General features: G+C 64.4%; 57 protein-coding genes (2 of these 57 cut by a window edge). 26 read left to right on the top strand and 31 right to left on the bottom strand.

Annotated elements, in window-relative coordinates; all coding sequences use genetic code 11:
* Positions 1-693, bottom strand: partial view of a flagellar basal-body MS-ring/collar protein FliF gene (fliF, locus tag BKY26_RS06210; protein ID WP_227434949.1) — the 5' portion only. Its footprint begins 972 nt before the window's first position; only the first 693 of its 1665 coding nucleotides appear in the window; its start codon is at positions 691-693; its stop codon lies off the left edge, out of view.
* Positions 694-817: 124 nt separating this feature from the next.
* On the opposite strand from fliF, the gene BKY26_RS06205 reads away from it, so the two are divergent.
* From BKY26_RS06205 to BKY26_RS06165, 9 genes are all read left to right on the top strand, one after another.
* Positions 818-1366 (top strand): flagellar basal body-associated FliL family protein, encoded by a 549-nt coding sequence (locus BKY26_RS06205; protein WP_071689522.1) that lies wholly within the window; start codon positions 818-820, stop codon positions 1364-1366.
* Positions 1367-1843, top strand: coding sequence for a DUF6468 domain-containing protein (locus BKY26_RS06200; protein ID WP_071689521.1), 477 nt, complete (start codon positions 1367-1369; stop codon positions 1841-1843).
* 3 nt (positions 1844-1846) lie between these two features.
* Complete coding sequence (locus tag BKY26_RS06195) at positions 1847-2491, top strand: MotE family protein (RefSeq protein ID WP_071689520.1); 645 nt, start codon at positions 1847-1849, stop codon at positions 2489-2491.
* A 17-nt stretch (positions 2492-2508) separates the two neighbouring features.
* Entirely contained in the window at positions 2509-3378 is an 870-nt protein-coding gene (motA, locus tag BKY26_RS06190) for a flagellar motor stator protein MotA (RefSeq protein ID WP_071689519.1), read from the top strand.
* Positions 3375-5405 carry a hypothetical protein gene (locus BKY26_RS06185; protein ID WP_071689518.1) on the top strand — a complete coding sequence of 677 codons (2031 nt, stop codon included), beginning with the start codon at positions 3375-3377 and terminating at the stop codon, positions 5403-5405. Before motA ends, BKY26_RS06185 begins: the two co-directional genes overlap by 4 nt.
* Positions 5406-5492: 87 nt before the next feature.
* A complete protein-coding gene (gene flhA, locus BKY26_RS06180) occupies positions 5493-7571 on the top strand; it encodes a flagellar biosynthesis protein FlhA (RefSeq protein WP_071689517.1) in 2079 nt (692 codons plus the stop codon).
* Positions 7568-8347: a flagellar biosynthetic protein FliR gene (locus BKY26_RS06175; protein ID WP_131541782.1), complete on the top strand. Its 780-nt coding sequence runs from the start codon at positions 7568-7570 to the stop codon at positions 8345-8347. Before flhA ends, BKY26_RS06175 begins: the two co-directional genes overlap by 4 nt.
* A complete protein-coding gene (gene flhB, locus BKY26_RS06170; protein WP_071689516.1) occupies positions 8344-9429 on the top strand; it encodes a flagellar type III secretion system protein FlhB in 1086 nt (361 codons plus the stop codon). The genes BKY26_RS06175 and flhB overlap by 4 nt, the downstream gene beginning before the upstream one ends.
* A complete protein-coding gene (locus BKY26_RS06165) occupies positions 9426-9764 on the top strand; it encodes a hypothetical protein (RefSeq protein ID WP_071689515.1) in 339 nt (112 codons plus the stop codon). The genes flhB and BKY26_RS06165 overlap by 4 nt, the downstream gene beginning before the upstream one ends.
* On the opposite strand, the gene BKY26_RS06160 is transcribed toward BKY26_RS06165, so the two are convergent.
* Genes BKY26_RS06160 through BKY26_RS06120 form a run of 9 tightly spaced genes read right to left on the bottom strand, consistent with a single transcriptional unit; the run spans position 9752 to position 14329 of the window.
* The gene (locus BKY26_RS06160; RefSeq protein WP_071689514.1) at positions 9752-10288 is read right to left on the bottom strand and encodes a flagellar basal body-associated FliL family protein; all 537 of its coding nucleotides are present in this window, start codon (positions 10286-10288) and stop codon (positions 9752-9754) included. The genes BKY26_RS06165 and BKY26_RS06160 overlap by 13 nt on opposite strands.
* Positions 10289-10297: 9 nt before the next feature.
* Positions 10298-11032 carry a flagellar basal body L-ring protein FlgH gene (gene flgH, locus BKY26_RS06155; protein ID WP_425434468.1) on the bottom strand — a complete coding sequence of 245 codons (735 nt, stop codon included), beginning with the start codon at positions 11030-11032 and terminating at the stop codon, positions 10298-10300.
* Between the two features lie 16 nt (positions 11033-11048).
* Complete coding sequence (gene flgA / locus BKY26_RS06150) at positions 11049-11453, bottom strand: flagellar basal body P-ring formation chaperone FlgA (RefSeq protein WP_342714892.1); 405 nt, start codon at positions 11451-11453, stop codon at positions 11049-11051.
* A gap of 16 nt (positions 11454-11469) precedes the next feature.
* Positions 11470-12255, bottom strand: coding sequence for a flagellar basal-body rod protein FlgG (gene flgG, locus BKY26_RS06145; RefSeq protein ID WP_071689512.1), 786 nt, complete (start codon positions 12253-12255; stop codon positions 11470-11472).
* A gap of 18 nt (positions 12256-12273) precedes the next feature.
* Positions 12274-12999 carry a flagellar hook-basal body complex protein gene (locus tag BKY26_RS06140; protein WP_071689511.1) on the bottom strand — a complete coding sequence of 242 codons (726 nt, stop codon included), beginning with the start codon at positions 12997-12999 and terminating at the stop codon, positions 12274-12276.
* A complete protein-coding gene (locus BKY26_RS06135; protein WP_425434467.1) occupies positions 12999-13265 on the bottom strand; it encodes a flagellar biosynthetic protein FliQ in 267 nt (88 codons plus the stop codon). Before BKY26_RS06135 ends, BKY26_RS06140 begins: the two co-directional genes overlap by 1 nt.
* A complete protein-coding gene (gene fliE, locus BKY26_RS06130; protein WP_071689509.1) occupies positions 13265-13567 on the bottom strand; it encodes a flagellar hook-basal body complex protein FliE in 303 nt (100 codons plus the stop codon). Before fliE ends, BKY26_RS06135 begins: the two co-directional genes overlap by 1 nt.
* A 12-nt stretch (positions 13568-13579) precedes the next feature.
* Positions 13580-13969: a flagellar basal body rod protein FlgC gene (flgC, locus tag BKY26_RS06125; protein WP_071689508.1), complete on the bottom strand. Its 390-nt coding sequence runs from the start codon at positions 13967-13969 to the stop codon at positions 13580-13582.
* A gap of 12 nt (positions 13970-13981) precedes the next feature.
* Positions 13982-14329, bottom strand: a complete 348-nt coding sequence (locus tag BKY26_RS06120; protein WP_071689507.1) for a FlgB family protein — start codon at positions 14327-14329, stop codon at positions 13982-13984.
* A 98-nt stretch (positions 14330-14427) separates the two neighbouring features.
* Here BKY26_RS06120 and BKY26_RS06115 point away from each other — a divergent pair, with 98 nt between their 5' ends.
* Entirely contained in the window at positions 14428-15753 is a 1326-nt protein-coding gene (locus BKY26_RS06115; protein ID WP_071689506.1) for a FliI/YscN family ATPase, read from the top strand.
* Here the strand turns inward: BKY26_RS06115 and BKY26_RS06110 are convergent.
* From BKY26_RS06110 to BKY26_RS06085, 6 genes are all read right to left on the bottom strand, one after another.
* Positions 15738-16535, bottom strand: coding sequence for a DUF1217 domain-containing protein (locus BKY26_RS06110; RefSeq protein WP_071689505.1), 798 nt, complete (start codon positions 16533-16535; stop codon positions 15738-15740). The two genes, BKY26_RS06115 and BKY26_RS06110, sit on opposite strands and share 16 nt — an antisense overlap.
* The gene (gene flbT, locus BKY26_RS06105; RefSeq protein WP_071689504.1) at positions 16532-16936 is read right to left on the bottom strand and encodes a flagellar biosynthesis repressor FlbT; all 405 of its coding nucleotides are present in this window, start codon (positions 16934-16936) and stop codon (positions 16532-16534) included. The genes BKY26_RS06110 and flbT overlap by 4 nt, the downstream gene beginning before the upstream one ends.
* A complete protein-coding gene (flaF, locus tag BKY26_RS06100) occupies positions 16933-17307 on the bottom strand; it encodes a flagellar biosynthesis regulator FlaF (protein ID WP_071689503.1) in 375 nt (124 codons plus the stop codon). Before flaF ends, flbT begins: the two co-directional genes overlap by 4 nt.
* Before the next feature lie 80 nt (positions 17308-17387).
* Positions 17388-18923: a flagellin N-terminal helical domain-containing protein gene (locus BKY26_RS06095; protein ID WP_071689502.1), complete on the bottom strand. Its 1536-nt coding sequence runs from the start codon at positions 18921-18923 to the stop codon at positions 17388-17390.
* A gap of 215 nt (positions 18924-19138) precedes the next feature.
* Positions 19139-19486 carry a hypothetical protein gene (locus BKY26_RS06090; protein WP_071689501.1) on the bottom strand — a complete coding sequence of 116 codons (348 nt, stop codon included), beginning with the start codon at positions 19484-19486 and terminating at the stop codon, positions 19139-19141.
* Complete coding sequence (locus BKY26_RS06085) at positions 19483-19770, bottom strand: rod-binding protein (protein WP_071689500.1); 288 nt, start codon at positions 19768-19770, stop codon at positions 19483-19485. The genes BKY26_RS06090 and BKY26_RS06085 overlap by 4 nt, the downstream gene beginning before the upstream one ends.
* Before the next feature lie 1920 nt (positions 19771-21690).
* Between BKY26_RS06085 and BKY26_RS20190 the strand changes: the two genes are divergently transcribed.
* On the top strand, positions 21691-22266 hold the full coding sequence (locus BKY26_RS20190) for a flagellar hook-length control protein FliK (RefSeq protein WP_158514306.1): 576 nt from the start codon (positions 21691-21693) through the stop codon (positions 22264-22266).
* Between the two features lie 12 nt (positions 22267-22278).
* Positions 22279-22941, top strand: a complete 663-nt coding sequence (locus tag BKY26_RS06075) for a flagellar hook capping FlgD N-terminal domain-containing protein (protein WP_071689498.1) — start codon at positions 22279-22281, stop codon at positions 22939-22941.
* Between the two features lie 41 nt (positions 22942-22982).
* Here BKY26_RS06075 and BKY26_RS06070 read toward each other — a convergent pair whose 3' ends face one another.
* The 5 genes from BKY26_RS06070 to ubiE all read right to left on the bottom strand — a co-directional run bounded on the left by BKY26_RS06070 (position 22983) and on the right by ubiE (position 29506).
* Entirely contained in the window at positions 22983-24326 is a 1344-nt protein-coding gene (locus BKY26_RS06070) for a S1 family peptidase (RefSeq protein ID WP_071689497.1), read from the bottom strand.
* A gap of 62 nt (positions 24327-24388) precedes the next feature.
* A complete protein-coding gene (locus BKY26_RS06065; protein WP_071689496.1) occupies positions 24389-25789 on the bottom strand; it encodes a caspase family protein in 1401 nt (466 codons plus the stop codon).
* A 97-nt stretch (positions 25790-25886) separates the two neighbouring features.
* Positions 25887-27140 carry a glycerate kinase type-2 family protein gene (locus tag BKY26_RS06060; protein ID WP_071689495.1) on the bottom strand — a complete coding sequence of 418 codons (1254 nt, stop codon included), beginning with the start codon at positions 27138-27140 and terminating at the stop codon, positions 25887-25889.
* 79 nt (positions 27141-27219) lie between these two features.
* Positions 27220-28752 carry a 2-polyprenylphenol 6-hydroxylase gene (gene ubiB / locus BKY26_RS06055; protein ID WP_071689494.1) on the bottom strand — a complete coding sequence of 511 codons (1533 nt, stop codon included), beginning with the start codon at positions 28750-28752 and terminating at the stop codon, positions 27220-27222.
* Between the two features lies 1 nt (position 28753).
* Positions 28754-29506 carry a bifunctional demethylmenaquinone methyltransferase/2-methoxy-6-polyprenyl-1,4-benzoquinol methylase UbiE gene (gene ubiE, locus BKY26_RS06050; RefSeq protein WP_071689493.1) on the bottom strand — a complete coding sequence of 251 codons (753 nt, stop codon included), beginning with the start codon at positions 29504-29506 and terminating at the stop codon, positions 28754-28756.
* A 103-nt stretch (positions 29507-29609) separates the two neighbouring features.
* Between ubiE and mutM the strand changes: the two genes are divergently transcribed.
* From mutM to BKY26_RS06030, 4 genes are all read left to right on the top strand, one after another.
* Positions 29610-30473, top strand: coding sequence for a bifunctional DNA-formamidopyrimidine glycosylase/DNA-(apurinic or apyrimidinic site) lyase (gene mutM, locus BKY26_RS06045; protein ID WP_071689492.1), 864 nt, complete (start codon positions 29610-29612; stop codon positions 30471-30473).
* 66 nt (positions 30474-30539) lie between these two features.
* Complete coding sequence (locus BKY26_RS06040; RefSeq protein WP_071689491.1) at positions 30540-31316, top strand: enoyl-CoA hydratase; 777 nt, start codon at positions 30540-30542, stop codon at positions 31314-31316.
* Positions 31317-31441: 125 nt separating this feature from the next.
* Positions 31442-32470: a fatty acid desaturase gene (locus tag BKY26_RS06035; protein ID WP_071689490.1), complete on the top strand. Its 1029-nt coding sequence runs from the start codon at positions 31442-31444 to the stop codon at positions 32468-32470.
* Positions 32471-32571: 101 nt separating this feature from the next.
* Positions 32572-34434 (top strand): hypothetical protein, encoded by a 1863-nt coding sequence (locus tag BKY26_RS06030; protein ID WP_071689489.1) that lies wholly within the window; start codon positions 32572-32574, stop codon positions 34432-34434.
* A gap of 78 nt (positions 34435-34512) precedes the next feature.
* Here BKY26_RS06030 and BKY26_RS06025 read toward each other — a convergent pair whose 3' ends face one another.
* From BKY26_RS06025 to BKY26_RS06015, 3 genes are read right to left on the bottom strand one after another with little or no spacing between them, the layout of a single operon-like run.
* A complete protein-coding gene (locus tag BKY26_RS06025; protein WP_071689488.1) occupies positions 34513-35250 on the bottom strand; it encodes a maleate cis-trans isomerase family protein in 738 nt (245 codons plus the stop codon).
* Positions 35250-36389 (bottom strand): M24 family metallopeptidase, encoded by a 1140-nt coding sequence (locus tag BKY26_RS06020; RefSeq protein WP_071689487.1) that lies wholly within the window; start codon positions 36387-36389, stop codon positions 35250-35252. The genes BKY26_RS06025 and BKY26_RS06020 overlap by 1 nt, the downstream gene beginning before the upstream one ends.
* Complete coding sequence (locus BKY26_RS06015; RefSeq protein WP_071689486.1) at positions 36386-37438, bottom strand: pyridoxal-phosphate dependent enzyme; 1053 nt, start codon at positions 37436-37438, stop codon at positions 36386-36388. Before BKY26_RS06015 ends, BKY26_RS06020 begins: the two co-directional genes overlap by 4 nt.
* Positions 37439-37639: 201 nt before the next feature.
* Here BKY26_RS06015 and rpsT point away from each other — a divergent pair, with 201 nt between their 5' ends.
* From rpsT to BKY26_RS05980, 7 genes are all read left to right on the top strand, one after another.
* Positions 37640-37906, top strand: a complete 267-nt coding sequence (gene rpsT / locus BKY26_RS06010) for a 30S ribosomal protein S20 (RefSeq protein ID WP_071689485.1) — start codon at positions 37640-37642, stop codon at positions 37904-37906.
* Positions 37907-38539: 633 nt separating this feature from the next.
* Positions 38540-39928: a chromosomal replication initiator protein DnaA gene (dnaA, locus tag BKY26_RS06005; RefSeq protein ID WP_071689484.1), complete on the top strand. Its 1389-nt coding sequence runs from the start codon at positions 38540-38542 to the stop codon at positions 39926-39928.
* A gap of 223 nt (positions 39929-40151) precedes the next feature.
* Positions 40152-41270 carry a DNA polymerase III subunit beta gene (gene dnaN, locus BKY26_RS06000; protein ID WP_071689483.1) on the top strand — a complete coding sequence of 373 codons (1119 nt, stop codon included), beginning with the start codon at positions 40152-40154 and terminating at the stop codon, positions 41268-41270.
* Positions 41271-41338: 68 nt separating this feature from the next.
* The gene (gene recF / locus BKY26_RS05995; protein ID WP_071689482.1) at positions 41339-42457 is read left to right on the top strand and encodes a DNA replication/repair protein RecF; all 1119 of its coding nucleotides are present in this window, start codon (positions 41339-41341) and stop codon (positions 42455-42457) included.
* On the top strand, positions 42454-42897 hold the full coding sequence (locus BKY26_RS05990; protein ID WP_071689553.1) for a VOC family protein: 444 nt from the start codon (positions 42454-42456) through the stop codon (positions 42895-42897). The genes recF and BKY26_RS05990 overlap by 4 nt, the downstream gene beginning before the upstream one ends.
* A complete protein-coding gene (locus tag BKY26_RS05985; RefSeq protein ID WP_071689481.1) occupies positions 42887-43420 on the top strand; it encodes a GNAT family N-acetyltransferase in 534 nt (177 codons plus the stop codon). The genes BKY26_RS05990 and BKY26_RS05985 overlap by 11 nt, the downstream gene beginning before the upstream one ends.
* Positions 43421-43429: 9 nt before the next feature.
* Positions 43430-44050, top strand: coding sequence for a LysE family translocator (locus BKY26_RS05980; RefSeq protein ID WP_071689480.1), 621 nt, complete (start codon positions 43430-43432; stop codon positions 44048-44050).
* Here the strand turns inward: BKY26_RS05980 and BKY26_RS05975 are convergent.
* Both BKY26_RS05975 and BKY26_RS05970 read right to left on the bottom strand, forming a co-directional pair.
* A complete protein-coding gene (locus tag BKY26_RS05975) occupies positions 44047-44793 on the bottom strand; it encodes a CPBP family intramembrane glutamic endopeptidase (protein ID WP_071689479.1) in 747 nt (248 codons plus the stop codon). The genes BKY26_RS05980 and BKY26_RS05975 overlap by 4 nt on opposite strands.
* Entirely contained in the window at positions 44790-45380 is a 591-nt protein-coding gene (locus tag BKY26_RS05970; RefSeq protein WP_071689478.1) for a TetR/AcrR family transcriptional regulator, read from the bottom strand. Before BKY26_RS05970 ends, BKY26_RS05975 begins: the two co-directional genes overlap by 4 nt.
* A 153-nt stretch (positions 45381-45533) precedes the next feature.
* On the opposite strand from BKY26_RS05970, the gene gyrB reads away from it, so the two are divergent.
* From gyrB to BKY26_RS05955, 3 genes are all read left to right on the top strand, one after another.
* Positions 45534-47951, top strand: coding sequence for a DNA topoisomerase (ATP-hydrolyzing) subunit B (gyrB, locus tag BKY26_RS05965; RefSeq protein ID WP_071689477.1), 2418 nt, complete (start codon positions 45534-45536; stop codon positions 47949-47951).
* Positions 47952-48087: 136 nt separating this feature from the next.
* Positions 48088-48645: a class I SAM-dependent methyltransferase gene (locus BKY26_RS05960; protein WP_227434948.1), complete on the top strand. Its 558-nt coding sequence runs from the start codon at positions 48088-48090 to the stop codon at positions 48643-48645.
* A 103-nt stretch (positions 48646-48748) separates the two neighbouring features.
* The gene (locus BKY26_RS05955) at positions 48749-49174 is read left to right on the top strand and encodes a rhodanese-like domain-containing protein (RefSeq protein ID WP_071689475.1); all 426 of its coding nucleotides are present in this window, start codon (positions 48749-48751) and stop codon (positions 49172-49174) included.
* Between the two features lie 16 nt (positions 49175-49190).
* Here the strand turns inward: BKY26_RS05955 and BKY26_RS05950 are convergent, their stop codons facing one another.
* The 5 genes in view from BKY26_RS05950 to BKY26_RS05930 are tightly spaced (at most 11 nt apart) and all read right to left on the bottom strand, a layout consistent with a single transcriptional unit that may run on beyond the window.
* Entirely contained in the window at positions 49191-50735 is a 1545-nt protein-coding gene (locus BKY26_RS05950; RefSeq protein ID WP_071689474.1) for a trimethylamine methyltransferase family protein, read from the bottom strand.
* Positions 50728-51561: an isocitrate lyase/PEP mutase family protein gene (locus BKY26_RS05945; RefSeq protein ID WP_071689473.1), complete on the bottom strand. Its 834-nt coding sequence runs from the start codon at positions 51559-51561 to the stop codon at positions 50728-50730. The genes BKY26_RS05950 and BKY26_RS05945 overlap by 8 nt, the downstream gene beginning before the upstream one ends.
* Positions 51558-54002 carry a GcvT family protein gene (locus BKY26_RS05940; RefSeq protein ID WP_071689472.1) on the bottom strand — a complete coding sequence of 815 codons (2445 nt, stop codon included), beginning with the start codon at positions 54000-54002 and terminating at the stop codon, positions 51558-51560. Before BKY26_RS05940 ends, BKY26_RS05945 begins: the two co-directional genes overlap by 4 nt.
* A gap of 11 nt (positions 54003-54013) precedes the next feature.
* Positions 54014-54910 (bottom strand): homocysteine S-methyltransferase family protein, encoded by an 897-nt coding sequence (locus tag BKY26_RS05935; RefSeq protein ID WP_071689552.1) that lies wholly within the window; start codon positions 54908-54910, stop codon positions 54014-54016.
* A protein-coding gene (locus tag BKY26_RS05930) for a GcvT family protein (protein ID WP_071689471.1) crosses the window boundary here: on the bottom strand, positions 54907-55809 show its 3' end. It continues 1545 nt past the right edge of the window; 903 of the gene's 2448 nt are visible here — the last part of the coding sequence; its start codon lies beyond the right edge, outside the window; it ends in the stop codon at positions 54907-54909. Before BKY26_RS05930 ends, BKY26_RS05935 begins: the two co-directional genes overlap by 4 nt.

Raw genomic sequence — 55809 nt, 5'->3', positions numbered from 1 at the left:
GTTACGGCGCAGGGTTTCTGACAGGGCATTGCTGTCCCCCGCCGAGGATTGTGCATCGTCATTTGCCAGAACCCGGCCGGTATCCGAATCGATGATCGTCACGTTTTCCGGCAGCAGCCCCGGAACGGCAGAGGCCACCAGATAGCGCAGCGCCTGAGCGTGGCCCGAGGAAATGCCGCCCGACACGGGCTGGATGCTGACCGATGCGGACGGGTCGCGCGCCGGGGCGAAGGGGTCGCTGGTCGGGGCAGCCAGGTGCACGCGGGCGGACCTGATACGGGGGCTGGCGGCGATGGTACGGGCCAGTTCACCTTCCTTGGCGCGCCAATAGGCAGCGTCGAACATCTGTGACGTGGTGCCGAAACCGGACAGCGAATCAAGCAGTTCGTATCCCGCAGCCCCAAGCGCCGGCAGACCCTCGCCTGCAAGGCTCATGCGCAGGGCGTCGCGTTCGGTTTCGTCCACATGGATCGAATCGCCGCGCACCTGATAGGCGATCCCGCGAGCCTCCAACGCGGTTATCACCTCGCCCGCGGCGGATGGATCGAGCCCGGAATAGAGCAACGCATAACTTGGCGTTCCCGCCATCCTGGTCAGCAAAAACAGGATCGTGACCAGCCCTGCAAGCCCCCCGATCAGCACCCCGCGCCGCCGGGCGTCCATCGCGCCCCATAGATCAAAGAGCTGCTGCACCTGTGTTTTCTCCTTCTGGTCGTTCTGACCTGACAGGGCCGATCAAAGCGCAGCTCGCTTAAGATTTGGTTAGTGCTGTTCGGTTTATGTTCCTCCTGTCCCAAGACGGCATGAGGTACAGAACGTGGCCAGCGACGACCCGGAAACAGAGGAAGCGCACAAGAAGAAAAAGGGCCTTTTGCTGCCGCTTCTGGTGGGGCTCGTGCTGGCCGGTGCCGGTGGCGCAGGTGGCTACTGGGCGGTGACCAGCGGTCCGCTTGCCTCTGACGGCACCAGCGATTCGGACCATGCAGCGGCGGAAGATGACAGCCATGGCGATGAGGATGAGGAAGGTGACGACAGCCCGTCGGAACGCCCGCGGCCAGAGCTGGATCATGTGGCTTTCGTTCCACTGGATCAGCTGGTGGTCAATATTGGATCCGACACCAATCAGCGCCACCTGCTGTTCGAAGCTGAGCTGGAAATCGCCCCCGACGACACCGCGGAAGTGACCCATCTGATGCCCCGCGTCATGGACGTGATGAACAGCTATCTGCGCGTGCTCGACATGCAGGAACTGAGCGATCCGCGCACCTTGGTACGGATCCGTGCGCAACTTCTGCGCCGAATTCAGATCGTGACTGGCGATGTGCTGGTCCGCGATCTTCTCGTAACCCAATTCGTGGTGAACTGAATGGAGACTTTGCCCCAGATCATGGCCTACGCGGCCGATGCGCTGCTGATCCTCGCCTCGCTCGGCGCGGCTGTTTTCTGCCTTGTCCTGTCACGCAGGCTGACGCGACTGTCCAGTATCGACAACGGTCTGGGTGGCGCGATTGCCGTTCTGTCGGCCCAGGTCGACGACATGAACAAGGCCCTGGCCGAGATGAAGACGGGTACCGAAAGCTCCGCCGGGCGGCTTGACGCGCTGAACCGCGAAGCGCGGCAACTGGCGGAGGAGCTGGAGCTGATGCTGTCAGCCTGCCATGACCTCGATCACGCGACGCCCAGAACGGCTGACACGACACCGGCGATGACCGGGTGCGACAGCGGATCCGATGACGACACGCCGGTTTTCGGAACGCGGCGTCGGCATGCGCAAGGCGAGGATGAAAACCCGCCGGTTCCCTTCTTCCTGAAAAATCGCTCACGGCTGGCCGGGGCGGGCTGATCCATGGCACGCAGCAAGAGAAAACCCCGCCGCATCTGGCACCGTTTCAGCCTGTTTGGCGTGATCGCGCTGTTCATCCTGTCGGGTCTCTTCAGGCTCGGGGCCATCGGCTTTGCCAGCGCCTCCGTATCGGCGGATGATCCTGCCCCGGACCATGAAGAACCGGAACTACATGCAGGCATGATGAACGAGCCCGAGGGGCAGTGCGTAGCCAATACGGCGCTGGAACAGGCGCTGTCGCGGGTTGAGGGGCGGGCGGAACGGCTCGATGCCCGCGAGGAAAGCCTTGCCGAACGGGCCCGCGCACTAAGCGAGATGGAAGCCTCGGTCGCTGCACAGCTTGCCGCCCTGGAGGCGACGGAAGAGCGGCTGGAATCCCTTCTGGCCCTGTCCGACACGGCGGCGGAATCCGATCTGGCCCGACTGACCCAGGTCTATGAGACAATGGATGCCGCCGATGCCGCCGCCCTGTTTTCGCAGATGGATCCGGGTTTTGCCGCCGGGTTCCTGGGCCGGATGCAGGCCGATGCCGCAGCCGGTGTTTTGGCCGAACTTGACCCCGGCGTCGCCTACACGATCTCGGTCCTCATAGCCACGCGCAACGCCTCGGCCCCGGTCTCTGCCTCAGCAGCGCCGGGCACCCCTTGAACTCATAGAGGTCTGGAATGGTTGGTATCCTAGGTATTGTCGTCATCTTCGCCATGGTCTTCGGCGGATATCTCGCCTCTGGCGGGCATCTCGACATCATCCTGTATTCGCTACCCTACGAGATGACCATGATCGGTGGCGCGGCCGTAGGTGCGTTCATTATCTCGAACGATTTCGCAGGTGTGAAACACACGCTCAAGGATCTCGGCAAGGTCTTCAAAGGACCGAAATGGAAACACTCGGACTACCAGGACCTGCTCTGCCTGCTTTATGAACTGATCCGCCTTGGTCGTGAAAACGCCGTCGCGCTGGAGGAGCACACCGAGAACCCCGCCGAGTCCTCGATCTTTGGCAATTACCCCAAGATTCTGAAGGACCGGGAAGCGGTCGACCTGATCTGCGACACATTGCGATCCGCGTCGCTCAACTATGACGACCCCCATCAGGTGGAGGACGTGCTGGAAAAGCGGATGGAGGCCAATCTGCACCATGCGCTGCATTCCAGCCACGCTCTGCAAACCGTCGCTGACGGGCTGCCCGCGCTTGGCATCGTCGCGGCGGTTCTGGGGGTGATCAAGACCATGGGTTCGATCGACCAGCCGCCGGAAATCCTCGGCAAGCTGATCGGCGGCGCTCTGGTCGGCACGTTTCTGGGCGTGTTTCTGGCCTATGGTCTGGTTGGACCCTTTGCTGCCAAGGTGAAGGCGGTGGTCGAGGAGGACATGCATTTCTATGGCCTGATCCGCGAGGTACTGGTTGCGAACCTGCACAACCACGCCACCAATATCTGCATCGAGGTCGGCCGCCAGAACACGCCTTCGCATATCCGCCCCTCCTTCAACGATCTGGAGGAAGCGCTGAAGGGTCTGAGGCAGGCGGCAGCATGATCCGGCTGGCGCTTACCCTCTGCTGTCTGATCTGGGCAGGTGCCGCAGGGGCGCAGGGTATTCGGGTGCAGTCGGGCGACCATGACGGGTTCACCCGGCTGGTCGCCGCCATCGGCCCGGACCGGGACTGGCAGATCACCCGCGACGGGCGCGACCTGCATATCGCGTTTTCCCCCGCCGTTCCGGGTTTCGACCTCTCGGGCGTATACACGCTGATCACGCGCGACCGGGTTGCCGGTCTGCAGGTCGAAGACGGGCTGATGCTGGAACTTGGCTGCGATTGCACTGTTGAAATATCCCGCTTTCAGGGGCGCTACGCGGTCATCGACATCACCGACACGCCCTACCAGCCACCTGCCGAGCCGGAGCCTCCCGTTGATCTGCCCGTCCCGGACACCGCCCATGACCCGCCCCCGGCCCTGACCCCGCTGGCCGAGCCAGTGGCAGAGCCTGACCCGCTTGCCCCGACCTTCGACATGGAGGAAGCCGCGGCGATCATGGCCGAACAACTGGCCCGGGCCGCCGCCGCCGGTCTGCTGGACGCCGCCCCGGCAGAACCCCTGTCCGCCGCCGACCCTGTGTCGCGCCCTCAACCGCGGCCACAGGTCGCCGAGTCAGAGCCGGAATCTGCGACCCCGCAAGGTGCCGGGCAAGAAGATCGGCCGGAAACCCCGGATCCCCATCCCGAACCGGCACCGCAGGCCACGCCGCCGATCGTTGCGGCCACCGCTTATGATCTCAATACCGGTCTCTGGCCGGACCGGTTGATCGCCAGCGCGCCGGTCGATTGTCTCGCCGCCCCGGCCCGCCCAATCGCTGACTGGCGGGGCGAGTTGAGTTTCCTCAATGCGCTCGGACGGGTGCGGGCGTTTCTGTACGACGATCGGGGCAGCCTGCAGGACGATGCGGCCCTTGAACTGGCCGAGCTCTACCTTGTGCACGGCTTCGGGGCCGAGGCGCTGTTCTGGCTGAATGAACGGGGCGCTGCCCCCGGATTTCAGCGTGCCCTGGCACAGTATCTCGAACATGGCGCGGCGGAGCAATTCGGCAGCTTCGCCGAGCATGAGCTTTGCCCCGAGGCTCTGACCTTGTGGTTGTTCCTGACCGACACGGACACGCCCCGCCCCGATGCCGAGACCCGTCTGGAGATACTGGCGAGGTATTTCGAACTGCCCACACCGCTGCGCGATATCGTCGGCCCGGACCTCGCCCGCGCCTTTCTGGCCGCCGATGACGAAGGCGCGGCGCTGGAGATCCGCGAGGCGCTGGTTCGGGGTGGGCGCGTGTCCGCACAGGACATGGCCTTTCTCGATGCCGCTCTGCCTGGCAGCCCCGCCCCGCCCGCGGCTGCGCTGATCCCCGCCAATGCCGGCAGCACCCGCGCCGATCCGGCGCTGACGCTGCGGCTGATGTCCCAGATCGAGACGCAAGGGGCCGCGCGGTCCACAGACCTTGTGGCCGCCGATGCACTGATCCGCGAAACCGCGCCCACCCTGTCAGAGGAAGGGCTGCGCCATGCTGCGGCGCTTGGCCACGCGCTGGCGGGCAATATCGACGCGGCGCTGTCGCACCTGGCCCTCAACGGTCAGCGCGATGCCGAGGCGATCCGGCCCGTCTTTGCCGACATCCTCACGGCCCTGATGGACCTAGACCGCACCGCACCGCTTTTGCTGCTACTCACCTCCGAGGAATTCGGCCAGTTCGGTTACTTTCCCAACCCCGCATTCCGACGCCGCGTGGCGCGGTATCTTCTGGATCACGGGCTACCCGAGATGGCACGCGATCTGATCCTTGCGGGCGGCAGCGATCATGCCCGCGACCGCGAATTGCTGAGCCTCGCCTATGACCGGCTGGCGCAGGATCACCCCGGTGCGGTGCCCGCCGATCCCGCCGATCCCGTTGCGGTCGCGCCCATAGCCCCCGCTGACACGCCAGAGGCCGTGGTGGCCCTGTTGAGGGAAAGCCGCGCCCTTCGTCAAGAGGCCCTCGCCCTGTTGGAGACCAACCCTCGGGGGCCAACAGACTAACGCTTTGGTAACCCTCGCTGCCTAAAGCTGTTGGGGTCAAAGAGTCCGGGATCCATACGGGTTCGATCCGGCCAGAAAGGCCCAGAGATGAGCATTCGAGACCTGTTTCAGCCGACGATCCTGTTTGCCTTCGCTTTGATGGCGGTCATTGTCATGATGATCCTGCCGGTGCCTTCCTGGGTGCTGGATATTGGCCTCGCCATGTCTTTCGGGCTGGCCATTCTGATCTTCACCACGACGCTGTTCATCGAACGCCCGCTCGACTTTTCGGCCTTCCCGACGGTGCTGCTTGCATCCCTGATGCTGCGTCTGTCGCTCAATGTCTCGTCTACCAAGCTGATCATCGGCCACGGCCACACCGGCACTGGCGCGGCGGGTGAGGTGATCGAAGGCTTCGCCATGTTCGTCATGGGCGGCAATGTGGTGATGGGGCTGGTGGTGTTCGGCGTGCTGCTCATCGTCAATTTCATCGTGATCAACAAGGGCGCGGCCCGCATGGCAGAGGTCGGCGCGCGGTTTGCGCTGGATGGGATGCCGGGTCGCCAACTGGCCATTGACAGCGACATGTCCGCAGGCGCCATCGACCATGCCGAAGCAAAGGCGCGACGCGAAAGGGAACAGGCCGAGACGACGTTTTTCGGCTCGCTCGACGGGGCCTCGAAATTCGTCAAGGGCGACGCGATTGCGGGGCTGCTCATCACCCTTCTGAACCTGTGCATGGGGCTGGTCTTTGGGGTTGCGATTCATGGAATGCCGCTCAGTCAGGCCTTTGAAACCTACTCGATCCTGACCGTGGGGGACGGGTTGGTATCGCAGATCCCCGCCGTGATCATCGCCATCGCCTCGGCCCTGCTGCTGGCCCGTGGCGGGACCACCGGGGCCACCGATGTGGCCCTTCTGACCCAGCTTGGCCGCCATCCCACGGCCTTGGCGACGGTGGCCGGGCTCATGGCGGTTTTCGCCATCGTGCCGGGCCTGCCCTTCCTGCCCTTCGTCATGGGGGCCATCGCGCTGGCAACGGCAGCTGTCTTCCGTGCGCGCGCGATGCGGGTCGAGGCGGAGGCACAGGCCCCGCCAGACACAGCCGAAACCGCCGCCGCAGTCGACCGGATCGGAGATCTGTTGGAACTCGATGAAATCCACGTCCAGTTCGCCCCGGACCTTGTGTCGATGGCGCTTGACCCCGCCACCGGGCTGGATGCCCGCATATTGTCGATGCGCGAACACATCGCGCGTGGCTTTGGTCTGATCCTGCCGGAAATCCGTCTGACCGACCGCGATGACCTGCCACCGGGCACCTACTCGATCCGCATTCACGGGGTCGAACACGCCCGCGCGAGATTGGAGATGGAGGCGCTTTTGCTGCTGAAAGCGGGCGACGAAAGCGACCTGCCCGCCGGTCAGGACGTGGCCGAACCGGTCTATGGCGCGCCCGCGCGCTGGATTTCCCCGCGCGACCGGGAGGCTGCGACCCTTCAAGGCGCAACTGTCGTGGCCCCGGGCGAGGTGCTGGCCACGCATCTGCTGGAAACGCTGAAGAAAAACCTCTCTCGGCTGCTCAGCTTCAAGGCCTTGCAACGCCATCTCGATGCCTTCGTGGAACTGTCGGACCCGACCCGGTCCGAGGCCAATCGCCGGCTGCTGAACGAGTTGGTGCCCGACAAGGTGCCGATGGATGTGCTGCACGCGGTTCTGCGGCTGTTGCTGGCCGAACAGGTGTCCATCCGCAACCTACCGCTGATCCTGGAGGCCATCGCCGAGATCCGCCCTGCCACCCCTCAGCCCGATCTGATCTGTGAACATGTCCGCCAACGGCTCGGGTTCCAGCTAATCTCGGAACTCAAACGCGACGACGGCACCCTGCCGCTGGTGCAACTGGCCGGACAATGGGAGGATATCTTCGCGCGCCACGAGGTGAAATCAGAAGGCGGCCTGCCCGAGATCGCCCTCACCCCCGACCTGTTCAATTCACTGGCCAAAGCCGTCGGCGACAAGATCGCGGCGGCGGGGGAAAAGGGCACTTACCCCGCTGTCGTCACCTCGTCACTGCGCCGCCGGTTTCTGCGCACGGTGCTGCTGTCGCGGGGCATCCTGAACCCGGTCCTGTCCTTCGAAGAGATCGGGCTGGAGGCCAAACCCGCCCTTGTCGGCGTCGCCGCCCCATGACCGAGATGCTGGCCCAGATCCTCGGCATCGCCCAGGCCTGGCTGCTGGCGGGGGGGTTGGTCTTCCTCAGGGTCGGCGCGGCCTTTCTGGTCCTGCCCGCTATCGGGGAACACTACATCCCCATGCGCATCCGTCTTGGCGCGGCGCTGGCGATGACGGTGCTGCTGACCCCGGCGCTTGCGCGTGATTTGGTTCCGGCCAACGCACAATCCGCTGATTATGCGGGGTACATCATGACCGAAACCCTCGCCGGGTTGCTGATCGGTCTGTCGGTGCGCTTCATCGCCATGGCCCTGCAGATCGCGGGGTCGATGGCGGCGCAGGCCACGTCCCTGTCGCAGATCGCTGGCGGTGCCACACCGGAACCGCAACCCGCCATCGCGGGGTTCCTGTTGCTGGCGGGGCTGACCCTTGCCGTCATGTCGGGACTGCATGAGATGGTCGCCCGGATGTTGATGGAAAGCTATGACATCCTGCCCGCTGGCCGGATGCCCCTTGCCCGCGATGTCGGGGCCTGGGGGGTAAACCGTGTGGGCCATGCCTTCGCACTGGCCTTTTCGCTGGCCGCGCCGTTTCTGATTGCGTCCGTGCTCTACAACCTTGCGCTCGGGGTCATCAACAAGGCGATGCCGCAGCTGATGGTGGCCTTTGTCGGTGCCCCTGCGATCACGCTCGGCGGGCTGGTACTGTTGTTGCTGACCACGCCCTTCCTGCTGCCCGTCTGGATGCGCGCCATGCAGGCCGCGCTGGCCAATCCCATGGGGCCGCTGCCATGAGCGATACGACCAGCCCCGACGACAAACCATATGACCCGACACCGGCGCGGCTGGAAGAGGCCCGCAAAAAGGGCGAGATTGTCCGGTCAACGGACCTGAACACCGCCGTGGTCTATGGCGGGTTCCTGCTGGCGCTCGCGCTGCTCGGTCCGTCGCTTGGGGCACAAGTGGGGCAATCTCTGGCAGTGCTGCTCGATCAGGCGCCAGAGATCGCCCAGGCCCTGCTGACCGCCGAGGGGCAGGCCGCCGCCGGGGGCATCCTGTCGTCAGTCGCGCCCCCGGTCGCGGCGGTCATTGTGCTGCCTGGGGCGCTCCTGATCCTGTCGCTTTTCGCGCAGCGGGCCATTCTTTTCACGCCCTCGCGCCTGCAACCCAAACTGTCGCGTATCTCGATCCTGTCGAACGCAAAAAACAAGTTCGGCGCGAACGGGCTGTTCGAATTCGCCAAGGCTGCCGCCAAGCTGACCATTTACTCCGGGCTGCTGGCCTGGGTCCTGTGGTCGCGGCGCGACCGGATTCTGGCGGCGCTATTCGCAGATAGCGGGCAGATCCTGTCCGAGCTTGGGCAGCTGATGATGGATTTCCTGATGGCAGCTTTCGGGCTGGCCCTGGTGATCGCGCTGGCAGACTACATGTGGCAGGTCGCGGCCCATCACAAGAAACACCGGATGAGCCGGCAGGAACTGGTGGATGAGACCAAGACCCGCGAGGGCGACCCGCATGTGAAACAGCAGCGGCGCGAACGGGGCACGCAGATCGCCATGAACAAGATGCTGAAGGACGTGCCCGCCGCCGATGTGATCGTGGTGAACCCGACCCACTACGCCGTGGCCCTGAAATGGGACCGGGACGCGGGCGAGGTGCCGGTCTGCGTGGCCAAGGGCGTGGATGAGGTAGCCGCCCGTATCCGCGAGGTCGCGGCCGAGCACGGCGTTCCGGTCTATAGCGATCCGCCGACGGCACGGGCACTTTTTGCCACGCTGGAAATCGGTCAAGGCATCGCCCCCGACCACTACCGTGCCGTTGCCGCCGCGATCCGCTTTGCCGACCGGATGCGCGGCCTGGCGCGGGCACGAAGATGAGCCGGGGCAGCAAGCTCGACAGGCTCGCCCAGATAGCCGAGCTGAAGGCAACGCTTGCCAAGGGCGAGGCCGCGAATGCGCGGGCTGCGGCGGATGGGCTGGCGCTGAACATCCGTCATCTCCAGAACGACCGTCGCGCCATGGCCGCCGAAACGCCCGACCCGGCCACCGCCCGCGCGCATGCCGCGTGGCTGCGTCACTGCGATGGCGCGTTGCGGGATCTGCGGGGGGAAGAGGCGCGGGTCAGGGCCGAGCTGGAGGGCAAGCTGGATCGCGCCCGGTATGAGGAAGGGCGGCGGCAGGTGTTGGAAAAGCTGAAATCTCAGGCGTCCTGACGGACGATATCCATGATCAGCACGTCATGGGCGACCGCGCCCAGAACCTGCCTTGCAGCCTCTCGCAGCCCTTCGCGCAGGGGGGCCATGGATTCCACCGCCGTAAAGCTGCCGTCGAACCCACCCACATTGGCATGGGAGAACATGACCCTGAGCAGCGCATCGCGCAGGCGCGGTTCGCGGTCATAGACCAGCTCGTTCTCGCCGCTTTCGACCTCGATCGTCAGGGTCAGAACCACCAGCGACCGCACGCTGCCATGACGGATCAGCGGCACGACGAACTGGTTGTTGAGCCGCACATATTCGTAGGGGCTGTTTGGGTCGGCCTCTTCCCCATGCCCGTCGGAGGATCCATGTCCGTCCTCCTCGTCCGCACCGTGCCCCTCGTCACCGCCATGCCCGTCATCCTCTGAATGGTTGTCAGCGGCCGTTTCCTCGCCGCCGCCGGACATCATCTTGCCAGCGACAACGCCACCGCCAAGGCCGACAAGCAACAGGAAGACGGGAAGCAGAAGGCGGATCATGGCAGGGCCTCAGAATGGTAGGACGATATCGGCGATCTGCTGGCCATAGCGTGGCTGCTGCACATCGGTGATCTGCCCGCGCCCGCCATAGGAGATCCGGGCATTGGCGATGCGGTCATAGGTGATTTCGTTCTGGCGAGAGATATCAGCGGGTCGGACATAGCCGGTCACCAGCAGCTCGCGCAGTTCGAAATTCACCCGCACCTCCTGCGCGCCCTCGATGCGCAGCACGCCATTGGGCAGTACCTCGACCACGGTCGCGGCGATACGCAGGGCCAGCGCCTCGTTTCTCCGCACGCTGCCCTGACCGGCGGATTGCCCTGCACCGCTCAGCTCGACCGCGTTGGCCATCGAGGCCCCTTCCGGCAAATCCCCGTCGATGCGTTGCGGAATGCCGAAAAGCTGCGGCACCCCCATCTGCTCCGACCCGCTGCGGGACCGGTTGGTGGCGTTGGAAATCTCGGCGCTTTCGTCGATCTCGATCACAACGGTGAGGATATCCCCGCGCTGACCGGCCCGCCGGTCGCCAAGCAGCGACTGCCGCCCGCCCGACCAGAGGGACGCCCCACGCACCGGGCCGTCTTCCTCCAGCGCAGCGGGTAAGGGCTCGGTGCTCATGGCGTAGTACTGGTTGCCATCGGTTGTGGGCTGAAAGTCGGGCCGCCGCCCCACTTCCGCCAGGCGACCACAGCCCGCAATGGCCACGGGGGCCAGAAAAACAACCAGCAGGATCAGGCGGGGCAACGTCATGTTCATTCCTTCAAAAACCCGAGGAGACTTCGGCCAGACCGGCAGAAACCACTGTGGCCGTAACGGTGGTGCGCGACGACAGGTTCAGCACCCGCAGCCGTTCCCCGATACCCGCGCGGTCCATGGCGCGGCCTTCGGTCACGATCAGCAGACCGCCCTGATTGTATTGCAGGGTGATGATTTCATTGCGGTTAACGACGGCGGGCGGCTGCAGGTCGATGGCGCGGATCGGACGGCCAGGGTAGAGATTCACCCGCGCTTCCATGCCGATGGCTTCGACCGGATCAGACAGCGCGCCGGGCGTGTCGCCCTCGACCAGCACCACATCGGACGGGCCGATCAGCGACATCGACCGGATGGTGCCAGCGGCCACGACCGTGTCGGCCCCGGCGGGTCCGGCGAGCAGCAGGATCAACGCCAACCACCGCATATCAGCGGATCTGGGTCGTGGCGCCGAGCATCTGGTCGGCGGCGGTGATGACCTTGGCATTGAGCTCATAGCCCCGCTGCGCCTCGATCAGATCGGTGATTTCGCGCACCGCATCGACGGAACTGTCCTCCAGATAGCCCTGCCTGAGCGTCCCCAACCCGTCCTCGCCCGGTTGGCCCACGATGGGGGCACCGGAAGCGGCGGTTTCCAGGAACAGGTTCGCGCCCATGGCCTCCAGCCCGCGCGCATTGGAAAAATCCACGAGGTTGAACTGGCCCAACAGCTCCGGCTCCACCCGGTCGGCGAAATAGGCATAGACCTCGCCCTGCGCATTGATCGAGATGCTGCGCGCGTCGTCGGGGATGGTGATACCAGGCGCGACGGTGAAGCCCTCTGCCGTCACGATCTGCCCGTCGCCGGTGCGGTTAAGGCTGCCGTCGCGGGTATAGGCGGACTGGCCAGAGGGCAGTTCGACCTCCAGAAACCCTTCGCCTTCGATGGCGATATCGAGATCACCGCCGGTCTGGCTGAGACTGCCCTGCGAGAGCGTCACCGACACGGCGGCGGGCCGCACGCCCAGACCAAGCTGCACCCCTGCGGGCACGAGCGAGCCGTCAGCCGCCGAGATCGTTCCGGCGCGCATCTGCTGCTGGTAGTGCAGATCGGCAAAATCGGCGCGGCGGGCGTTGTAGCCGGTGGTGTTCATGTTGGCGAGGTTGTTGGAAATGACCTCGACCCGCATCTGTTGGGCACTCATGCCCGTGGCGGCAATCATCAGGGCGCGCATGGGCGGGCCTCCTTCTGGTTAGACCTGAGCACCGGCAGTGCGCAGAAAGTTGCGGATCCGTTCATCCTCTTTCTCAAGGAAGCCCTGCCCCATCTCGTAGGCGCGCTGCACCTCGATCATGCGGGCGATCTGGGACACGGGATCGACATTGGAGCTTTCGACGAAGCCTTGCAGGATTGTGGCCTCCAGCATCGGCTGAACCGGGCCTTCCGTGCGGAACCGCACCCCGTCGAGATGGAGCAGATCGTTGGGATCGTCAGGCTGCCACAACCCAAGCTGGGTGATCGGGCGGCCATCGGCCGAGAGCGTCCCGTCGCGGGCCAGCACCACGTTGCGGGCATCGGGCGGGATGAAAATGGGCGCGCCGCCAGCATCGAGCAGCAGGTGACCGTCGGCATTCACCAGCTCGCCCGCGTCATTCGGGGTGAAATGGCCCGCACGGGTCAGGCTTTCACCCTCCGCCGATTGCAGTAGGAAGAACCCGTCACCCTCGATGGCGAAGTCGAACTGGCCGCCCGTGGGCTCGATATCGCCCTGCATCAGCCGGATATTCCGGCCCGAGGCATTGGCCATCGACAGCCCGCCCCCCGAGATACCCTCCAACCGGGCCACATGTTCGGCGAAAACAACGCCCTCGGCCCGGAACCCGGAGGTCGAGATATTGGCGATATTGTTCGCCACCACCTGCATTTCGCGCATCAAACCCGATTGCCGGGTCAGGGCGGCCACCATGGCACTGTCCATCACATGCCCTCCATCAACGGGATCAGCCGGTCGGTGAAATAGGTGGTCAGGGTCTGGGTCATGAAGCTCATCGACACCCAGAAGACCGCGAGGATCGCCGCCAGTTTCGGCACGAAGGTCAGCGTCATTTCCTGGATCGAGGTCAGCGCCTGGAAGAGACCGACGATCAGACCCGCCACGAGCGCCACAGTCAAGATCGGCATCGAGATCGCCACCGCCACCCAAAGCCCCTGGCGAAGCGTGTCGAAGAAGATCATCTCATCCATCAGACCGGCATCCTCAGGATTTCCTGATAGGCCTCGACCACTTTGTCACGGACGGTCACAGCGGTTTCCACGGCCAGTTCGGTCTGGGCCAGCGCCGTCACCAATGCATGCGGATCGGCCCCGGTGGTCAGCGCCGCGCGGGCGGTTTCCTCGCCCTGCTGGACGGTCTGGGTAAAGCTGCGGACGGCCTGCGAAAACACGTCCGCCGCGCCTGTCTGGCCCTCGCCATCCTGCGGGGTCGGGCGAGCGGCGTTGCGGGCCTGCCCGTATCCCTGCGCGGCGAGTGAGGTTCTGATATCCATCCCGTGCCCTCCTTACCGGCGCAACAGATCGCTGAGCGATGATGACATCTGCCGGACCTGATCGAAGACCCGCAGATTGGCCTCGTAACTGCGCTGCGCCTGTCGCGCGTCAGCGATTTCAACGACCATATCCACGTTGGACCCGGCATAGTGCCCGGTCTCATCGGCCAAGGGATGCGCGGGGTCATAGACCTGCGGCAGCGGCGACTGATCGAGCCGCACGCGGCCCGTCGTGACACTTCCCGGCGTGGCGTCCGGTGCGCGGTCCGGTTCGAAACTGATCAGCTTGCGCCGATATCCGGGCGTGTCCGCATTGGCGATGTTCTCCGAGACATGGGTGATGCGGCTGGCCTGGCTGCGCATGCCGCTTGCGGCAATTGAAAGCGCGGTGGAAAAGCTCATCTCAAACGCTCCTTATCGGCCGAGGCTGGTGCGCAGCACGTTCATCGCCGACCGGTAGACGTTAAGCGCGCGGCTGTGGTCGCGCTGCGCCTGAACGGAGCGAACCATCTCCAGCTCCAGCGAGACGGTGTTTCCATTGGGGGATTCGGGGCCGCCTGCATCCATGGTGCGAATGGGTAGGCGGGTGGGGTCCTGTCCTGCATTGGCGGTGCGAAAGACCTCCTCGAACGCGACGACATCGCGGGCGCGGTAGCCCGGTGTATCGGCATTGGCGACATTCATCGCCACCTGAGTCTGCCGGGCAGCGGCGTGTCGGGCGCGGGCCTGGGCCAGGCCGAAGATTTCCAAATTCTCGAACATCGGGGCTTCTCCCTCGATTGGATACACCAAGGCTTAACGATGATTCCTTTAGAAACCGTAAGCGCCGTTCCCGTTTTCCAACTGAAGGTTCCCGGATCATGCAGACATTCCTCGACCCGCTGCTGTCCCGTATCGGCCAGATGCGTCCGGTGCACGCGCTCGGCCAGATCTGCGAGCTTCAGGCGGATTCGCTCTGGATCGAGGGGCTGAACCGTGTCGCGGCGCTTGGTGATGCTGTGGTCCTTCCGGGTGGGCTACGTGCCGAAATCGTGCGTATGGTCGATGGCCGCTGTCAGGTTCTGCCGGAGGGCCGTGTCGATGGGCTGCGCCTTGGCGATCCTGTTCGTCATCTGGGGCCGGTCACGGTTGCACCGGGGACGCATTGGATCGGGCGGGTGATCGACCCGGACGGGGCACCTCTGGATGGCCGCCCGCTTTTTCCCGGCCCCGCACCGCGCGCCTTGCGCGCGCATCCCCCCCCCGCCACGTCCCGTCGGGCCTTGGGTGCGCGACTGCCAACGGGACTGTCGGTGTTCGACACGCTGCTGCCGATCGTGCAGGGCCAGCGGATAGGGTTGTTCGCGGGCAGCGGCGTGGGCAAATCGACGCTGCTGTCCCGCCTTGCGCGCGGGGTCGCGGCGGATGTGATTGTCATTGGCCTGATCGGCGAGCGCGGGCGCGAGGTGCGTGATTTCGTGCAAGACACTCTGGGACCGGACGGGTTGGCAAGATCCGTGGTCATTGCCGCTACCTCGGATCGGTCGGCACTGGTCCGCCAGCGCGCGGCCTGGACGACGATGGCCGTGGCAGAGTTCTTCCGCGATCAGGGCGCGCATGTGCTGATGCTGGCCGATTCGGTGACTCGCTTCGCGCAGGCACACCGGGAAGTCGCCGTCGCCTCTGGCGAATCTGCCACGCTGAACGGCTACCCCGCGTCCATGGCGCAGGCGGTCATGTCGCTTTGCGAACGGGCGGGGCCGGGCGGGCCGGGGCAGGGGGACATCACGGGCGTTCTGTCGGTGCTGGTCGCCGGGTCGGATATGGAGGAACCGGTGGCAGACACGCTGCGCGGCGTTTTGGACGGCCATGTTGTGCTCGACCGTGAAATCGCCGAGCGCGGACGCTTTCCGGCGGTGGACCTGCTGCGCTCCGTCTCTCGCAGCCTGCCACGCGCCGCCAGCGCCGAGGAAAACCGCCTGATCGCCACCGCCCGCCGTCATCTTGGGGTCCATGACCGCGCCGAGCTGATGTTGCAGGCGGGCCTGTATTCGGCGGGGTCGGACCCGGCCATCGACGAGGCAATTTCGGTCTGGCCGGGCCTCGATGATTTCCTTGCCAGCGACAGTTCCGGCGCGGCAGATGCGTTTCTGCGCCTCGCAGAGGTGCTGGAGCCCGGAGCGCCGACAGATCAGCCCCCACCCTGAAGCAGCACAAGGGCAATGGAGGCCGATGTGGTCGTTGCCGGCACCTGATTAAGCTGCGCGCGGGCGAGGAATTGTCGCATCAACTCATCCATGCGTTCGGGATCCGTGAACTGGGCAATATCGGAAGATCCCAGCATGTCCTCTGCCCGTTCCTGAAAGATGCCGAGCTGCCGGTCGAGATCGAGCGTGCCAACCGAAGACGGCAGGCCAAACGCAGTCTCAAAGACCTCTCGCAGCGGTGTATTTCCCATGATCCGGAACCACAGGGTCGAATTCTTCCCCCCCTCTGCCGCCAGCTCGGGCAGTTCGCGCGCCGCGTTGAGGGCGAGGCGCATGTCACCATCCACCTCGCCCACGGCCTGCTCGAAACTCTGGGCCTGAAACCGGTCGAGAATCCTGTCTGCAAAGCCCGGCAGGCGGGACAGGGGCGGCAGGCCGGTGCCGAACCCGAACGCTTCGGAAAACTCCCGATAGCGTTTGTCGGCCAGCCGGTTGGACAGCGCGTCCTCCTCGACCACGCCATCCTCAAGGATTCGCTGGATGAAATACTTGTTGGGCAGGTCGTCCTGCAGCCCGAAGGCGGTCAGCGACACGCGCAACAGCCGGTAGTCCTTGACCAGCTCTTCGGTGCTGGTGACGCTGCCGATGGTTTCCCGGAAATATGCCATATCCCGCTGCAACGACGGGCTGGCGGCCAGGCTGGCGCTTTGCTGCTCCATGGTGCGGTTCAGGAAACGCCAGCCGGCGTATCCCCCCATCGGGATGACGGGGGTGAAGCTCATTGCGGACGCGCCGCCATCAACCGCTCTTCGCGCGGCAGAAGGGTACGCAGCGCCTTCAGCGCCTGATAGGCATTGCCCGCCACGATCTGATCGGTGGCAATGGCAAGCTGCGACCGGCTGTCGGGGTCGGTGAAGACCTGGCTCAGCTGTTCGATCCCGCGCAGGATCTGCAGTTTCGCCTCCTCTTCCTCCGCGTCGCCCGACAGAACGAGCTGCGCGATATAGCAGACCCGACGAACAGGCGTGGTCACCTCTTCCGGGTGAATGGCATCGCGCAGGCGCAGGATATTGGCATTGGGCGTGACAATGGACAGGCGCGACCGGCGGTCGCCATTCTCGATGACGGCACCGTTGATCAGCACACGCTCCTTTGGGGACAGTTTGAGGACAAGACCGCTCATGCTGCCTGCCCCTCCCCCCGCAAACCGCGCATTACGGCGGTGTTTATGTCGATCAGCGGCGCGAGGGACGCGTCGCCGGACAGGGCCTTGCGGCTGTGCTGAAGGGTGAATTCGGCGAGGTAGAAGATCTGCGCTCGCAGCGCCTTCGGCAGGGCATTGGCGGAGTCGGCCACATTGGCGGCCATCAAAGTCCAGAGACGGCGGTTGTCATGCAGCGCGCTGGCTTTTTGGGCAACGCTGGCCTCGGGGCGATTGGCGCGCGACAGCTGCGCGGTGACCCGTTCGAAGGCGGCATGTTCGGTCCCACGCGCGGTTTTTACGGCGGACTGGACCGGGTTATAGGCGCTTTGCGCCAGATAGGATGACGTCACGGTGATGTTCCTTCCGGAATGTCAGGGCAGGGGGTCTGGTGACGGGTGGGCCGGGGCGTTCCCCCCGGCCCGGTCCGGTCTTAACGGAACAGCGACAGGATCGACTGCGGCGCCTGGTTGGCGATGGACAGCGATTGCGTCGCCAGCTGCTGCTGCACCTGAAGCGCCTGCAGCTTGGCCGAGGCCTCTTCCATATTGGCATCGACCAGCGTGCCGATCCCTGCTTTCAGCGAATCCACCAGGCTGTCGATGAAATTCGACTGGGTTTCGATCCGGCCCTGGGCCGAGCCGAAACTGGCCGCCGCATCAATAGAGTTCTGGATCAGCGTTTCCACGTTATCGAGCGCGGAATCGGCCCCGGCGTCCGTGGTCACGTCGATATTGTCGAGCCCGAAGAGCCCACCGGAGGCCGTACCGCCTGCCTGGCCATTATCCGCCAGCGTCATCGTGGCGCCCGCGGTGGCATCGCTGCCGTCATAGTCGACCAGAACCTTCCAGCCATCGGTGGCATTGCCGGTCACCTGGGTGGTCACCCCGGTTTCCCCGCCCGCATCCACAGCCGTCTTCAGGCCGCGCGCGACATCCTCCATGGTTTCACCCTTGCCAGCGACATAGTCATAGTCATTGCCATTGACCGAGATGCGATAGCTGTCGCCCTCGTTCACCGTGGCACTGGTCGACAGGGCCACTTCCTCGGCCCGGTAGGTCAGCGTGGTGCTGTCAGACCCGGTCGCCGCGACGGCGCTGTCACCCGTGCCGTTGTTGGTCATGGCGATGGTGTCGGTGCCGCCCGAATTCCAGCCGATGGTGAATTCGTCGAAGGAATTTGTGTTCGTCAGGGTTAGCACACCCGACCCGTTGGACGAGGCAGTGATTCCGGTCAGGCCAAGCGCGTTGATCTGGCCCTCGGCATTGTCGATCATCGTGGCCGCATCGGTGTCGAAGGCCACGGTGATGCTGGACCCGTTGATCGTCAGTTCCAGCGAATCGGCGCCCGACGTGTTGGCATAGGTCAGCGCGACAGAGTTCGCCGCCCCGGTGCTGTCGATGGATGCCGCCCCTGCGGTGATGTTGGTGGCCAGCGATGCGCCGCTGCCATAAACCCCGGAGCTTGTGGTCAGATCCTGCCGCGCAACGGTGATGTTGCTGGCCGTCACGGTCCCGTTCGACGCCCGATCGAGCGAGGACAGAACATTCACGTCATCGGTTCCCTGCACCAGGTTCAGCCCATTGAACTGCGCCGCACTGACGACCGAGGTGATCTGGTCGCGCAGGGCGCTGATGTCGGTCTGGATCTTGGCGCGGTCGACGTTTTCTTCCTGCGCGGCGACGATCTTGCCTTTGATCTCGGTCAGCAGGTCGGTCACGGTTTCCGATGCATTGCGCGCCACGGCGACGGTGGATTCGCCCAAAGACAGGCTTTCCGAGATGCCTTTGAACCCTTTCACGTCCGATTCCATCACCTTGGAAATGGCCCAGACCGCGGAATTGTCCTTGGCCGTGGCCACGGATTTACCGGTCGAGATTTCCTCCTGCGTCTTGTTCAGGTTCGAATTGACGGATTTCAGGGTCTGCAGCGCGACCATGGCGCTGGTGTTCGTCAGAATGCTGGACATGTCTTGTCCTTCCTCAGTTAGATCGGCGCCTGGATTCCGCGCCCGTTTCAGACCTGCCTTCGCAGGTCAGCCCAAAACGTCTTCTGACGCCTGCGGCGGGCCTTTGCGGCCCGACACGCCACCCAGTACGGTGCAGGGGAACCATTGCCCGAAAGCTCTAACAAGCTCCTAAGATCACGGGGTTTTTCCGCTGGTTTTTAGTGAAATTCGGCAGGCTATCGGCGGCGTTCGAACCGGGTCTGCGCCTGCCCGATATGGCCGCTGCGCCCTTGGGCGTCATAGCTGGAAAAACCCGATGGGCCTGACAGGCTGTTGCGCGCATCCCGCATCCCAGCCATGACCGCGCGCAAAAGCGTGCTCACCTGTTCCGCGCGCCGGCGCATATCGGTCAGCCGGGCGGCGGCGGATCTGTCGATGCCGCCGCCTTGAAGTGAGTACATTGCCCGTTCCAGCGCAACCATGGCTGCGGGCAGATCGGAGAATCGCTGACTGCGCAAGAGCGACTCCACCCCGGACAGCGCCCGGTCGGCAGCGGCCAGAGAATCGCCTGACCGCCAGATCATCGGGCCGGTCCCTCACGCGCGGCCAGCGCATTGAACAACGATTCGGCCAAACCGATTCCCCCACCTGCCGCCATCGCGCGCGCCTGTTCGGTCCTCAGGAACGAGGCGAACTGATCCTCCCCATGTCCGCCACCGAAACTGTCGCGAGGGGTGCCGAGCCCGCCATGGCGCAGCATTTCGGACAGAAACGCCGCCTCCAGTTCCTGCGCAGCCCCCCGCAGCTCCGCCTCGCGGCGGGGCGTCAGGGGGCTTTGGGTGACAGGCGAGAGGGTGAGGTCAGACATTTCCAATTCTCCGTATTCGGGGCGACTATCGCGCGCGGGAGTAAAGAATTGGTAAGCTCTGGCGCGGAAACTGCGGATCGACCCGGAAGAAATCTGGAAGGTTCCATGCATTCGATAGTGCAGATCACGCAGCCGCTTGCCCCCCCCGCCGCCTCCCGTGGCGCAGGGCGGTCCGAAGATCTGACCGGGGTGGAGTTTGCCGCGGAATTTCAATGGCAGGATAACGAACTTCCTGTATCCGGGCTGCCCGGTCCGGGCCTGGGTCCGTGGCGTGTGGTCTGGTCAGAGGATGCCACGCCAGCTGACGGCGCGATTCCATCCGCGCCGGTCGTGCTGAGTGATCATGACTTGTCTGGCGACTCATCCGGTCTTGAAGAGGCGGGTTCGCATATTGCCTTCCACACGCTTGCGCCCGAACCACCCGGCGACACCCCGGAACCCGCGCCGTCGCTGCAACTGCAAGTCGTGGTTCCGACGGAGCCGATGACACCCTCTGTCTTGTCTCCTGAAATTCCGGCGCCCGCGTTCAGCGGTCTTTTCACGTCGGGCGAGGCACCCTTGCCGTCGAGTCGGCCCATGTCGGAACCAGTGGCGCATTCACTCGCGCCGGCAGCCGGGCAAATCGCCAACAATCGCACCACCAAGCAGGCAATCCCCCCCGTCCCGGAGCAGGAAGTGCCCGCGCAACGCGAGCCGGTCCGCGGCCTGGGATCTGAAATCGCCCCACTCGTCCCGCGGTCCGTCGCACGCGACCCGAACGAAAACGGCCAGGCACCCCCCATCTCGCGCAGGGAAAACACCCCGGTGCCCCTGCCGGACGCAATGATCTCCCAATCGGCGCAAGATGCGGGCGCCGGACATCGCCCGAGCAGCATGGATAACAGCATTGCGGAAGGCCGTTTTGGCCCGGCGCTGCCTGCGCCGTCCCACCGGGCAGGATCAACGGCCCCGCCACCGAATACCGCCCAAGAGGCTATGCCGAAGTCCCGAGACGGTATGCCGATTATAGCTCAGAAATCTGCCCCGAGCACCGCAAAGGCCATCCCTGCGGCGACGCCCCCCCGTCCCGCAGGCAATCAGGCTGCCACGCCGCGACAGGGCAATCCGGCACCTTCCGGTACAGAAAATGACCGCAGCACGGCCATCCACCAACCGGAGGTTCCATCACCTCTGCGCAGTGCCGCGACGTTGGCCTCCCCGGTCCAATCGCATCGGATTGCCTCACCGGACAGCGCAAGTCCCTCGCGTGAGGGCAAATCATTCCCGAATTCTGCCACGGTGCTCCGGTCCCGCGACGGTCATCCGTCGGGGGATGCAGCGCCGCCAATGACGCAGACACCAGCGCCCCGAGGCATTGGGGAGACTCAAGCCAGGGTAGAGCCTGTCTCCCGCCCCCCCATTGAACTGCCACCGCGGCGGGTTCTCCCCCCCGCCGCCCCGGTGCAGCAAGAAGCCATGGGTCAGGCGGCTGGCCGATCGTCCCCCCCGCCTTTCGCCAAGCAGGAAGAAGAGACGCCAAGCAGATTTCATTGGCCAGCCCCGCTGGCGGTGGTTTCCCCATCTCGCGGCGAACCCGCGGTCGGGGCCGAAATCGCGGAACCAGCCAAGCCAGCCGAACGGCCCACGCCGCACAATCTGACCCGAATGGCTGACACTTCCCTCCAATTGGCCCGCGCGGACGTGATTCCAGCGCCGTTCCGATCCTCCCGGCAGTCTCAGCCCTTAGTGCCACCTGTGTCCGCCTCCATGCCCTCAGGTCCGAAGGCCGACGCGTCGGCAATGACGCAACAGCCCGCTCATGCGCGTTCCGTTGCGGTGCCCTCCCTCCAACTGCGACCTACTGAGGTGCCCCCCCGGCAACCGATCCCGACGGCAGCGCCGGAACCGTCAGTCCCACAGGTCGCCCGGCCCCTTTCTGAGGTGGCAGTCACCGCCACCGTGCCGCGTCAAGCGATGCCGGACATGACCGCCGGGGGGGATTTCGCCCCGATCCTGGCCGATCTGGTCAGCACCCCGGACGCCCCAATTCCCGCCTCTGCCCATGCGGATATCCGGCCGACGGACCCCGCATCCATCCCGCGCCCCGATCCGGTGCCGACGCAGCTTGCGCAACGGATCGCCGCCGCGCCGATGATGACCGATCGCGATGCCCCGCTGGAACTGACGCTCGACCCGCCAGAACTCGGGGCCATTCGTGTGTCTGTCAGCCGGGGAGCCGAAGGCATGGTCCTTCATCTTCAGGCCGATCTGCCCGAAACACTGGATCTGCTGCGCCGCAACGGCGCCGCCCTGATGCAGGAACTCCAGCGTCAGGGCCTTGATCATGCCGGGTTCAGCTTCTCGGGCCGCGATCCGGGTGGCCAGCAGCACAGGCCCGATGCGCCGCCCCCTGGGGCGTGCGAAGACGACGCGCAGATTCACCCGTCCCACATCCCGTCCCAATCGCCGGTCGCCTCTGCGCGGACGGGGCAATCGGGCCTGGATATTCGCCTTTAACGGAGGACAGACATGGACGTCGCGAGCATACCCCAGACCAGCCAGACCGCCGGCACATCGGCGGCGTCGGAAGATCGCACCATGATCAATTCCGACTTCCAGACCTTCCTGACGATGCTGACCACCCAGATGCAGAACCAGGATCCGCTGAACCCGATGGAGTCGACCGAATTCGCCACGCAGCTGGCCACCTTCTCGGGCGTCGAACAACAGGTTCGCACGAATGAACTGCTTGGCAGCCTTCAAGACAGCATGGCGCTGTCCAGCATGGGCCAGATCACGGGCTGGATCGGCATGGACGCCCGCGCCGAGATGCCGATGGCCTTCGACGGAGAGCCGCTGACGCTCTATGCCAGCGACAACGCGCTGGCCGATCGAATGGAACTCGTGGTGACGGATGCCGACGGGCAGACTTTGCAGCGGGTGGCCATTCCGGCCACCGAAACCGCCTTTGCCTGGGCGGGTGTGACCACCGATGGCGACCCGCTGCCAAGCGGCGTCTATGGCTTCCACGTGGAATATTTCCGCGATGACGAACCGATCGACACGCAACCGGCGCAGGGCTACGCAAGGATCGAGGAGGCGCAGATCGTGAATGGCGATATCTGGCTGTCGATGCCCGGTGGCGTGCAGGTCAATGCCGCGCTGATCCAGGCGGTGCGCGATCCGCTCTGACGGGCGGGCCCGTGCAACAGGCCCGCGCCCCGGAATTCATCTCACTTGCCGTCTTCCACGGGGGGCGTGCCGCCACCGGACCCGGCGCCACCGCCGCCGCCGATGATCAGCTGCGCCTCGGGGTAGCCCACCTCGTCATTTGTCTGGATCGTGCCGACATAGATGTCGTATCGGCCCTGCGGCGGGGCGCCCCAGACAAGGCTCGGGTTGATCCCGCCTGCGCCATTGTCGTCGCAATACCACTGCCCGTCCGGTCCGTTGATCAGCAGGCTTGTGTCGCTCTGTGATTCGACCGTGAAGGACAAGGGCGCGCCGACGCCCTGGTAATAGACCTGGAAATCCGGGGCCTCGGCCACGTGACCGGCACAGCCCTGCCCGGCGCTGGAGGCTTCCAGCAACCCGCCAGCCAGCAGATGCTGAAGGTAGGGATCAGGCGAGAAGCCGCTCGACAGGGTTACATTGCCGAAGGTCGGCGGCAGGTTGTAGTTAGGCTCGCTCGGGCGCAGATCGACCTGCGGGGTTTCGCCCGCCATGGTCGCCGCGATCCAGTCCTGATAGGCTGACACACGGGTATAGGTGCCGTAATGGTCGCCATCCTGGTGGCAATAATTGCCGCCCGACACCAGCCCGACCTGCACATATCCCTGCGTGTCAGCGGCCAGCAGCGGCCCGCCGCTATCGCCCCGGCAGGCATCGGCCACGGCCTCCTGGAACCCGGCGCAGATAACACCTGCACCCGCGTTCGACGAACACAGTTGGTTATGCACAATCGGCACCGCCGCGCCGAGCAGCACCTGCGACGTGTCCCACATCGACGGCGGAGAAGAGGTTGCGCGCTCCGCTTGGGTCAGGGGTCCGCGGCCGCGCGAGATATGCGGTGGCGGCGTCAGGCCCCAGCCGATGATCACGGTCTGATCGCCAATCTGTTCCACCACCGGGGCCAGCGCCGCATCCGACAGGCGCACCGGGGTGATGCCCGTGGGGCGGGCAAGCTCCAGCAGGGCAATATCGTTGACGCCAACCCCCTGATACCCGGAATGCAGATAGACACGAGACACGTCGAAGGCCGTGCCCCCGCCCTGCAGGCTGGAGGTATTGGCGTAGATCTCCAGCCCGCTCGGATTGTTGGGGGCGACGGTATCGACGCAATGCGCCGCGGTCAGCACCCACCTGTCCGCAATCACGGTACCGCCGCAGAAATGCCCGTCGAACCGGCTGCGCGCATTGGCCTGGTTCAGCGACACCATCCATGGGAAATCGCTGATCGACACGGCACAGCCGCCCATCACCCGGTCGCCCGAGCAAAACTCCTGCGCCTCGGCGGCATCGGGGGCTGCGAAGAAACCGGCCGTCAGAAGGGCGGCACCAAGGGTCAGAGATCTCATATGGCTCATCCTTTCTTACCCTGTTTGTCCGGCCCGTGGTCCAATGCGGGCCGCGAAATGACCTAGTCTATTGCCCGCTCGATCGTTGCCTCGGGGTTCAATGCAACGGCAGGCGGCGTTTCCGAGGGCGAGGTGACGATGAACCCGACGCCCGCACCTGCGTCATCCTGAACGACCGGCGCGACGGCCACCGGCTCCGGCACCAGCGCTTCGACGATCAGTTCGGCATCCGGCGCAATCGGCAGTTCGCGTTCCGTGCCGACCCAGATGCGGTAACTGCCCGCGCTCAGGTCTGACAGGGCCAGCACCGGCGCCGATCCATCCGAGGATGTGCCCCGGCACTGCCATGTGCCATCGGGGCGGCGCATCACCAGCACCGTGTCCTCATCGCTGAGCGTCGTTATCCTGAGCGGGCCAATCGCCTCCTGCCAGTCGAGCTGGAAATCCGGGCTGCTGGCCACGAAGCCATAGCAATTGCCCCCAAGCTGCGAGGCATCCTCGTACCCGCCTGCCAGCATATCCAGCGCCATGGCGGTCTCCGGCGGACCGGCGGCCAGGTCTATCGCCCCATAAAGCGGGTCGCCCTCGTCCTCTATTCCCCGGCCGGGCTTACCGGCACTTGGCAGACCGGCCTCTTCCACCTGCACGGGCACCTCGTTTGTGTCGGCGCGCCCGTCTCCGACCTGGAATTGCGGCGGAATCTCTCCCGCGAAGGCAAATTCCAGCCACGGCACCTGACGGCCCTGCGTGGCGTTGCGCACCGCAAAGGACACCTCGTACATGATGTCGTCGATCCGCCGCGTGGGCCGTTCCAGCGCCTGCAACAGCGCCCCGGTAAAGAGCCCGTTGCGCCCCTCCCCATCGGAGGAGGTCTGGCCGGGCGCGGCGGCATAAAGGATGAAGGCGGACGCGCCCGCAGGCGTATCCATCGCCGACAGACCAATCCCCAGATCACGCCCGCCGCCGCGTTCGGGCAGCGGGTTGTTGCGGCAGGCGTCGAGAATGATCACCCCCGTGGCCCCGGTTGCGGCCAGCCGTTCCAACAGGCGCGGCGCGGGATAGGCCCAGTCCGGCACATCCTCGGCGAAGGCGATCTCTTCGTCGTCGGTGGGGATCAGGTAATTGGTGCCCTTGTATTCCACCCCATGCCCCGCGAAGTAGAACACCGCCAGATCGCCGGGGTTCAGACTGCGGGTGAAATCGCGGATCGCCACCTGCATCCCATGCAGATCCTGGTCCAGCATCGGCCCGTCGCCATGCACGCGAAAGCCGATCTCGGTCAGGCGCTCGGCCATGTCGGTGGCGTCGTTGACGGGGTTGATGAGCGGGCTGGAGGAGTACTGGGAATTGCCAATGATCAGCGCAACCCGTTCCGCCCTGAGCTGTCCGGGCAGGGCCAGCCCGATCAGAGCCATCAGAACAACCAGCAGACTATGAGCCAGAAACCCGCGGGGGCGCACCACGTCCAGTCTCCCAAAATCACAAACCTAATGCGGCATAGTATGACCGGAAATTTCCGATCCGCCGACTCTTTTTTGTCGGCTCGGCCAAGGCAAAGGTTCAAAGCGTCAGGAAGATCTGAAGGTCTGCCACGTTGGTCCCCGTTGCCCCGGTCATCAACAGATCGCCTGACGCCGCCAGCGCCGCGTAGCTGTCGCTGTTGGCCAGCAGCGCCCTCGGGTCGGCCCCCGCCGCGCGCATCCGGCCAAGACTGCCCTGATCCACGATGGCCCCCGCCGCATCGGTCGGCCCGTCTCGCCCGTCCGTTCCGCCCGACAGGAACAGCCAATCGCCCGTCAGGCCCCGTTCCTCGGCCAGCAGCGCCACCCGCAGCGCGAGTTCCTGATTGCGCCCGCCGCGCCCGTCGCCCTGCAAGACGACCGTGGTTTCCCCCCCGAACAGCAGCGTGGCACCCGACGCGGCGTCTGCGGCAAGGTCCAGCACGCGGGCGGACGCTTTGGTCACCGGCCCGGTCAGCGGATCGTCGACGATCCGCACGGGCCGCCCCGCCGTGGCGGCCATCGCCGCGACGCTGATCCTGTTCGATCCGACAAGCTCCGCATCGGTGGCCGGCAGCGTCGCTGCCGGTTCCACGCGCCGCAGGGCGGCGCGGGCGGTCTCGGGCATCTGATCCCAGATGCCGAGCCGCCGGGTCACCGCGCGGGCGGTGGCCAGATCGGCAATCGGCCCCACCGTCGGACCACTGGCAATCACCCGCAGATCATCGCCCACCACATCCGACAGGATCAGGCTGCGCACCGGGGCAGGGGCCGCCAGTCGCAACAGCCCGCCACCCTTGAAGCGCGACAGGGCCTGCCGGACGATATTGCTCTCCTCGATATCGGCGCCAGAGGCCAGAAGCAGCCGGTTCATCTCGGCCTTGTCCGCCAACGTCAGGCCCTTGACCGGCCCCGGCAGCAACGCCGACCCCCCGCCCGAGATCAGCGCCAGCACCATGTCCCGCGCACCCGTCTCGCGCAGCAGCTTCTCCACCGCCAGCCCGGCAATCACGCCGTTGCCATCGGGCACCGGATGCCCGGCTGCGTAGCAGGCCACGCCCGCGATATCCCGGTGGTTCTCGTAATTCGTCACGATCAGGCAGCGCGTCGGCACGCCCTCCGGCACCGCAGTCCGCGCCGCCTGCATCATCCCGTTCGCGGCCTTGCCCACGGCCAACAGGATCAGCGTTCCGCCATCGGGCACCTCGACCGGGCGTGCCTTCAGGGCCTGCGCCACGGCCCGCACCGGGTCGGCGGCGGCGACACCGGCCATGAAAAGCTCGGTCAGTTCGGATCGGATCGCGTCATGCGCCATGGGGATCGCTCAAGCGGAAAAGTTGGCAGAACCTTCCCAAAGCCCCGTCCCCCTGTCCATCCCGTAACCCGCGAGGGTCTCAGAACCAGAATTCCCAGACCGCGACCGAGGCGAAGGCCAGCAGCACGCCGCCCACCAGATAGGCCAGCCGTTCCGCCACCCGCGACCGGCGCGGCGGCGGCAGCGTATTGGCATGGGACAGCAGCGCATCCTGCGCCATCTGCGGCAGGCGCGGGCCGAAACGGGACAGCACCTGTGCTGTCCGCACAAGGTCGCGCAGCATCGCCTTGGGGCCAAGGTTTTCGGTGATGTATTGCTCCACCACCGGGCGCGCCGTGCTCCAGATATTGATGTTTTCATCCAGCGACCGCGCGACGCCCTCGACCACCACCATGGTGCGTTGCAACAGGATCAGTTCGGTCCGCGTCTCCATGCCGAATTGTTCTGTTACCTCAAAGAGATAGGACAGAAGCCGCGCCATGGAGATCCGGCTGGCATCCATGCCGAAAATCGGCTCACCCACAGATCGCAGCGCCTGTGCGAATTCGTCGATATCGCGGTCGGCAGGCACGTAACCGGCCTCGAAATGCACCTCGGCCACGCGGCGATAGTCGCGGCGGATGAAGCCCATCAGGATCTCCGCGTAGACCCGGCGGGTATATTCATCCAGCCGCCCCATGATGCCGAAATCCAGCGCCACGATATCGCCGTTCGGCGCGACCTTCAGGTTTCCCTGATGCATGTCGGCGTGGAAAAATCCGTCGCGCAGCGCGTGGCGCAGGAACATCTGCAAGACCCGTTCGGCCAGCGCCGTCCGGTCATGGCCCGCCGCGTCGATGGCCTCGATATCGCTGAAGGACACGCCCTCGGCCCAATCCAGCATCATCACCCGGCGCGAACACAGGAACCAGTTCACCGCAGGCACGGTAAAGCCCTCGTCCCCTTCGGTGCGCGCGGCAAATTCCCCGGCGGCGGAGCTTTCGATGCGCAGGTCCAACTCCCGCATCACCACGCCTTCGAAATGCTCGATCACGTCCTGAGGCCGCAAGCGGCGCGAGGCAGGCGACAGGGTCTCGATCCAGCTCGCCATCAGGTAGAAGGCGTCGATATCCTTGCGAAAGGCGCGCTCGATGCCGGGGCGCAGCACCTTGACCGCCACCTCCTGCCCGGTATCGCGCAGCCGGGCGCGGTGCACCTGCGCGATCGAGGCCGCCGCAACGGGTTCGGAAAACTCGTTGAACAGCTCCTCGACCGAAATCTCCAGCTCCTGCGCGATGGTCCGCTTGGCAATGGCGCTGTCAAAGGGTGGCAGCTTGTCCTGAAGAACCCTGAGTTCCGTCGCCAGCTCCGGCCCCACCACATCGGGGCGCGTCGACAGGATCTGCCCGAACTTGATATAGGCCGGGCCAAGTGCCGTCAGCGCCCTGACCAGCGGCGGCAGGCTGGTGTCGCCTTTCAGCCCCAGCCATTTGAACGGCCAGGCCAGAATGCGCAGCCCCAGCCGAACGCTACGCGGCGCGTCCATCGCCTCCAGCGCCTCGGCCATGGCACCGGTCCGTTCAAAGGTCGCGCCGGTGCGGATCAGACGCCAGATATTGTGCGGTCCCCGCATCTCAGATCTTCCAGCCCGAATGCAGCGCCGCGATGCCCATGGACAGGTTGCGATATTTGACCATGTCGAACCCGGCCTCGCGGATCATGCTGGCGAACATCTCCTGATCGGGGAATTTGCGGATGCTCTCGACAAGGTACTGATAGCTGTCCGCATCATTCGCAATGACCTTGCCCATCTTCGGGATCACGTTGAAGGAATAGAGATCGTAGAGCTTCTGCATTCCCGCATTGGGCAACTGGCTGAACTCCAGCACCATCAACCGCCCGCCGGGTTTCAGCACGCGAAACGCCTCGGACAGCGCATCGGGAATCCGCGTTACGTTCCGGATACCGAAGCTGATCGTGTAGACGTCAAAGCTGTTGTCCTCAAAAGGCAGCGCCATGGCGTCGCCAACGATCCAGTCCAGCTTCTCGGCCATCTGCTCGGCTTCCGCCCGCTTCTGCCCCTCGATCAGCATCGATTCCGTCATGTCCAGAACCGTCGCATGGGCCCCCGGCGCGCGTTTCAGGAACCTGAAGGATATATCCCCGGTCCCACCCGCCACATCCAGCAGCTTCACCCTGTCGCGCGGCGCCAGCCAATCCATCATCGCGTCTTTCCAGACCCGGTGGATGCCGACCGACATCACGTCGTTCATCACATCGTATTTGGAGGCGACATTGGTAAAGACCCCATGGACCTTCCCGGCCTTCTCGTCCTCGGCCACGGTCTGAAACCCGAAATGCGTGGTGCGTCCGTCTGCGTCGCTCATCCTGTCATCCTTTCCGGGGGTCTTGCCCTCGCCAGAAACTCTCCCTTCTTATAGGGCTTGTCGGTGGCGTTACAATGCGCCGCCCCCCAATGAAAGGCCCGCCATGCCCGAACTGCCCGAAGTCGAGACAGTCCGTCGCGGGCTGGCCCCGGTGATGGAGGGGCAGAGGATCACCCTCGCCGACATCCGCCGCCCCGATCTGCGCTGGCCCTTCCCGCCCGACATGGGCGTGCGGCTGACCGGGGCGACCGTGCTGCGCCTTCGGCGGCGGTCGAAATACATCCTTGCCGATCTGTCCACGGGCGAAACGCTGCTGATCCATCTGGGCATGTCGGGCCGCATGCTGGTCTCTGGCGCGCAAGGTCGGGACATGCCCGGCCAGTTCCACCACGACCACCCCGCGCCGGAAAAACACGATCACGTCGTGCTGGATATGGAAAATGGTGCCCGGATTACCTTCAACGACGCCCGCCGCTTCGGCGCGATGGACCTGATGGAGACATCCGCGCAGGACGCGCACCCGCTGCTGTCCGTGCTCGGCCCCGAACCCTTCGGCAATGCCTTCGATGGTCCCTATCTGGCGGCACGTCTCAAAGACCGCAAAATGCCGATCAAATCCGCCCTTCTGGATCAGCGAATCGTGGCCGGTCTGGGCAATATCTACGTCTGCGAAGTGCTGTTTCGCGCCCGCATTTCCCCAAAACGCGCCGCAGGCCGCATCGCGACGCAACGTTGCGAGGCCCTGGTGCCAATCATCCGCGATGTGCTGTCCGAGGCGATCGAGGCGGGCGGCTCATCCCTGCGCGATCATCGCCAGACCGACGGGGAACTGGGCTATTTTCAACATAATTTTCAGGTCTATGGCCGCGAGGACGCCCCCTGCGCCACCCCTGGCTGTTCGGCGACCATCCGCCGGATCGTGCAGTCGGGGCGGTCCAGCTTCTATTGCCCCACCTGTCAAAGATAGCTTGAACCGCGCGCCGGGGCTGATAACCCTGCGCATCCGAGGGACAACAATACCGGGACGCACCGAATGGCCTACGAGACCCTGATCGTCGAGATCGAAGAGCATATCTGCCTTATCAAGCTGAACCGGCCTGACGCGCTGAATGCGCTGAACACCAAGCTGCTGGCCGAGCTTTGCGATGCGCTGGAAAGCGCCGATGGAAACGACAAGGTCCGCTGCGTGGTCATCACCGGGTCGGAAAAAGCCTTCGCCGCCGGGGCAGACATCAAGGAGATGTCCGACAAGAGCTTTACCGAGGTCTTCACCGAAGACCTGTTCGCCGATGCCTCCGACCGGATGATCCGCATCCGCAAGCCGATCATCGCCGCCGTGTCGGGCTACGCGCTTGGCGGTGGCTGTGAACTGGCCATGGCCTGCGATTTCATCATCGCGTCCGACACCGCCAAGTTCGGCCAGCCCGAGATCAATCTGGGCGTCATCGCCGGGATGGGCGGCAGCCAGCGCCTGACCCGCTTCGTCGGCAAGTCGAAGGCCATGGACATGAACCTGACCGGCCGTTTCATGGATGCCGAAGAGGCCGAGCGGTCGGGCCTCGTCAGCCGCGTGGTGCCCGCCAAGAAGCTGATGGACGAGGCCATGAGTGCCGCTGCCAAGATCGCGGAAAAATCGCTGATCTCGTCGATGGCCGCGAAAGAGGCGGTGAACCGCAGCTATGAGACCACGCTGGCCGAAGGGCTGAGATTCGAACGCCGCCTGTTCCATTCCATGTTCGCAAGCGAAGACCAGAAAGAAGGCATGGCCGCCTTCCTCGAAAAGCGCGAAGCCCAGTTCCGCGACCGCTGAACAACGGGCGACGCCGCGAAAGCGGGGACCGGTACGTATTTTCGCGCCCCGGTCGTAATGTGTCATAGGCGAACCCCTGTTCCTCGTGTATGGGGTCCGCAGACATAAATAAAATATGCAGGCTCATGTCCGATCACACTGAACTTACCGGGCATCAGCCTGAACCGCGCGCGGCACGGGACTGGATCAAGGTCCTCGCGCAATACCGCGAACCGAACGCGCTGCGCAGCAGTTATGAACTTGGCATTACTATCGGTCCGTTCCTGTCGCTCTGGGTTCTGGCCTGGTGGTCGCTATCCGTCAGCTACTGGTTGACCCTTGCCATATCCTCGGTCAATGCCGCCTTCCTGCTGCGGCTCTTCTGCATCCAGCACGATTGCGGCCATGGCGCGTTTTTCAACAATCGCACGGTCAGCGACTGGCTTGGCCGGGTTCTGGGGGTGCTGACGCTGACGCCCTATGACGTCTGGCGGCGCACCCATTCGATTCATCACAGCAATTCCGGCAATCTGGGACGGCGCGGCATCGGCGATGTCCACACGCTGACCGTTGCGGAATATCGCGCCCTGTCGCCCATGGGTCGCCTGATGTACCGGCTCTACCGCAACCCGGTGGTGCTGTTCGGCCTTGGGCCGGGATACCTGTTCTTCCTGCAAAACCGCCTGCCGCTCGGGCTGATGGCCAGCGCCAGATACTGGATCAGCGCCATGGGCACCAACGCGGCGATTCTGATCGGTCTGGGGCTGATGCTCTATTTCGGCGGGGTGATGCCCATCCTGCTGATCTTCCTGCCCTCGACTTTGCTGGCGGCAACTGCGGGTATGTGGCTGTTCTATGTTCAGCACCAGTTCGAAACCACCCAATGGGATGCCGAGGAAAACTGGCAGGTGCATGACGCCGCGCTGAATGGCAGCTCGCATTACGTGATGCCCGCGCCGCTGCAATGGCTCAGCGCCAATATCGGCATTCACCACGTTCATCACCTCTATAGCCGCATCCCGTTCTACCGGCTGCCCGAGGTGCTGCGCGATCATGCCGAACTGGCGGGCCGCAACCGGATGACGATCCGTGAAAGCCTGGCCAATGCGCGGCTGCATCTTTGGGATGAACAAAGCCGCCGCCTGCTGTCCTTCGCGCAGGCCCGCGCCCGCTGACATCCGGCCCGGAATCGGGTGGCCACGCGATGCCGGGTTTTGATGATCTCCGCTGGCTATGATATGCTCTCGTTGATGCTGATGACCGGCGGACCCACCCTATGCTGTGGCGCGCGCTTTTTCTGATCCTCTGGCTTGCCGCCCCGACCGCTGCGGATGAAATCCCACCGAGCGGCGCCCAGACCGACAGGTTGCTCTACCAGCTCGACGGTCTCTCGCAGGCGCTCGACCACCTGGAAAGCTTCCGCGCCGCCTTTCCCGATCCGGCCACCGCCGATGCCTATCTTGCCGCCTGGCGCGAGATGATCGAGGCAAATGCCTTGCTCTACGCCTCCCGCGACAGCCTTCCCGGTCCGGCCTATGCTGACTACGATCAGACCCAACGCCCGATGGTCGCCCGCATCCGCGAAGCGACCGAGATCCTGGCCCATCTTCAGGCAGAGGCGAACTGGCAGGGGGCGCCGCTTTTCCCGTTCCCGTTCGAGCTTCACCAACCGACGCAGCAGGCGGTGGATGCCTCGGGGCTCGATCCCGCGGGATACCTTGTGCAGATCATGGTCGAGGATCGGCCAGAACCCTTTCGCCTGCCCGGCTTGCAGGCCACCGTGGCGCTGACCCTGCACCATCCGCCGGACCTGTCCCTGCCGCTGGCATGGTCCTGGCCCGAGTCTGCCGCCACGCCGTCGGTGATGCTGGAAATCGGCAATCCCACGGGCGCGCAAGGCATGAGCGTATCGCTTCAGTTCTCCGCCCCCGGCGCGGTATTTGAACCGGTTCCCGGCGCGGCGGCCACCACCCGCTGCGTCCCAAACGCAGACCGCATGGAGTGCGACGCAGACCTACCTGCCGGGGCACCGCTCCGCCTGATCATCCCGTTGCGTCCCGCTACAGCGCCCGCAACCCTGCCCGCACCCTATGACCGGGACGTCACAGTCTCTGTCACCGGCACCGCCATCGCCCCCGGTGAAACCCGGATCGACCTGCCGCCTGCCTCAATCGCGCTGCCCTTCCGGTCCTGCAATGCGGCGCTGGCCGAGGGGCTGGCCCGTTTCTTCGAGGATCCGACACCGCCTGCCAACTGGTCCCACCGGCTGGCGGTGCTGGCCCATGTCGCGCCACGCCCCGACCTTCCGGGGCGGCTGACCTACCGCGCGCCGGTGCCGCAAAGGGCCGGGCCATCACTGGCCGAGATCCTGCAAAACGGCTGGCCCGCCCCTACGCCGCCGCCCGAATTCGAAGACCTTGGCCCAAGGGAACAGGCCGCGTTGATCGCCCGGCAGGCCGCCACCAACCGTGGCCCCGACAACCGCCTGCTGGAGATCGGCCAGATGATCGCCGCCAACAGCCCGGCGCTGGAGGGGCTGCGCAGCTTCAACCGCGCCTGCCCCGCTTCCTCCGAGGATATCCCGGTCGTCACCGTACAACTGTCAGAGCTGGACCGGCTTCATCGCGCCGTGTCCGAAGCCCGCGCCGAGATCGAGGCGCTTTATGACGCCGCCGCGCTTGAACGCGACCAGCAATCGCGCACCTTCTACGAGGCGCTTGCGCAATCCGGGGCAGAGCAGGGCGGTCTGCTTCGGCATATCGACATGCCCGAAGACCCGAACCGGTTCGGCGAAGAGCTTTATCCCGGCGAACGGCTCTTCGTTCCGATCTACCGCGCGATTTACAACGCGGGGTTCTATGGTTTGCTGTCGATCACCAGCCACGCCGCACGGGCGCAGGCGGCCCGGTCGCTTCTCGGCCCTGTCAGCATCGCCACCTCCGTTTGGAATGTCGGCAGCGAGATCCAGAGCTATCAGACCGTCCGCATCCAGATGGGTGCGGCCCTTGGGTGGGTCGAGGTCGCGGCCTATCTGCGACAGCTGCGCGCCCGATACGAGGGGCTGGAGGCCGAGCTCACCCGCATCCGCACCGACTTCCGCACCCTTCACCGGACGGCCTGCGCCTGCCGCTTCGAATAGCGGTATCGTATGTACGGGGGGTGTACGGGGGGTGTACGCCCGGTGTACGGGGGGCGCCCCCCCTGTTTTCGCCGTTTCTCAGCGCATCAGACGCCCGAACCGCGCCAGCGGCTCTACCCCCGCCAGCTGCGTCATGTGCCAGCCCATGACCTGATTGGACGACAGCACCGGCAGGCCCGTCGCGGCCTCGATCCGGTCGATCACATCCAGCGTGCGCAGATTGGTGCAGGACAAGAAGAGCGCATCGAATTCCCCTTGTTTTGCAAGGGTTTGCGCCGCGTCCGCGATGGAATCCGGCGCGATCCGGGCGGCGAATTCCTCGCGTTCCTCGTTGAAGGTGCCCAACAGCACCACCTCGATTTCAGCGCGCGCAAGCGCCGTGATCAGCGAAGAATTCACCGCTGCCACATAGGGCGACAGGACCACCAGACGCTTGACATCAAGATGCCTGCACGCCGCGATCAGCCCTGTAAGCGGGTCCGTTACGGCGTTGGTTTTGCAGCCTTTTTTCACCATTCCAGCGACCACGTCGGCACCGATGACAGAGGTGCCCGAGGTGCAGCCATAGCCCACGACATCGAATTTCGCAGGCATCGGAAACAGCCGCGCCGCACCGGTCAGCTTTCCCTCCATCTCGGCCAATGCGTCATTGGTCACTTCCTGCCCGCTCGGCACCCGAGTGACATAGCAAGCCACTCCATCCAAAGGAAGAATCCGGCGCATGTCATGTTCCACCGTTTCATCCGATTGCAGGCTGATCAGCCCGATCGTCGCGCGTGTGCCCAGTTGCGGGGCAAGGTCGTAGGTGAACTGCATCACAGGATCCTCAACTCTGGGGCCGAGAAGGGGGAAAGCCGCTCCGGCCCTGCCTCTCGGATGACAATATTCTCTTCGTGAACAAGGACTTGACCGTCCGCAATCTCCACCCCCGGCTCCAGCGTCAGCACCATTCCGGGCTGCAGAACCGTGTGGTCATCGGGAATGAGAGAGGGCCATTCCGTCAGTTGCATCCCCAACCCATGGCCATAACGCCCTGCCTCTGACCCGCCCGCGCTGCCGGTCAGAACCGTGTCCATCGCGTGAAACAGATCTGCTGCCGTGGCACCGGGACGTGCGATTTCCATTGCGCGATCAACGGCTTCGATCAGTTTCCGGTGCCCGTCAAGGCAACGCGGATCGACTGCCCCGATCCCGAAATTCCGGTCGTAGTCGCAGAAATACCCGTCCACGACCAGCCCGGTATCCAGCATCAGCACATCCCCCACAGCCAAGGGCGTGTCAGAGGCAGGCGAGATCACATCGTCATATCCCAAAGGCCCCGCGCCGCCCGCGAGGTAAGGCACCCAATCCGCGCCTTCCTCCAGACACAGCATCTGGAACCGGCGAAATACCTGCGACAGCGGCACGCCCGCCGCAGCGATCTCTCCCACCCGGTCAAAGGCCCGGCCCGCCACCGCGCAGGCGGTGCGGATCTTGTCGATCTCCGCTTCGGATTTCACCAGCCGCAGGGACCGCATAATCCCTTGGTCGGACACCAGATTTACCGATTCCCCAAGCCGCGCGTAGTCCGCAAGCGGCATCCGCAAATGGGTCTCATGCCCCATGGGCAGCCCAACCGGCCCGTCGCCCGCAACCTCGCGCAGCGTGTCCGCCAGCAGGCTGACGCCATCGTCGCTCAGATCGGGCGCGCGCCAGGTGCGGATGTCCTCGACCCAGGTGCGGGCCATCACGGGCGCGCCGATGGCAGGGATCACCGCAATGGGTTTTCCGCTTGCGGGCAGCACCACGAACCAGGGCCGCGTCGGGCTTTCCCAGAACCGGGTGATGTAGCCGGTGAAATACCGCACCTCCGGTTCCGTCGTCAGCAGCAGCGCCGCCAGGCCATGGTCGGCCATCAAAGCCTGCGCGCGGGCGACGCGGGCCGCGAACTCCGCCTCGGGGAAACCGCGCGTCATGCAGGCCCCTCCGATAGGAAACACAGCACGCGAGAGTCCGGGCCAAGGCCAAGCGACGCCGCGTCCGCAGCCAATACACCCGCAACGCCCGCGACCCCGGATTCGGAGCCTTCCAGCCCTTCCGCGGCCATCGGCCCCAAGGCGTCTGCGGCTTCCTCTTCCGTGATCAGCAGAAAGTCATCGGCATCCCGTGACAGACCCGTCAGCGCGATCAGCGAGGCCTCCTTGCAGTCGAGCCGCCCCATGGCCGAGACCGGCCCGCTCGTGGTGACAAAGCCCCCCGCTTTTATCGAATTGAAGATTGCAGGCGCGGCGTCCGGTTCCACTACCACGATACGCGGGGCGTCGCCCAAACGCTTGCGCACCAAGGCCGCGACCGCGCCCGCAAGTCCGCCAACGCCCGCTTGAAGGAAGACATGGGTGGGCGGCTCGGGGCAGTCATCCAGCGCCTCGGCAGCCATCTGCAGATAGCCCTCCATCAGCCGGTGCGGGCGGTCCATGTAGCCGGGCCAGGAACTGTCCGACAGCAGGATGTGGCCGTTCGTTTCAGCCGATTCGGCCGCCAGTGCCATGGACGCCTCATATTCCGCACCGGCGCGAACCACCTCGGCCCCCTTGTCGCGCAGCCGTTCGGCAAAGCTTTCCGGTACGGTGTCGGCGATATGAACAATCGCCCGCGCCCCGAAGATCCGCGCCCCTGCGGCCACGGACATGCCGTGATTGCCCGCGCTTGCGGTGATGTAGGTGCGGCCTGCCAATGCGGTCGACAGATCCTCTGCCCCCGTTGCAACCGCATCGCAGGCAATGACATAGGCCGCGCCAAGCGCCTTGAAACTGCCAAGCCCCATCCGGCCCCGTTCATCCTTGACCCAAAGCGCGCCGACCCCGGCCCGCGCCGCCAGAGCCGGGGCAGACGTAAGCGGCGTGGTTGCATGGGCCGGGCATTGGGCCAACAGTTTTGCCACCGCCTCTGCATCGGTGGACGGCGCCGGGGCACCGGAGAGATTTGTCAGGCCCTGGCCACGGAACGGATTGGAAAGATGCTGCACGGTATCCCCTCGGCTGGTTAACTTGTGCCACCCTAGCGGGCTTGACCGCTTTAGGTCTTCCCTTTCCGACAGGTTTGGCCTAATAGCGCCGCCAGACATGCGTGTGAGGCCCGCTTTGGCCAGAGAGCCGGTTACGGAACCCGGGTCGTGGGCTTGATGCGCATTTGAAATTTCAATCGAACCCACGAAGGGACCCGACACATGGCAAATTCGCCCCAAGCCAAGAAACGCGCCCGCCAGAACGAGCGCCGCTACGCCGTCAACAAAGCCCGCCGTTCGCGCATCCGCACCTACCTGCGCAAAGTGGAAGAAGCCATCGCCTCCGGCGATCAGACCGCCGCTGCCGCTGCCCTGCGCGAAGCTCAGCCCGAGCTGATGCGCGGCGTCACCAAAGGCGTCCTGCACAAGAACACCGTTGCCCGCAAGATGTCTCGCCTGTCGGCCCGCGTGAAAGCGCTCGGCGCCTGAGGCAAGGCTGCAACACCTTGAAAACAAGGCGTCCCATTGGGGGCGCCTTTTTTGTTTGGCGAAATTTCCTTGTTCTCGGCACCCTTAGAATGGGCCCGGCGGATTCGTTTCCAGATAGCTCAGAGTCAAGCGCGAAGTTTCGTTGAAAGGATCGCGTGAGTCCCGCTAGCTTAGGTTTCAGCGATTCACATAGTCTGGGGGGACATCGGGCGCGGATAGTGCTGAGGGGAAACTCTCTTGGGGACGGATTTACCCTATCGCCGCGCCTGAGGCCTGAAGATCTGGTTCAGTTGGCACTGTATCATGATTTTCAGGGTGCGTCTGTGGCCAGTCGGGACCAAACCGACGCCTAAGCGCATGTCCGGAGACCTCCAACCTGGGAATATTCGCACGAATCACCACACGGCCGTCAGAGCCGGGTGACAGTGCGTGTTTGTCAGGATCGGGGTATCTGATCGGCCGGGTTCGGTCGTTTCCCTTTCTTGCGCATGGCGGGGCAAGGTGCGGGTTCCGCATCAGTCATGCGCAGGGTGACACGGACTGCGGGGACCGTGAAGGCAAAGGGTTAGGGCGGCAAACGGATCGCCCGCACAGGTCCGCAAAGGACCGTGTCAGAAGAATGACGGGAACAGGATGACACAAGACGAATGGGGGCACGTTCGGGGCGAACTGCTGAAATCGGTTGGAAAGAACAATTTTTCGGCCTGGATTGATCCGATAACCTTTGAAGGGATCGAAGGCCGCACTGCACAGCTCGTCGTGCCCACCAGTTTCATCGGCACCTGGGTGTCCCAGCATTTCGGCGACGTGATCCTGCGGCACATGATGTCTGCCGGGGCCGAGGTGGACCGGATCGAGTTTTCCGTCGATGCGCAAGGCAGGGCCAATGGCGCGACCCAGGTCGAGCCCGTGGCCAAGACGGCACCCAAGCCCGCCGCGAATGGCACGCGTTCCGCGCCTGCCACCACCCCTGCGCAGGAGCTGCCGGAATCGACCCTGAACGCCAACTTCACATTCGCCGATTTCGTCGTCGGCAAGCCCAATGAATTGGCCCATGCCGCCGCGCGCCGCGTGGCAGAGGGCGGCCCGGTCTCGTTCAATCCGCTGTTTCTTTATGGCGGGGTCGGTCTCGGCAAGACCCACCTGATGCACGCCATCGCGTGGGAACTGCGCAACAACAAGCCCGATCTCAAGGTCATCTACCTGTCTGCGGAACAGTTCATGTACCGCTTCATCCGCGCGCTGCGCGACCAGGACACGCTGTCCTTCAAGGAGGTCTTCCGCTCGATCGACGTACTGATGGTCGATGACGTGCAGTTCATCGCGGGCAAGAACTCCACGCAGGAGGAATTCTTCCACACCTTCAACGCACTGGTGGAACTGGGCAAACAGATCATCATTTCCGGCGACCGCGCGCCCGTGGATATGGAAGAGCTGGACAATCGCATCGCTTCTCGCCTGCAATGCGGCCTTGTCGTCGACCTGCACCCCACGGACTACGAATTGCGGCTCGGCATCCTGCAGCAGAAGGTCGAGGCGCAGCGCGAACGTACCCCCGATCTCAAGATCGCGTCCGGCGTGTTGGAGTTTATCGCGCATCGCATTTCCTCCAATGTCCGGGTTCTGGAGGGCGCGCTGACACGGCTCTTCGCCTTTGCCGACCTGATCGGCTGCGAGATCACCATGGACCTGACGCAAGAATGCCTGTCCGACATCCTGCGCGCGTCTGACCGCAAGGTCACCATGGACGAGATCATCAAGAAGACCTGCGAACATTACCACCTGCGTCAGTCCGACCTGATGAGCCCATCCCGCGCCCGCAATATCGCGCGGCCCCGGCAGATGGCCATGTATCTGTGCAAGAAGCTGACCACCCGTAGCCTGCCCGAGATCGGGCGCAAATTCGGCGGGCGCGATCACACCACGATCCTGCACGGCGTGCGCAAGATCGAAGAACTGATCTCGGTCGACAGCCAGATTGCCGAGGACGCGGAACTGCTGCGGCGGATGCTGGAAGCCTGATCGCTCCTTCTTCTTGGCGAAAATACTCCGGGGGTGCGGGGGCAGCGCCCCCGCCCGGGTCGACGCCGTAAGGCGGCGAAACCCGGCATCTCGCCTCATTTCCCCGGTTTTTTCCACCCGCCCCATTGACCTTGGCCCGGCATTGGGGACACTCGAAAAAACACTTGTGCTTGCGGGCGGAGAGGCTACCCTCGCCGCCCCGCATATCGTCGGAGCCAGGGACATGAAAATCAGTATCGAACGCGCGGCATTGCTTAAGGCCGTATCGCAGGCCCAGTCCGTTGTGGAACGCCGCAACACCATTCCGATCCTGGCCAATGTGCTGATCGAGGCCGAGGGCGACACCGCCAGCTTCCGCGCGACCGACCTCGATATCGAAGTGGTGGACAAGACCGCCGCCGTGGTGGAACGCCCCGGCGCGACAACCGTTTCCGCCGTGACCCTGCATGAAATCGTGCGCAAGCTGCCCGACGGCGCGCTTGTGCAGCTCTCCGACGATGGCACCTCTGGTCGGCTGGAGGTCAATGCGGGCCGCTCCTCCTTCCAGCTGGCGACCCTGCCGCGCGAAGATTTCCCGGTGATGACCTCCTCGGAATACAGCGCCAATTTCTCGGCCAAGGCGCCCGATCTGCGCAGGCTTTTCGACAAGTCGAAATTCGCGATCTCGACCGAGGAGACGCGCTATTACCTTAACGGCGTCTACATGCATGTGGCCCAGGGCGAAGACGGACCGGCCCTGCGCTGCGTGGCGACCGACGGTCATCGGCTGGCGCGCGTGGACATGCCGCTGCCGCAGGGCGCGGAAAACATGCCCGGCGTGATCGTGCCCCGCAAGACAGTGGGCGAGCTGCGCAAGCTGCTGGATGATGACGAGATGACAATCGCGGTCTCGGTCTCTGAAACCAAGGTGCGCTTCGCCACACCGGATATCACTCTGACCTCTAAGGTCATCGACGGCACCTTCCCCGACTACACGCGCGTGATTCCCATGGGGAACACCCGCCGGATGGAGGTCGATGCCAGTGAGTTCGCCAAGGCCGTGGACCGGGTGGCAACGGTGTCTTCGGAACGCTCGCGCGCGGTGAAACTGTCGCTCGACGAAGACCGGCTGATCCTGTCCGTCAACGCCCCCGACAGCGGCGCGGCAGAGGAAGAACTGGCCGTGGCCTATGGCGACGAGAAGCTGGAGATCGGGTTCAACGCGAAATACCTGCTGGAGATCGCCAGCCAGGTGGACCGGGAAAACGCGGTGTTCTTGTTTAACTCCTCCGGAGACCCGACGCTGATGCGCGAGGGCAATGACACAAGCGCGGTCTATGTCGTGATGCCGATGCGCGTGTGAGGTAGAACGATTTTTGTAAAAATCGTGCCTCCGGCGGGAGTATTTGACCCAAGAAGAAGGAGAGGGGCATGGCGGGCACTTACGTGCGGGCGCTGAGCCTCTCGCATTTCCGGTCGCATAAGCGGGCGGCGATGGTGCTGGATGGGCGGCCCGTGGCTCTGTTTGGTCCCAATGGGGCGGGCAAGACCAATATCCTCGAGGCGGTGTCGCTCTTGTCCCCCGGTCGCGGGCTGCGCCGTGCGGCGGCGGAGGAAATGGCACGGCGGCCCGAGGCGCTTGGCTGGAAGATCAGGGCCGAGCTGGTCACCGGCGGACGCTTTCATGAGCTGGAGATAGGCGCCGAGGCGGGGCAATCGCGTAGCCTCAAGATCGACGGCAAGCCCGAGCCGCAACTGGCGTTGGCGGGCCTCGCGCGGATCGTCTGGCTGATCCCGGCGCAGGACCGCCTCTGGATCGAAGGGGCCGAGGGGCGGCGGCGGTTTCTCGACCGGATGACCATGAGCTTTTTCCCCGATCATGGCGAGGCGGTTCTGACCCATGAGAAGGCCATGCGCGAACGCAACCGGATGCTCAAGGACATGGTGCGCGATGCTATGTGGTACGAGGCGGTCGAGGCGCAGATGTCGGACGCCGCGGAGCGAATCACGCGGTATAGGGCAGGGGCTGTTGCACGGCTGACCGAGGCGCAGGAAGGCGCCGAAACGGCCTTTCCGGTGGCAGAGCTGTCCCTGATCGAGGGCGAGGGCAGCGAGGGGCTGGTGACTGCCGACGACTTCGCCACCGCGCATATGCAGTCCCGCCCCCGCGACATGGCCGCCGGGCGCAGCCTGATTGGCCCGCATCGCAGCGATCTTGGCGCGGTCTATGCCGTGAAACAGACCGAGGCGCGGCTGTGTTCGACGGGGGAGCAGAAGGCGCTGCTCATTTCGCTGATCCTTGCCAATGCCCGCGCATTGAAGGCCGAGACCGGTGTTGCGCCGCTCGTCTTGCTCGACGAGGTGGCGGCGCATCTGGACGCTGGCAGGCGCGCGGCGCTGTTCGATGAGATCTGCGCGCTTGGCGGACAGGCCTGGATGACCGGCACCGGGCCGGAACTGTTCGCGGAACTGGGCGACCGGGCGCAGGCGTTTGAGATCACGGAAGCGGACGGGCAATCCGCCGTTCGGGAATGGGAGAGACCGACATGACACCGCAACGCATCACCCTCGTTACCCTTGGCGTTGCCGATATGGCGCGCGCCCGCGCATTCTACGAAGCGCTTGGCTGGGAAAGGCACCCCGAAAGCCAGGAGGCGGTGACGTTCTATCAGGCCAACGGGTTTGCCTTCGGGCTGTTCGGGCTGGAGGATCTGGCGAAGGATCAGGGACGGCCCGGTGCAGCGCTTGGTACCGGGGCCACGACACTTGCCCAGAACTTCGCGACCGAGGCCGAGGTAGATGCGGCCTATGCCTGCGCGCTGGCCGCAGGGGCCGCGCCGCTGAAAGCGCCGGAGAAAGTCTTCTGGGGCGGCTATTCGGGCTATTTCGCGGACCCCGACGGGCATGTGTGGGAACTGGTGATGAATCCGTTCTGGCCGCTGAATGACGACGGCAGCCTGACCTTGCCGGGGCCAAGCGATGCAGATTGAAGCCATCCACGAGATCGACCTGACACGCGGGCAGGACGCGGAGATTGCCGCGCTGCTCACCCGTGCTTTTGGCGATGAGGCCGGATATGGCTCCATGTCCTTCTACAACCAGAGGCACCACTTGCGGCTTCTGGCGCGGATCGACGGGGTGCTGGTGGGCCACTTTGCGCTTGCATATCGGTGGATACGGATGGGCGATGAACGCGTGCAGATCGTCGGCATTGGCGAGGTGGCCACCGATCCCGACCATCGGGGAAAGGGCATTGCCTCGGCTTTGATGACAGCCACCAAAGAGCGTGCCAGCGCCACTCTTGCCGATTTTCTCGTGCTGTTCGGCGTGCGCCCGCTATACGAGGGAACGGGATTCGCCGCGAAGGACAACACCGTGCGCCACATGGGAATCGAAAATGATCACAGCACCGGTATTCTTGAGGGGAGAGACACCAAATTGAAGGTTCTTCAACTCGGGGACATCGAATGGGATGACGCGGCCGTGATCGACCTGCTTGGCCCCAGTTTCTAGGGGCGCCTGATGACCATCACCGCGTTTGACATGGCGCTCTACGCCGGGGCGCTGTTCGTACTGTTCCTGACACCGGGACCGGTCTGGCTGGCGCTGGCCGCGCGTACCCTGGCGCATGGGGTCGGCGCGGCGGTGCCGCTGATTCTGGGTGTTGCCCTTGGCGATGTTGCGTGGAGCCTTGTGGCCATTCTGGGCCTGAGCTGGGTCGTGCAGACCTACACGGGCATCATGGTGCTGCTGCGCTGGCTGGCCGTTGGGGTCTTTGCGCTGATGGGGCTGTTGATCATCCGGCATGCGGACCAGGGGATCGAGGCCAACAGCCGCCTGAACCGCAAGGGGGCCTGGGCCGGTTTCATCGCGGGGCTGGCAGCCATTCTGGCCAATCCCAAGGCAATCCTGTTCTACATGGGGATGTTGCCGGGGTTCTTTGATATCTCTCAACTGACCCGGATCGACATCGCGATCATCGCCGCCATTTCCATGTGTGTACCGGTGATGGGCAATCTGATGTTCGCCAGTTTCGTGGACCGGGCGCGGCGGCTGATCACCTCACCCGGCGCGTTGAAGCGGACCAACCAGATCGCGGGCGGCCTGCTGATCTGCGTGGCGGTCGTGATCGCGCTGACCTAGGCGCGGATCGTCACCCACCCGGTGACGGCCAGTGCGATCGCCCAATAGGGTAGCAGCGTCGCGCGGAAGTAACTGACGGAGTCGCCGAGACCGCCAATCAGCGCGACCCCGGCCGTGACGTTCACGGCAAGATGGAACAGGATCGCAGGCGCGATGGAGGGGCTGAGATGCGTCATGCCCCCCAGGATCACCGCGTAGGCCATTACATGGGCCGCGAAAAGCGGGATGGGCAGTTCTGATTGGGGAGACTCCACCAGCCATAGCGGCAAGTGCCACATGAACCAGACCGCCCCCACGACCAGCGAGGCCGCGAACCACCCAATTTGTCCCGCCAGCATGGGCTGCATCACGCCACGCCAGCCCAGTTCCTCGCCCAATGGGCCGAGGATCAGGTTGAACAGCACCAGCTTGGTGGCCATTGCGATTGTCAGCAGATGCGCGTCGGGCAGGCCTCCATGTCGGTAGGCGGCGATCAGCAGCGCCATGATCGGCGTCAGGGCCATGATCCAGACTGGCAGCGGCACATCTCTCAGCATAACTGCCCGCTGCAAGAGCCCTGCAACCTCTCCGGATGGGGCTGCAAGAATGATCGCGGCAAGGGACGGTCCCCAGACCGCGAGCAGCCAGACCGGCAGACCCCGCGCGGACTCTGGCGACTGCGCACCCGGAACCCAGTAGATACCCGCGAAGGCGACAAGCGAGATCAGGAAGGTCAGCAGGATGAACGGGGCCAGCGCCATCATGCCGTATCGTCCAACGCCGTCAGGACCGGGGCGAACAGTCCGGGCTTGTCGAGCATGGCTTCACATCCGATCAGGGCGCTGCGGGTAAAGGATACCGCCGCGTCCTGCGCCCAATGCCCGGTCAGAACCTGCCGGGTAATGCGGTGATTGACGGACAGGATGATCTGCACGGCGTGCTCTGCGGGCATCGGCAGATTGCCGGTTTGAGACAGGGCCTCTTCAATCAAAGGTGCGAGAAACTGGTCCTGTGCCTTTTCCAGATAGCCAAGATAGAGCGTGATATCGTCCGGTGCGCTCAGGCTATGCTCAACGCCGGCAGTCGCGTCCAGATAGGAAGACCCCTTGGTCAGAAGGGCACAGAGATCCGGTCCGGCAGCCTGGGCAAGGGCATTCTGTTCACGCTCCACCAAAGCCTGCATGACCGCCGATTTCGATCCGAAATGATGATAGAATCCGCCGCGCGACAGGCCCGTTTCGGCGCGAATATGCTCTATCTGAACCTCGGCATAGCCATGTTTGAGAAACAGCTTCAGCGCCACATCCAGAATCTGGTCAACCCTGTCTTTAGACGTTTTACGAACGCGCATGGCGGGTCTCCGTGATTCTACCGACACATGTCGGTATAGAGCATCGGCGCCTCTGTCGCAACATCACCCGCACCCCCTAAATATTGTGTCTGACCCGTGACATTGCCTGCCGCGCCACGTATAAGAAACCGACAAGAAAAACAGGGGTCTTACATGGCCGAAAACGCGCAGGCACCCGCCGAATACGGTGCGGATTCCATTAAAGTTCTCAAAGGGTTGGAGGCAGTCCGCAAACGCCCCGGTATGTATATCGGGGATACGGACGATGGCTCGGGCCTGCACCACATGGTGTATGAGGTCGTGGATAACGGCATTGACGAGGCTCTGGCGGGCCACGCTGATGCTGTCACGGTCACGATCCACGCCGACAGTTCCGTCTCGGTCCGCGACAACGGGCGCGGGATTCCCGTGGGAATTCACGAGGAGGAAGGCGTTTCCGCGGCAGAGGTCATCATGACCCAGCTTCACGCGGGCGGGAAGTTCGACGACAACGCCTACAAGGTCTCTGGCGGTCTGCATGGCGTGGGCGTGTCGGTGGTGAACGCGCTGTCTGACTGGCTCGACCTGCGCATCTGGCGCGACGGGAAAGAGCACTACGCCCGGTTTGAACGCGGCGAGACCGTGAAGCATCTGGAGGTTGTGGGCGACGCAAATGGCGAAAAGGGCACCGAGGTGCGCTTCATGTCCTCGACCAGCACGTTTTCCAACCTAGAATACAGCTTCAAGACGCTGGAAAACCGGTTGCGTGAACTTGCCTTCCTGAATTCCGGTGTGCGGATCATCCTGCGCGACCTGCGCCCGGCCGAACCGCTGGAATCAGAGCTTTACTATGAAGGCGGCGTCAAGGAATTCGTCCGCTATCTGGACCGGTCCAAGACCTCGGCCATGGAAGAGCCGATCTTCATCACCGGCATCCGCGACGATATCGAGATCGAAGCCGCGCTGTGGTGGAACGACAGCTACCACGAGACGGTTCTGCCCTTCACCAACAACATCCCGCAGCGCGATGGCGGCACCCATCTGGCGGGTTTCCGCGGGGCGCTGACACGCACCATTAACCTCTATGCCAACAGCACTGGCATCGCCAAGAAAGAGAAGGTCAACTTCACCGGCGACGACGCGCGCGAGGGCCTGACCTGCGTGCTGTCCGTGAAGGTGCCCGACCCCAAGTTCAGCAGCCAGACCAAGGACAAGCTGGTTTCGTCCGAAGTTCGCCCCGCCGTCGAAGGCTTGATGAACGAAAAACTGCAGGAATGGTTCGAGGAACATCCGAACGAGGCCAAGACCATCGTCAGCAAGATCATCGAAGCCGCTTTGGCGCGCGAAGCTGCGCGCAAGGCCCGCGAACTGACCCGGCGCAAGACGGCGATGGATGTGGCGTCACTGCCCGGCAAGCTGGCAGATTGTCAGGAGAAGGACCCGTCGAAATCCGAGATCTTCCTCGTCGAGGGTGACAGCGCCGGTGGCTCCGCCAAGCAGGGCCGGTCGCGGCACAATCAGGCGGTTCTGCCCCTGCGCGGCAAGATCCTGAACGTGGAACGGGCGCGGTTTGACCGGATGCTCGGCAGTCAGGAGATCGGCACGCTGATCACCGCCCTTGGCACCGGCATCGGGCGGGACGAGTTCAACATCGATAAGCTGCGTTACCACAAGATCGTCATCATGACAGATGCCGACGTGGACGGCGCGCATATCCGCACACTGCTGCTGACCTTCTTCTTCCGGCAGATGCCGGAGATCATTGAGGGCGGCTATCTCTACATTGCACAACCGCCGCTTTACAAAGTCGCGCGGGGCCGGTCCGAAGTCTATCTCAAGGACCAGTCGGCGCTGGAGGATTACCTGATCCAGATGGGGATCGAGGGGACCGTCCTGCGGCTTGTCTCCGGCGAGGAGATCGCCGGTCAGGATCTGGCTCGCGTGGTCGAGGGCGCCCGCAGTTTCAAGCGCGTGCTGGAGGCCTTCCCGACCCATTACCCCCGCCGTATTCTGGAACAGGCCGCCATTGCCGGGGCCTTCGATCCGGGCCGCGCCGATGCCGACCTGCAGCGCGTTGCCGATGACGTTGCCGCGCGGCTGGACAAGGTGGCGCTGGAATATGAACGCGGCTGGCAGGGCCGTATCACCCAGGATCACGGCATTCGCCTGTCCCGCGTGTTGCGCGGGGTCGAGGAGATCCGCACGCTCGATGGCGCGGTTCTGCGCTCGGGCGAGGCGCGCAAGTTGTCAGAGGTGTCGAAACAGACCCGCGACGTCTATCGCGACCCGGCGCGACTGGCCCGCAAGGATCGGGAGACGATCGTGCATGGGCCGATGGACCTGCTGGAGGCGATCCTGACAGAGGGCGAAAAGGGTCTGACCCTGCAACGCTACAAGGGTCTGGGGGAAATGAACCCCGATCAGCTGTGGGAAACCACGCTGGACCCCGAGGCGCGGACGCTTCTGCAGGTGAAGGTGGACGATATGGTCGAGGCCGACGATATCTTCACCAAGCTGATGGGCGATGTGGTGGAACCGCGCCGCGAGTTCATCCAGCAGAACGCGCTGAGCGTCGAGAACCTCGATTTCTGATCCGGGTTCTCTGCCCCCCACATTCCCCGGCCCTGAATCGCCTTACGAGGCAGCCGGGTTCTATGACAAGGCCATTTCTGCCGGGCGTCACCGAGACATCGTGGGCGGCCGGTGGGATGAAACCGGTAGCGCGCAGATGGCCGTGCTGCTGGAGACGGGGTTGAAGCCCCATCACCAGTTGCTGGATATCGGGGCCGGGTCGCTCAGGCTCGGCTGCAAGGCGGTGGACTATCTGGAACCGGGCCATTACTGGGCCACCGATGCCTCGCGTGAGATCATGCTGGCAGGTCATGCGGCAGAGCTGTCCGACCCCGCGCGACTGAACCCAGATCACCTGATCCTCGACCGCGACTTCAGCTTTCCCGGAGTGCCCCCGGTGATCACACATGCCATCGCCTTTGCGGTGTTTCCACATCTGCGACTTGCCCGGCTTCAGACTGCCCTGACCAATCTTCGCAGTTTCCCGGCGTTGGAGAAACTGTTGTTCACCGTGTTCCTCGCGCCCGATCTGATCTTCGCCGCCCTACCCTTTCGCCAACGTGACGGGGTTGTCACACATGGGGGCAAGGCGCCTTATCACCTGCTGGCGGAAGACATTCAGGATGTGGCGGTCGGGACCGGCTGGCATATCGCGCGAAGCGAAACGCTGTTGCCGCGCGGGCAGGTCCTGTTTACGGCGACCCCTGCGAATTGATCATCCCGGCGGGAGGGAGGCGCTAATAATCTTGCAAGGAATTTGGCCCGCACCCTACTCCGGCGTAAGATACTCTGGACACGACTGCTGGAGGACCGAACACATGCAGATACCACAGGGCATCCTGGCGCTTGGCCTGGCGATCACAATGGCCTCTCCGATCCTCGCCCAGCAGGACGCGGCGATAGAGGCGATGCAGGACTACATGATGTTCGCCGAGGAAACCGCGGGTATCATCCTGCCGCAGCAGATCGACCAGACGGTGTTCGATGCCGCGCTCTTCGTCGATACCCGAAGCGCCGCGCAGCATTCCGAAGCGACCATTCCCGGCGCGGTCCATATCGAATGGCGCGAGGTTCTGGACAGGATCGACGAGATCCCCGAAACCCGGATGACCATTCTGTTCTGCAACACCGGCGCGCGATCCTCTCAGGCCACATTCGCCCTGCGCGTGGCTGGCCGCACCAATGTGGTGGTCATGCAATCGGGTTTTGAAGGCTGGTTGCAGGACGCGGCCTATCATCCCTGACAGGCCGCACCATCGATCAGATCACGATATTGAATTTCGCCCGCACCGCGACGTCGATCTCGGGCGAGATCAGGTTCGGTGCGCTGGCAAGGATCGCCTGTTTCCTGGCCGTCGCGGCGTCCAGCAGCATCGGTTTGCCGGCCTCTGCCCATTCCTTGGGGCTCATCCGGTTGCCGTATTTCGGGTAGACGAAATCCGATTCCATCCGCGCCAGCGTCCGGTCGGTGCCTAGGTAGTGGCCCGGCCCACCCAGGCAGACCTCGGCCATCTGGTCGAGCGCCAGCGTCTCGTCATCCACCTCGATCCCGCGCACGCAACGCAGGACCTGGCCGATCAGGTCATCGCCCAGGATCAGGGACTCATGGCAGAACCCGAGCAGAGAGGCATGCATCCCCGCCGCCTCATAGACCATGTTCACACCCGACAGCCCGGCCATGACGTTGGAACACATCTGTTCCCATCCCGCCTGCATGTCCGGCAGCTTGCTGTCCGACGCCCCGGCAGCCGCGCCGCCGGGCAGGCCGTAGAACTGGTGCATCTGGGCACAGCCCGCTGTCAGCAGCGCCTGTTCCCCTGACCCGATCGACATGGCCCCGGTGCGCAGGTCCAGCCCGAAGGGCCAGGTGCCCATGATCGCCGGATGCCCCGGTGCGATGGCGTTCACATAGACAAGACCCGCAAGGCATTCCGCCACGCCCTGCGTGATTGCCCCCGCGATTGTCGAGGGCGCCGTGGCCCCTGCCATGCCTGCAGACAGCAGCAGGATCGGCATTCCGCCGCGAATGCAGGCCTCCATCGTTTCGCAGCTTTCTGTTGCAAAGGTCATGGGCGGCACGACAAAGCAGTTGGAGTTCGAGATGAAGGGCCGCTCGCGGTAGGCCGCCTCGCCGCCCGCCAGCATGTAGATCAGCTCAAAACACTTCTCGACATGGGAGGGATCGGAAAAAGAGGTGCCGATATGCTTGGTGGTGCCCGCAACCGCGCCGTAGATGGTGTTCAGATCCATATCGAGGTTATCGGGAATGTCCCGACACACCATGGGCCGCTGGAAGAAATGGATATTGTCCAGCGCCTGCGTGATCCGGGCGGCATCATGCAGATCCTGCGCGGTGGACTCGCGGTAGCTATTGGTTTCCACGTCGACCAGATGCACCGCCGCCCCGGCGGTTCCGAAATGGGTGTTGGTGCCGGACAGCTGCATGTCATAACGCGGATCGCGCCCAAACAGGGTGATGTCGCGCGCCGCCATGGCCAGCGTGTCTTCAACCAGAGCAGCGGGGAACCGGATACGCCCGTCCTCGCCAAGGATCGCCCCGGCCCCGGTCAGGATCTCGATGCCAGACTCCGGCGCGCCCGACAGGCCGATGGTTTCCAGCGCCTGAAGGGCGGCCTTGTGGATGCGCTCGATACTCGCATCCGTCAGGGGTTTCAAATTGCCGCCGGGCATACCGGGCCGAATGGACCGGGCGTGTTCCGCGGGCGGTGCCGAGCGCAGGGCCTTGCGGGCGGCGCGGCCACCGGATCGGCGGCTACGCGCTTGGGGTTCTATTGCCTCAGTCATCTGCCTCTCCTCCATTCAGCAGAATGTCGATATCGTCACCCGAGGCCGCTTGTTTCAGCGGCTCGAAATGACCGTCGTTCAGCATCGCGCCCATGCAATCGCGGATCGCGGCATGGGTCACGCGGGCGATCTGGCTGCCGGTCGAAATCCGGCGCACGCCCATGGCGGCCAGCTCGGCCACCGTCATGTCTTGCAATGGACCAGCGGCCAGTGCGTTGACCGGGGCAGATACAGCGGCCAGCACCTGCACCAGTTCCGCCTTGCCCGGTGGCACCGGCAGGTAGAGGCAATCGGCCCCCGCCGCTTCAAACGCCTGCAAGCGGCGGATGCCTTCGGCCAGGTCGTAACTGCCGTTCATCACGCCATCGGCGCGGGCCACCAGCACGAAGGGCCGACCAAGGGCGCGGGCCGCGGCAACGGCTGCCCGGATGCGTTCCACCGCCAGATCGAACGCATAGGCCGGGTTGCCCGCCACCATCTGCGTATCTTCGATCCCGCAGCCCGAAAGCCCCACCTCCGCCGCCAACCGGATGGTCTCGGCCACGCCGTCTGGGTCATCGGCAAAGCCGTTCTCGAAATCGCCCGACACCGGCAGGCCGGTCGCCGCGACGATATCTTCCGCATGGGCCAGCGCCTCGTCCCGCGTGATCGTGCCCATATCGGGCCGCCCGAGCGTAAAGGCCTGCGCCGCCGAGGAGGTGGCCAGCGCCTGCGCGCCCATGGCCGCCATCATCCGCGCCGAGCCCATATCCCACGGGTTCGGGATCACGAAACAGCCCGCGCCGTGCAGCTCTGCAAACCGGTCGTGGCGGGCAGCCAGTGTCATGCCTTCACCCGTTCGGCCTTGGGGTCATACATCGGCTTCAGGCTGGCAATCGCCTTGTGCCGCTTACCCGCGATCTCGATCTCGTAGGACGATGCCAGCACATCTGCCGCGCTTTCGCCTTCGCAGGGCACATAGCCAAGACCCACAGCCGCGCCCAGATAGTGGCCGTAATTGCCAGAGGTCAGATAGCTGACCATCTTGCCATCACGGATCACCGCCTCGTTATGGAAGAGCATCGGTTCGGGGTCTTCCAGACGGAACTGCACCAGCCGCCGCTGAAGACCGTCCTCGCGCTTCTTCAAGACCGCATCACGGCCGATGAAATCGCCCTTGTCGGTCTTGACCGCAAAGCCAAGCCCCGCCTCCAACACGTGATCCTCATCGGTAATGTCATGGCCGAAATGGCGGAAGGCTTTCTCGGTCCGGCAGCTGTCCAGCGTGTGCAGCCCGCAGAGCTTCAGGCCCAGATCGGCGCCCGCCTCTTCCAGTGCCTCGAACACGTGGCAGGCCATGTCGGAGGAGACGTAAATCTCCCACCCAAGCTCCCCCACGTAAGTCACGCGATGCGCACGGGCCAATCCCATGCCAATCTCGATCTCGCGCGCCATTCCGAAGGGATGCGCCTCATTCGAGAAGTCATCGGGGCTGACCGCCTGCATCAACTCGCGCGATTTCGGCCCCATGACGCATAGCACCGCCTCAGCCGCGGTCACATCGGTGATGACGACGAACTCATCAGACAGATGCCGCCGCAGCCAGGCCAGATCCCGCTGCAGGGTCGCCCCCGGAACCACGAGGAAAAACGCGGTCTCAGACAGCCGCGTTACGGTCAGATCGCATTCGATGCCGCCGCGATTGTTCAGCATCTGGGTGTAGACGATCTTGCCCGGTTCCACATCCATGTCAGCCGCGCAAAGCCGCTGAAGGAAGGCCAGAGCATCGCGGCCCTCAACCCGGATCTTGCCGAAGCTGGTCATGTCAAAAAGACCCACGCCCTCGCGCACCGCCATATGTTCGGCCTTGTGGTTTTCGAACCAGTTCTGGCCTTTCCAGTCGTATCGATATTCACGTTCCTGACCGTCGAAGGCGAACCAGTTGGCCCGTTCCCACCCGGCCATTTCCCCGAACACCGCACCGCGCGCTTTAAGGTGCTCATGCAAGGGCGACCGGCGCACCCCGCGCGAGGTCGTGACCTGCAGGTAAGGATAGTGATCGGCATAGAGCAGGCCGAGCGTTTCGCTGACCCGTTCCTTCAGGTACTTGCGGTTCTTCTGGAACGGCTGCGCCCGGCGGATGTCGGATTCCCACAGGTCGAAGGGCGGCTCGCCATCCTCCATCCACTGGGCCAGCGCCATGCCCGCGCCGCCCGAGGATACGATACCGATGGAGTTATACCCTGCCGCGATCCAGTAGCCTTTCAGCTCCGGCGCTTCGCCCAGGTAGTAGCGGTCATCGGGAGTAAAGCTTTCCGGCCCGTTGAAGAAGGTGTGAATCCCCGCCGTTTCAAACATCGGCATCCGGTTCATCGCCATGCCAAGGATGGGCTCGAAATGGTCGAAATCCTCAGGGAGAGAATCGAACTCGAAATCCTCGGGAATGCCGTTCATCCCCCACGGCTTGGCCTTGGGTTCGAACGCGCCAAGCATCATCTTGCCTGCGTCTTCCTTGTAGTATGCGCATTCGTCCGGCACCCGCAGCACCGGCAGGCGGTTCAGTCCCTCAATGGCTTCGGTCACGAGGTAGAAGTGTTCACAGGCATGCAAGGGCAGGGTCACGCCGGAGTGGGCCGCCAGATCACGCCCCCACATACCGCCGCAATTCACCACCAGATCAGCGGTGATATGCCCGGAATCGCCACCGCTTTCCCAATCGACGCCCGTGACCGCGCCGTTTGCCTGAGTCACGCCGGTGACCTTTACGCCCTCAATCACATGCGCACCGCGCATCCGGGCGCCCTTGGCCAGGGCCATGGCGATATTCGCGGGATCACACTGACCATCGAGCGGCAGATGCACCGCGCCCACGATGTCAGAGACGTTAAGATGCGGATACATCTCCTTCACCTGCTCGGGCGAGATCTCGGCCACATCCACGTCAAAGGCGCGTGCCAGAGTGGCCTGCCTCAGAATTTCTTCGTGCCGGTGCTCGGTCAGCGCGACGGTGATCGAGCCGTTCTGGCGCATCCCTGTCGCGACGCCGGTTTCTTCCTCCAGCTTCACGTATAGGTCTGCGGAATACTTCGCCAGACGAGTGGCGTTCTGGCTACCGCGCAGCTGACCGATCAGGCCCGCCGCGTGCCAGGTTGTTCCGCAGGTCAGAACCTTGCGTTCCAGCAGCACAATGTCTTTCCAGCCCAGTTTCGCCAGATGATAGGCGACCGAACAGCCAGACACGCCGCCACCGATGATGACAACACGTGCGTGGGAGGGGATCTTGGACATCTACTTGTTCCTCAGACGATCATATGGCCCGCGGCGGTCAGCCGTCGGGCAAGTTCAGCAATATGGGCGGGGCCAACCTCGCAGCAGCCCCCGACAATCGTGGCCCCGGCATCGACCCAGCCCATGGCAAAATCGGCGTATTCTGAAGGGCCGAGATCCTTGCGAGCGCTTAGTGCATCCACGGTTGGGCGGTCCTGAAGGAAGCCGTCGGATATCCGCGTGAACCCGTTGGCATAGGCCCCAATGGGCAGGCCAAGCGGCTTCAGGATCGTCAGGGCGGTGGTGATGGCTTCGGGGCGGGAGCAGTTGACCAGAAGTGCGTCGAGCCGGAATTCATCCACCACCGGGGCAAGGCTGCTCAGCCCCTCGCCCGACCGCAGCCGCGTGCCGTTCTCATCATCGACCGACACCGATAGCCAGACCGGCAGCTTGGTCCCGGCGCAGCCCGCCAGTGCACCGCGCGCCTGCAGGATCGAGGACACGGTTTCGATCAGGAACAGGTCAACCCGCCCTTCCATCAGGCGTACCAGTTCCGCATAAGCGGTCGCAGCCTCGTCCTCTGGCGGGCAGAGATCCGGTCGGTAGGAGGCGCGCAGCGGCCCAAGCGACCCGGCAATCCGGCCACCGCCATGGGCATCGCGCGCCGCTTCCGCCTCGGCCAGAGCCGTTTCGATCAGATCGGCAAAGCGATCTTCCAGACCTTCGGGGCGCAGCCGGTCGCGCAACACTGAATAAGTGTTGGTGGTGGCAATGGTCGCGCCGACGTCGAAGTAGTCGCCATGAACAGCGCGCACCAGCTCTGGCCGGTCGAGCATCACAGATGTGGACCATAGCGGCGTCGGGCGGGTCCCGGCGCGATGCACCAGTTCCTGCCCGATAGACCCGTCCAGAAGGGTGATCTTGGTCACGCCCGCAACCTTTCGTTTTCCGGATCCCATAGCGGTTGGTCTTCCTGCACCACCGCGCGGAACCTTTCGCCATAGATCTCCACCTCCAGTTCCGTACCCGGCACGGCCAGATCGGCCCGCACCATGCCAAGCGCGACCGACGCCCCAACTCGGTAGCCCCAGGCGCCAGAAGTCGTTTCGCCCACGATCTGCCCGTCATGCCAGAGGCATGACATGTAGGGCGCGTCGCAATCGCCCGCCTCCACGATCAGCGTGACGAAGCGCTTCTTCGAGCCTTGCTGTTTCTCGGACATTAGCGCCGCCTTGCCAGTGAACTCCTGCGGCTTGTCGAGCTTCACGAACCGATCCAGCCCGCCTTCGAACAGCGTGTAGTCGGTCGAAAGATCACCCTTCCACGCGCGATAGCCTTTCTCGATCCGCAGGCTGTTCAGCGCCCACATGCCGAAGGGCTTGGCGCCTGCGGCGATGATCGCCTCGTAAATCGCGGGCATATCCTCGTTCTGGGCATGCACCTCCCACCCCAGTTCGCCGGTGAATGACACCCGGATCAGGAAAGCGGGCTTGCCGGCAACGATCGCGTGCTGATGGGTCAGCCAGCCTTGCGTCAGATCCGCATCGGTCAGCCCCGCCAGCACATCGCGTGATGTGGGGCCAGCCACGATCAGACAGTCCCGGTCGCGGGTGGTCTCGGACACGGTCACGCCCGCAGGCACCGACCGTTTCACCAACTCTCCGTCATGCCACTGGGCCGTTGCCGCCGTGATCAGGACGAAGCTGTTTTCCTCCAGCCGGATACAGCTCATCTCGGTCAGAATGCGGCCCCGGTGGTCAGAGACATAGATCAGGCCGATACGCCCCACCTTGGGAATCCCCCCGGTGCAGAAGCCGCGCAGCCATTC

The sequence above is a fragment of the Nioella sediminis genome (assembly GCF_001879695.1).
In the GTDB taxonomy this organism is placed as follows: domain Bacteria; phylum Pseudomonadota; class Alphaproteobacteria; order Rhodobacterales; family Rhodobacteraceae; genus Nioella; species Nioella sediminis.
This window is presented reverse-complemented; position numbering and strand designations above follow the sequence as displayed.

Bases quoted from the DNA above. Each gene is read 5' to 3' on its own strand.
- BKY26_RS06200 (WP_071689521.1), top strand. From the start codon at position 1,367: ATGGAGACTTTGCCCCAGATCATGGCCTACGCGGCCGATGCGCTGCTG.
- BKY26_RS06195 (WP_071689520.1), top strand. From the start codon at position 1,847: ATGGCACGCAGCAAGAGAAAACCCCGCCGCATCTGGCACCGTTTCAGC.
- motA (WP_071689519.1), top strand. From the start codon at position 2,509: ATGGTTGGTATCCTAGGTATTGTCGTCATCTTCGCCATGGTCTTCGGC.
- BKY26_RS06185 (WP_071689518.1), top strand. From the start codon at position 3,375: ATGATCCGGCTGGCGCTTACCCTCTGCTGTCTGATCTGGGCAGGTGCC.
- flhA (WP_071689517.1), top strand. From the start codon at position 5,493: ATGAGCATTCGAGACCTGTTTCAGCCGACGATCCTGTTTGCCTTCGCT.
- BKY26_RS06175 (WP_131541782.1), top strand. From the start codon at position 7,568: ATGACCGAGATGCTGGCCCAGATCCTCGGCATCGCCCAGGCCTGGCTG.
- flhB (WP_071689516.1), top strand. From the start codon at position 8,344: ATGAGCGATACGACCAGCCCCGACGACAAACCATATGACCCGACACCG.
- BKY26_RS06165 (WP_071689515.1), top strand. From the start codon at position 9,426: ATGAGCCGGGGCAGCAAGCTCGACAGGCTCGCCCAGATAGCCGAGCTG.
- BKY26_RS06160 (WP_071689514.1), bottom strand. From the start codon at position 10,288: ATGATCCGCCTTCTGCTTCCCGTCTTCCTGTTGCTTGTCGGCCTTGGC.
- flgG (WP_071689512.1), bottom strand. From the start codon at position 12,255: ATGCGCGCCCTGATGATTGCCGCCACGGGCATGAGTGCCCAACAGATG.
- BKY26_RS06140 (WP_071689511.1), bottom strand. From the start codon at position 12,999: ATGGACAGTGCCATGGTGGCCGCCCTGACCCGGCAATCGGGTTTGATG.
- BKY26_RS06135 (WP_425434467.1), bottom strand. From the start codon at position 13,265: ATGGATGAGATGATCTTCTTCGACACGCTTCGCCAGGGGCTTTGGGTG.
- fliE (WP_071689509.1), bottom strand. From the start codon at position 13,567: ATGGATATCAGAACCTCACTCGCCGCGCAGGGATACGGGCAGGCCCGC.
- flgC (WP_071689508.1), bottom strand. From the start codon at position 13,969: ATGAGCTTTTCCACCGCGCTTTCAATTGCCGCAAGCGGCATGCGCAGC.
- BKY26_RS06120 (WP_071689507.1), bottom strand. From the start codon at position 14,329: ATGTTCGAGAATTTGGAAATCTTCGGCCTGGCCCAGGCCCGCGCCCGA.
- BKY26_RS06115 (WP_071689506.1), top strand. From the start codon at position 14,428: ATGCAGACATTCCTCGACCCGCTGCTGTCCCGTATCGGCCAGATGCGT.
- BKY26_RS06110 (WP_071689505.1), bottom strand. From the start codon at position 16,535: ATGAGCTTCACCCCCGTCATCCCGATGGGGGGATACGCCGGCTGGCGT.
- flbT (WP_071689504.1), bottom strand. From the start codon at position 16,936: ATGAGCGGTCTTGTCCTCAAACTGTCCCCAAAGGAGCGTGTGCTGATC.
- BKY26_RS06095 (WP_071689502.1), bottom strand. From the start codon at position 18,923: ATGTCCAGCATTCTGACGAACACCAGCGCCATGGTCGCGCTGCAGACC.
- BKY26_RS06090 (WP_071689501.1), bottom strand. From the start codon at position 19,486: ATGATCTGGCGGTCAGGCGATTCTCTGGCCGCTGCCGACCGGGCGCTG.
- BKY26_RS06085 (WP_071689500.1), bottom strand. From the start codon at position 19,770: ATGTCTGACCTCACCCTCTCGCCTGTCACCCAAAGCCCCCTGACGCCC.
- BKY26_RS06075 (WP_071689498.1), top strand. From the start codon at position 22,279: ATGGACGTCGCGAGCATACCCCAGACCAGCCAGACCGCCGGCACATCG.
- BKY26_RS06070 (WP_071689497.1), bottom strand. From the start codon at position 24,326: ATGAGATCTCTGACCCTTGGTGCCGCCCTTCTGACGGCCGGTTTCTTC.
- BKY26_RS06060 (WP_071689495.1), bottom strand. From the start codon at position 27,140: ATGGCGCATGACGCGATCCGATCCGAACTGACCGAGCTTTTCATGGCC.
- ubiB (WP_071689494.1), bottom strand. From the start codon at position 28,752: ATGCGGGGACCGCACAATATCTGGCGTCTGATCCGCACCGGCGCGACC.
- ubiE (WP_071689493.1), bottom strand. From the start codon at position 29,506: ATGAGCGACGCAGACGGACGCACCACGCATTTCGGGTTTCAGACCGTG.
- mutM (WP_071689492.1), top strand. From the start codon at position 29,610: ATGCCCGAACTGCCCGAAGTCGAGACAGTCCGTCGCGGGCTGGCCCCG.
- BKY26_RS06040 (WP_071689491.1), top strand. From the start codon at position 30,540: ATGGCCTACGAGACCCTGATCGTCGAGATCGAAGAGCATATCTGCCTT.
- BKY26_RS06035 (WP_071689490.1), top strand. From the start codon at position 31,442: ATGTCCGATCACACTGAACTTACCGGGCATCAGCCTGAACCGCGCGCG.
- BKY26_RS06030 (WP_071689489.1), top strand. From the start codon at position 32,572: ATGCTGTGGCGCGCGCTTTTTCTGATCCTCTGGCTTGCCGCCCCGACC.
- BKY26_RS06025 (WP_071689488.1), bottom strand. From the start codon at position 35,250: ATGCAGTTCACCTACGACCTTGCCCCGCAACTGGGCACACGCGCGACG.
- BKY26_RS06020 (WP_071689487.1), bottom strand. From the start codon at position 36,389: ATGACGCGCGGTTTCCCCGAGGCGGAGTTCGCGGCCCGCGTCGCCCGC.
- rpsT (WP_071689485.1), top strand. From the start codon at position 37,640: ATGGCAAATTCGCCCCAAGCCAAGAAACGCGCCCGCCAGAACGAGCGC.
- dnaA (WP_071689484.1), top strand. From the start codon at position 38,540: ATGACACAAGACGAATGGGGGCACGTTCGGGGCGAACTGCTGAAATCG.
- dnaN (WP_071689483.1), top strand. From the start codon at position 40,152: ATGAAAATCAGTATCGAACGCGCGGCATTGCTTAAGGCCGTATCGCAG.
- recF (WP_071689482.1), top strand. From the start codon at position 41,339: ATGGCGGGCACTTACGTGCGGGCGCTGAGCCTCTCGCATTTCCGGTCG.
- BKY26_RS05990 (WP_071689553.1), top strand. From the start codon at position 42,454: ATGACACCGCAACGCATCACCCTCGTTACCCTTGGCGTTGCCGATATG.
- BKY26_RS05985 (WP_071689481.1), top strand. From the start codon at position 42,887: ATGCAGATTGAAGCCATCCACGAGATCGACCTGACACGCGGGCAGGAC.
- BKY26_RS05980 (WP_071689480.1), top strand. From the start codon at position 43,430: ATGACCATCACCGCGTTTGACATGGCGCTCTACGCCGGGGCGCTGTTC.
- BKY26_RS05975 (WP_071689479.1), bottom strand. From the start codon at position 44,793: ATGATGGCGCTGGCCCCGTTCATCCTGCTGACCTTCCTGATCTCGCTT.
- BKY26_RS05970 (WP_071689478.1), bottom strand. From the start codon at position 45,380: ATGCGCGTTCGTAAAACGTCTAAAGACAGGGTTGACCAGATTCTGGAT.
- gyrB (WP_071689477.1), top strand. From the start codon at position 45,534: ATGGCCGAAAACGCGCAGGCACCCGCCGAATACGGTGCGGATTCCATT.
- BKY26_RS05960 (WP_227434948.1), top strand. From the start codon at position 48,088: ATGGCCGTGCTGCTGGAGACGGGGTTGAAGCCCCATCACCAGTTGCTG.
- BKY26_RS05955 (WP_071689475.1), top strand. From the start codon at position 48,749: ATGCAGATACCACAGGGCATCCTGGCGCTTGGCCTGGCGATCACAATG.
- BKY26_RS05950 (WP_071689474.1), bottom strand. From the start codon at position 50,735: ATGACTGAGGCAATAGAACCCCAAGCGCGTAGCCGCCGATCCGGTGGC.
- BKY26_RS05945 (WP_071689473.1), bottom strand. From the start codon at position 51,561: ATGACACTGGCTGCCCGCCACGACCGGTTTGCAGAGCTGCACGGCGCG.
- BKY26_RS05940 (WP_071689472.1), bottom strand. From the start codon at position 54,002: ATGTCCAAGATCCCCTCCCACGCACGTGTTGTCATCATCGGTGGCGGC.